Here is a 49106-nt window from a genome sequence, read left to right as displayed (position 1 = left end):
TTGTTTTCGTAGGTGGCTTCCCACCCTAGGAAGTTATGGAACAAGCGAGACGCGTCGTAACAACTGATTACACCGTCGCTGTAGACGAAGGTTTCGTAGTAGCCCTTCTTGACCTTCTTGGTGGTGCCGGCGTCATCGGTAATGGTGTCGCCCTTACTCAAAACATGGAATGTGCCATCACCGCACTTTTCGTAGCCCGGAGGCCTTTTCGCTTGTGCGGCGTTGGGCGCCAGCACTCCGCCCACTATTAAGGCTAGGGCGCCCGCACCGAGGGCCAGCGCCCTCAAGATCTTGTTCATTGATTTCTCCTCATAACTCGGATCAGAGTCCCTCCGTTGCTTGGATCCTAGTCATTTTGTGGTCGTTAGTCCCCGCAGCGCGGTGTGTCTCTCGATGTCCTGGTGAGCGTTAACGCCCGCTACGTGACGAGATTCCCCAATCGAGTACCTGTCTGAGTCATCCCCAACTACCCGGTCGATAAGTGTCCCGCTCTAGACCCGATCGACAGTTGGGGCAATCCAGATCCGGGATCAATCGGATCGGATTCGGATGCCGGTTGGCACGCCGGAACGTGAGGCGGTGGGAGCCGCAGAAGGGAGAGTTGGCAATGCCACAGATAGTGGACCGAGTAGTCAAGGAGGAGGACGGCCTAACAACTGCGGAATATGCAGTTGGCACGGTCGCAGTTGCCGGGCTGGGAGGAATCCTGATCAAACTGCTGACGAGCGACTGGGCGATGGAACTCATCAAACGGGTTATGGAATGGGCCTTCTCATTCCTATTCGCGTAGTCCCGGGGTTCCGGTCCGTGCATTCACGCTGCGACCGCCAGCGTGGCGCACGGGCCGGAGGCCCGAGTCGATGTCGAGGCGGCTGCGGGTTTCTCCGGCGAGACTCCGGGATGGTGACGCTGGAGTTTGCGCTGATGATCCCGGCCCTACTCATCGTCGTCTTGCTGGCGTCGTGGCTGTTGCGCGTAGGTCAGGTGCAGGGTCAGTTGGACGCGGCAACGAGATCTGCCGCGCGCGAGATCGCCAGTGGCACCTCGGTTGCGGAGGCCGCTGAGCTAGCTCAACGGGTGTTGCCGAATGTGCGAGTGGCGGCGAAGCCGCAGGGTGACCTCATCACCGTGACCACCAACTACCACCTGCGAGCCCCAGTTCCCCGACTTGCCGGGTTGGGGGCGCACTTGTCGTCGCAACTAGTAGTGGCCCAAGAACCGGCGGCGTGATGTCTGACCGGGGATCACTATCGCTACTGCTCGTGGGGACTGTATTCGTGATTGGTAGCGCAATCATTGCAGCGGCACTGACAGCCGGTGCTGTGTCACGTGGTCGCGCTGAAGCTGTTGCGGACGCAGTCGCCTTGGCGGCAGCTGGAGCGCTACTGCAGCAGCCAGGTCCCTGCCAAGTGGCTGCTACTGTCGCGAAGCAGAATTCCGCCCGCCTCCTGCACTGCTACCCGCGGGGTGCCACAGTCGAGGTTCAGGTGGCTATATCAACGCCTGCTGCGGTGTCGCGACTCTCGGGTTGGGACAACATCGAGATGGAGTCAGCGGCAGAGCTGCTACCAGCGGAAGCGGCGATCGGATGAGGGCTTGCTACTTCGGTAGTTGTCGTCAGCGTGTCGCTAGACCCGAACTTAGACCCGCAACCGTTTACGGGTTGGCGGGAAAGTCGTGGGTCCGCTGATAGCGTGCCGTGGTGACTCCCAGCCCGGCTCCAACTGGCAACTGGATGTTGGCAGACGCCCGGTGGATCGCGCGTAGTGCCTTGTACGATTCCGATGTTGCTTTTCGAGTCGCAGCCAGGTTGTCGTCACGCTTCACGCTTCCCTCCGAATCGACTGATGTTGTGATCGAAGGTTTCCCCCGTTCGGCCAATACCTACGTTGCCCTCTTGGTGCATGTCCACTTTCCCGAACTGAGGTATTGGAGCCACAGCCACGGATCTGCTGCGGTGGCGGCGGGGCATCGCTTGGGTATCCCAACCGTTCTGTTAGTTCGCGAGCCGGTGGACTGCGTTGCGAGCCTTATGGTTCGGGAGGAACTCTCTGCCGGTGCCGGGCTCTACTGGTACCGGCACTTTTACCGTCGAGCCTGGCGCTACCGTCACGGCCTCCGTCTTTTGCCCTTTCCCACTGCCGTCAACGAGCCCGAAGTCGTGGTATCTGCCTTTGCTGATCTCCTCTGCTGCGAAGCCCGAAGGGTTGATTCCGACAGTCTGGCGAGAGTTCGCGAACTAATAGTTGAGGTGGAGGCGAGATCGACGGGTAAGGTCGACCCCGCCAGGGTCGCAATGCCTCACCCTGAGCGAGAGGCGGACCTAGGCCGAGCGCAGAAACTGGTTACCAATCAACACCCGAAACTGCTGTCAGATTGCCGCACCCTTTGGCGAAAGTGGCAAACCGTCCCGCACCTTATCGATAAAGACTCTAACTATTGACTTGAGTTTCCCCGGAAGCGAATCGTTTGCTGCTTTCACCTCCGGTTGTGCGTAGCACCGTCCACCTCGCGCCCAGAGGTGTCAGGGGCTGGGCCGTAGCAGGCATGTCTAAACCTCCGTGATTTACACAGCCGACTTGGTGGGTCCGGGGAAGAACATATTCGTGGTCTTCTGGTAGTCCGCATAGCCCGGTCGAGCTTGGACCGTGTAGTGCTCACTCGGTACCGCACCGGAGTAGTGCGTCAGAATTCGATACATCAGCACTGGAACTGAGAGCAGCCCCAAGGTCAGCAACGCTGCGCCGACAGCCGGGATACTCGCGGCAAGGGCGGCCGGCAGGCTAGCGACGACGAGGCCCGTCCACACCAGCCACTCGCCAAAGTAATTCGGATGTCGACTGAATCGCCACAGGCCCTCAGCGCAATATTCGGAGCGATTGCCGGAGCGGGCGTTTCGAATCATGAACTGTGCTTTCTGAGTATCGGCCAGCACTTCAATGGAGATTCCGATGATCCAGATCAGCGCGCCCAATGCTAGGAGCGGACCTGCCGCGGCTGAAGTGGTAGCCGTCAGGATCGCCGGTAGCGCCAGTAGCGACATATTCGCCAGCCCTTGACTCGAAACTTCGTAGAGCATGGCGGGCCGCTGCTGCCAACCTCGTTCCTGCCAACGAATCCGCTGGTACTGGTATCGCGGCAGCTCTTTGTTCAGCCAGCCCTTACGCCACCCGATGACTGCCATAGCGGCAAGCCGGCCACCCGCGAGGAGGTAGAGGGTTGCAATGAGGTAGCCAGCCAGATTTCCCGGGGCGGTGAACAGCATCGCCTGCAGCCCGATGGCGACCAGTCCGATCGGCCACGCCAGGTCGACGTAGGACATTCGATCGGTCTTGCTCGCCGGGATGAGTGCCACGGCGACAAAGAGCGTCGCCTGGACAGCGGCATTGGTGAGCGCGAAGGCTCGGAATGGCTCAAACGCACACAACACGACCAGAGTCGCCAGGTACGGCAGAGCGTCAGTCAGGTGGTCACGGAACTGTTTCATGGGATGCTCCTCAGTCTTGCTACGCCATGTCAGCAAGATCACCGCCGCCCACGGTTCGGACCAGAAGCCCAACCCACTGACATCGTTGACCTGCCGTTACATCGTTCAGTTTTCGATATCGCCACTGTCGTTTCAGTCGCCTAGAGCGAAGTGACTGCAGCAGGGCTACCCGCTTTTTCGGGGAGCAAACCTATTTCCCCGCAGGATCTGGTGTGCCGTGGTGCGGCAGGTTGCCGAGCCCAGTGGGTAGGCGACCTGGTGAGTTCAGGGTGCTGTGGGTCGCAGTAGTTGCAGCAGCGCTATCGCTCCGGCCTTGTCGAGGGGCTCATTGCCGTTGCCGCATTTGGGTGATTGCACGCAGCCAGGACAGCCATCGCGACAGGAGCAAGCCGAGACCACGTCGCGGGTTGCCCCCAGCCAGCGGTAGGCCTCCTCGAATCCACGTCGAGCAAATCCGGCACCACCGGGGTGGCCGTCGTAGATGAAGATACTGAGTTGTCCCGTATCAGGATGCCTTTCGGTAGACAGGCCGCCAATGTCCCAGCGGTCACAAGTAGCTAGCGCCGGCAGGATGCCAATCGCTGCGTGCTCTGCCGCGTGAGCAGCACCGGGGATGCGCTGCGGGTCCACGTTCAACAAATCCGGATCGGGTAGCTGCCACCACACCGCCCGAGTACGAAGCTGCTGCCTGGGTAGGTCCAGTGGCTCCGAGCCGAGTATTTCGCCGGTTCCGGCCCGTCGCCGTAGGAACGACACCACCTGACTGCCCACCTCAACGTCGCCAAAGTGCATGGTGCCGGCCCCGGATGGTCGGCTTTCGGCGGTAGCGAGAATCTGCAGGTCGCTGACCGATTGCGCCACTGTTGTGTATCCGGGGTTTTCCCGGTGGGCCACAGCTACACCCTGCTCCAGATCCAAAGATTCAATGAGGTGCACAACTCCCAAGTGCACGTACACCGCACCCGGGTGAACCTGCGCCGGGGCAGCCGCCCGATCCACCGTCCCTAGAACTCGGGCGGTATCCGCTTCAATCACCGTGACCGAGGCGCCGGAACTGCGTAGGTCGGCGAGATCGCTGGCTCGTGACCGATCCACCCAGAACCACCGCTCCCCCCGTTGGCGAATGAGTCGCTTACCGGCTAGTGCCAGCAGCGCATCAGCGGCGGCGGGGCCAAACACGGCTTCGGCCTCGGCAGAAGTCATTGGCTGTTCGGCGACCGCTGCCGCGAGATGCGGGATGAGCACGTAGGGGTTCGCTGGATCAAAAACCGCTGCTTCTACCCCGTCGGCGAGAATCTGCTTGGGGTGTCGGGCATAGAACTGATCCAGTGGATCTTGCTGTGCCGCGAGAACTGCCACGGCTGCCTTCCCCTCGCGACCTGCTCGCCCAACTTGTTGCAGGAATGAGGATCTTCTGCCAGGCCAGCCACACAGTGCTACCGCGTCGAGCCCTGAGATATCGACACCCAGTTCCAATGCACTAGTGGTGGCCACGCACCGAAGTCGACCGTCGCGCAGTCGGGATTCGATCTCGCGTCGCTCCTCAGGCAGCAGTCCACCGCGGTAGGGAGCCACCGCTGCCGCATCCTCCGGCGCAGGTAGCCGATCAGCCACCGCGGTCGCCATCGACTCCGCGCCAGCGCGGGAGCGGATGAAGCCGAGCGAACTGACCCCGGCACTTGTCCAGGCCGCTAGCGTCTCGGCCACGGCGCCAAAGGCGCCACCCTCCTCGGGTGATGGATCGGCGATCAAGACGGTAGTGGCTCCGCGGGCGGAGGTGTCATCAGTAATCGCTGTCACTGGTTGGCCGATAAGTGTGGCGGCGCTTTCTTGCGGCTGGGCCAAGGTAGCGCTGGTAACAATAAAAGTAGGTTCGGCACCGGCAGCCTTCGCCAGGCGATGCAATCGACGCATGATGGCAGCCATATGGGATCCAAAAACGCCCCGATAGGTGTGCCCCTCGTCCAGAATCACATAGCGCAGCCGCCGTAAGAACGACGTCCAACGCTGATGATCGGGAAGGATGCTGCGGTGCAGCATGTCAGGGTTAGTCAGCAGGTAGTTTCCCTTGCGTCGTATCCAGGGGCGCACATCCTTGGGGGTGTCACCGTCGTAGCAGGCGGCAGTGACTCCGGGCAGGTCAAGATTCAGCAGGCGAGCTAGCTGATCCTGGGCCAGCGCCTTGGTCGGGGCGCAATACAGGGCAGTCCCGCGCCCGTTGTTCACAGCAGTGAGCACTGGTAGCCAGTACGCCAGCGATTTTCCACTCGCCGTTCCAGTCGCTATGACCACGTTGCGTCCGGCATGAGCAAGGTCGGCCGCCGCAATCTGATGTTGCCAGGGCTGCTTGATCCCACGATGCTGCAATGCGGTTACCAGCGTTGGATCCACCCAGTCGGGCCAGTTTGCAGTTGCACCACGATTGGCCGGAATCTCCACCGCGCTCAGTGCACCGCCGACGGCCTGATCTGCGGCGGCGATGAGCTCAGCAGCCGACACTGCCGCTGAGTTATTCCGAACTGACGGAGTTGTCAGTCGTTCGCCACTCATTCCCTGCTACCTGCCCTATTCGCGAGTGATCGCTGCCGGTTCCTATGCCGATCTCTTTTTTCCGACAACCAACTGGTTGTGCATATGACAGCATTCTCGGCTAGCTGTGCCATGTCGGCGGCCCGAGCTGGGCTCGAAGCTCGGCCAAGCCCCAGCGGCGCCAGGGACTGGGCGATGATTCGGACGTTGCCCTGTGGTTCCTGGGAGCCTGACGTTTGCTCCCGGGGCATCTTGGCCTGCCTCGGCAGCATTTGCCACAAGATCTCGGGCAGGATCGGCCCGGAGCCCTGCGGTTCGGGATATCGTGGCACCTGACTGCGGGGAAGTGGTGACGGGTAACCCCCGTGCCGAGCCGCCGTCGCACAAATGCATACGTACAAGATGATGAAGTAAATCCATTACGGACCAGAGTGTCAGTGAGGTCCGACACCCAACGGCCACAGGAGGCGACGTGGATCTGGGAATCACGACGAGACAGTCAGGATCAACAACGGTTGTCTCGGTGACCGGGGAACTCGATGTGCACACCGCCACCGATCTGGAACTTGCTCTGGGCGAGATGATCTCTAATGGCCAGCACGACGTGGTGGTGGACCTTCGCGGCTTGGGGTTTCTGGATTCGACGGGGCTCAGCGTTCTGGTGAAGGCTCTTAAATGGGCGAAGGAAGCCGGCGGTGGGCTGCGAGTTGTCGCCGCCGATGACAAGATCAGCAAGGTGTTCACCATCACCGGGCTCGACCAGGCAATGTCGCTCAGTCCAACGCTGCCCGACGGAGTAGCTGACTGATGTCGCAGGCAATGCTGCGAGTCCCAGCCGCCGCTGATCAGGCACGCACCGCGCGGCTGGTGGCTAGTACCGCAGCTCGTCGAGCCGGAATGGCGGACGATCAACTAGACGATGTGCGACTGGCCGTAGGTGAGGCGGTGGCGCTTTCGGTGCATCGCGCGGAACAGGCGGATCTTGCTGGTGAGATCACAGTCGTCATGACCGATAGCGCCGACCGATTTTCGGTGTCAGTGGCGGATGATCTGACCGGTGCCGCAGTGGCGGACCAAGACGAGATGGGCTTGTCACTTCAGCTCATTCAAGCCCTCGCACCTGACAGCGAAATCGCTCAGGATGGTTCCGGAATTCAGACCGTCCGATTGAGTTGGCCATTAATCAACTAGTTGACGATCAGGAGCCCCGTAACCACACAGCAGCAGTCGTCTGGGCTGCAACGGGACCCGTGGTAGGGGCACTCGGATTCGTCCCGTAAACTTTGCGCCGGATCGCCTTTCTACCCATGGGGTGGGTGTAGATCGAGGTCAACATGGGGATCCATCGCACAATCACCAGGCGCGGTCTCGTCACCGGGCAGCGCATCGAAAGAGGAGTTGAATTCCGTGCAAAACCTTGCCGCTCTCGGCGTGGTCGAGCTTTCCGGAACCAGTATCGCCATCATCTCTGCTGTCGCGGTTGTTGCCGCGCTGGCTCTGGGTGTAGCGGGGCTATTGGTTCGGGAGGTGCTGGCCGCGGACGAAGGCACACCCAATATGAAGAGCATTGCTGGAGCAGTGCAGGAAGGCGCTTCTGCCTTCCTCAGCCGCCAGTTCAAGACCCTGGCTATCTTCGCCGTGGTGGTCTTCTTCGTACTATTCCTGCTCCCGGCAGAGACTGACTCGGAGAAGATCGGACGAAGCATCTTCTTCCTCGTTGGTGCCGTTTTCTCCGGCTTAACCGGATACATGGGAATGTGGCTCGCTGTGCGCGGCAACGTTCGCGTCGCCGCTGCTGCCCGTGAGGAGAACGAGCAAGGCGCCATGCGCATTGCCTTCCGCACCGGTGGTGTTGCTGGCATGTTCACTGTTGGACTGGGTCTGCTCGGCGCCGCCATCGTGGTGCTGGTCTACCAGAGCGAAGCGCCCAAGGTTCTTGAGGGCTTCGGCTTCGGCGCTGCGCTACTCGCCATGTTCATGCGAGTGGGTGGCGGTATCTTCACCAAGGCTGCTGATGTCGGTGCGGACCTGGTCGGCAAGGTCGAGCAAGGCATCCCCGAGGATGATCCGCGTAACGCGGCCACCATCGCTGACAACGTCGGTGACAACGTCGGCGACTGCGCCGGTATGGCTGCTGACCTGTTCGAGTCCTACGCGGTGACCTTGGTCGCCGCACTCATCTTGGGTAAGGCCGCTTTCGGTGAACTCGGTTTGGTTTACCCGCTGGTTGTTCCGGCCATCGGTGTGATTACCGCGGTGATTGGTATCTTCGCGGTTTCGCCGCGAGCCAGTGATCGCTCCGGCATGCAAGCCATCAACCGCGGCTTCTTTATCTCCGCGATTGTGTCGGCCGTGCTCGTGGTGGCCGCCACCTTCTGGTTGCTGCCAGAGCGGCTCACTGAGATCAAGGGCCTAGTGACCGAGAACCTGGGTCTGCTGTCGGTGGAAACCTTTAACCCACGTGTGCTTGCTATCGCCGCTGTGCTGATCGGTATCGTGCTGGCCGCTGCGATTCAGCAGTTGACCGCCTACTTCACCGAGACTGACCGTCGCCCGGTTGACGATGTCGCCAAGACCTCGCTCACTGGCCCGGCAACGGTCATCCTGTCCGGTATTTCCCTTGGTCTGGAGTCAGCGGTCTACACCGCACTGCTCATCTCGGGTGCGGTCTACGGAGCCTTCCTGCTTGGTGGTGGCTCAGTTCTGCTGTCGCTGTTCGCGATCGCGCTGGCCGGTACGGGTCTATTAACGACCGTTGGCGTCATCGTTTCGATGGACACCTTCGGTCCGGTATCCGACAACGCGCAGGGCATCGCTGAGATGTCCGGTGACGTTGAGGGTGAGGGTGCTGCCATCCTGACCAGCCTGGACGCCGTTGGTAACTCGACCAAAGCCATCACCAAGGGCATTGCCATCGCCACTGCGGTACTTGCAGCTACGGCGTTGTTTGGCGCCTTCCGGGATGCGGTGCTGGGGGCAACCCAGGAGATCTTCGCGTCGGCGGCTGATGTGGCCGCCAGCGTTGGCGAGCAAGATGCCATTCAGTACCTGGGTGTACTCAACATCGCCAATCCCTCCAACCTGGTCGGCCTCATCATTGGTGCTTCCGTAGTGTTCCTCTTCTCCGGTCTAGCCATCAACGCGGTCTCCCGCGCGGCTGGCGCGGTGATCTTCGAGGTTCGTCGCCAGTTCCGCGATGACCCGGGGATCATGGAAGGCACCTCGAAGCCGGAATATGCCAAGGTCGTCGATATTGTGACCCGCGATTCGCTGCGTGAGTTGATCACTCCAGGGCTGCTGGCTGTGCTTACTCCGATTGCTGTTGGTTTCGGTCTAGGCGTGGGTGCCCTCGGTGCCTACCTGGCCGGCACCATCGCCACCGGTACCTTGATGGCGGTCTTCCTGTCCAACTCGGGTGGCGCTTGGGACAACTCCAAGAAGTACGTCGAGGACGGTCACTTCGGTGGCAAGGGCTCTGAGGCCCACGAGGCCACTGTTATTGGTGACACCGTTGGTGATCCGTTCAAGGACACCGCTGGCCCAGCGATCAACCCGCTGATCAAGGTGATGAACCTGGTCGCGCTGCTGGTTGCTCCTGCGGTCGTGTCGCTGACCTTGGAAGGTAACGATGTGCTGCGCTGGTCGATCGCCGGCGTTGCTGTTGCCATCGTGGTTGTCGCCGTGGTCATCAGCAAGTCTCGTCCCATCGCCGTGAGCGATGCTGACGAGGACAACAACGACAACGACGTCGTGGATGTCAGCAAGAGCTGACAACGGTGACGTTGTCGGCGTCAGTTTGAGCTGACGTCAACGAGCCTCGGCCCCCGGAATCCGTGCGATTTCGGGGGCCGACTCATGCGTCAATAGTCTGGTCGTGGCACCATGCTGGCGGGATACCACTGCTGTGAAAGCGGTGGTAGACCTTGACAATAGGGGTGGTTCAGGCCGCAGACTGCGGACCACGGCCAGTACCTTCCGGAAGGCAGCAGCAGTGACAACACCAGGCACCGATTCCGGTGTGCGCCGTTTGGTGATCGTGGAGTCGCCGGCGAAAGCACGGACTATCCAGAACTATTTGGGCCGCGGCTACACCGTGAAATCTTCCGTTGGTCACATTCGAGATTTGCCGCAGCGGGCTGCTGACGTGCCGGCGAAGTACAAGGGCACTGACTGGGCCAAGACTGGCGTTGATATCGAGAACGAGTTCGCACCACTCTACGTAGTGAGTAGCGACAAGAAGGACCGAGTCCGTGAGCTCAAACAAGCCATGGCTGAGGTCGACGAACTTCTGCTTGCGACTGATGAAGACCGCGAAGGCGAAGCGATCGCTTGGCATCTCATCGAGGTACTGAAGCCCAAAATTCCGTATCGCCGCATGGTCTTCAACGAGATCACTGAGGAAGCGATCCAAGCCGCGGCCGCGGATACTCGAGAACTTAACACCAACTTGGTTGATGCCCAGGAGACCCGGCGGATCGTTGATCGACTCTATGGCTATGAAGTCTCGCCAGTGCTGTGGCGTCGGGTGGCCCCCGGGCTATCCGCTGGCCGAGTGCAGTCCGTGGCGCTGCGGCTCGTCGTGCAGCGAGAACGAGAGCGGATCGCTTTCGTAGCGGCTGAGTACGCCGATATCAAAGGTGAGTTCCTGCCCGGTTCGTTTGCCGCTCGGCTGTACTCAGTCGATGGGCAGCGTATTGCCAGCGGTAAGGATTTCGATGACAACGGCCAGCTGACCAACAAGAAGGTGCTGGTGCTCGATGCCGCCGCCAGCGAACAGTTGGTGGCCGACTTGGCTGGACGCGACTTTGCGATTTCCGCGGTTGACCAGCGGCCAGGAACTCGCCGTCCCGGTGCCCCCTTTATGACTTCCACGTTGCAGCAAGAGGGAGGTCGTCGGCTGCGATGGACCGCCAAGCGAGTCATGGATGTGGCGCAACGGCTCTACGAGGGTGGCTATATCACCTATATGCGCACCGACTCCACCTCGCTGTCCTCCCAAGCTCTCTCGGCAGCTCGTAGGCAGGCCAAACAGTTGTACGGCGCTGACAGCGTGCCGGACAAGCCCCGCACCTACGACCGCAAGGTGAAGAACGCTCAGGAAGCACACGAGGCGATTAGGCCCTCGGGCGATAACTTCCGCACTCCTGGCGAGGTCTCTGGTTCAGTCAGTCGGGATGAGTTCGCGCTGTATGAACTAATCTGGCAGCGCACGGTCGCTTCGCAGATGGTGGACGCCAAGATTGCGACCACTACGGTCAAACTGGCGGTTGAAAGTGCGGATGGGCGTGCCATTGAGTTCTCGGCATCTGGAACGGTGATCGTCTCTCCTGGTTTCTTGGCCGCCTACGCCGATCCTGACGGTGACGATGACCGCAAGAAGTCCAACAAGCTACCAATGCTGCAAACCGGGGATCAGGTGAATCCGGCCAGTTTGGCCGCGGAAGTCCATCGCACCTCTCCACCTGCTCGCTACACCGAAGCATCGTTGATCAAAGCACTCGAGGAGATGGGCATTGGTCGGCCATCGACGTTTGCGTCCATCATCAGCACGATCATTGATCGGGAGTATGTGGCGAAGCGCGGTACCGCGCTTGTGCCCTCTTTCCTAGGCATGACCGTGATCCGGCTGTTGGAGAACCACTTTGCCGATCTTGTGGACTACAACTTCACCGCTCGGATGGAAGAGGCGCTGGACGCAGTCGCCAACGGTGACGATTCCCGGCTGGCAGCGCTGGAGCGGTTCTATCGGGGTGATGCCGGTATTGGCTTTGATGGGTTGCGGCCGCTCATCGACAAGGTGGGAGATATTGATGCCCGCGCGCTGTCCACGTTTGCGATCGATGGCAGTGACGCGGTGCTGCGAGTGGGCAAATATGGACCCTACCTGCAGCGGGACGAGGACGATCGGGCCAATATTCCCGAAGGGATGGCGCCAGATGAACTCACCGCTGCAGCAGTCGAGGAGATCTACGCCCAACCCCGTGGTGACCGGGAACTTGGCAATCACCCGGACACCGGACTGCTAGTCGTCGCCAAGTCCGGCCGCTTCGGCCCATACGTCACCGAAGTGCTACCTGAGGACGCCGGTAAGCAGAAGCCGCGCACCGCTTCCTTGTTCAAGGACATGGCCTTGGACACGGTCACCTTGGATCAAGCGGTGCAGTTGCTCACTTTGCCGCGGGAGATCGGATTCGATCCCGCTGATACTGAGCAGGCGGAACCGATCATCGCTCGCAACGGTCGTTACGGCCCCTACATTTCCAAAGGTAAAGAGAGCCGGTCGCTCACCGAGGAATCACAACTTTTCACGCTGACCCTGGAAGAGGCGTTGCGGATACTGGCGGAGCCGCCGCGGCGCCGCGGTCAACGCGCGAGTTCTCCCGGACGCGATCTCGGCACCGATCCGGTGTCGGGAAACAAAGTGGTGGTCAAGGAGGGCCGTTTCGGTCCGTACGTGACCGATGGCGAATACAACGCGACCATTCCTAAGGACGAAAATCCCGAGGAGATCACCATCGAGCGGGCCTCGGACCTGTTGCAGGTTCGACGAGCCAAGGGACCAGCCAAAAAGCGGTCACGCAAGAAGAGTGCGGCTAAGAAATCGAGCGCGAAGAAGAGTGCGGCTAAGAAATCGAGCGCGAAGAAGACCACGGCTAAGAAAGCCACAGCGAAGAAAACTTCCGCAAGTAAATAGTGACCACTCTGTGCTGGCGCTCGAGTCGCCTGCAAGGATAGGGGGTCCGTGACATGAGGAGAGCCATGAAGGTTGCCGACGACATCACTGCCCTGGTCGGTGGGACGCCGCTAGTACGACTAAGGGGAATTTCGGAAAGTTCCGGTGCCCAGGTGCTGGGCAAACTCGAGTTCTTTAACCCAGCCAACAGTGTGAAGGATCGCATCGGCGTCGCCATGATCGATGCAGCAGAAGACGCTGGTTTGCTGCAACCCGGTGGGACCGTGGTCGAACCCACTTCCGGTAACACCGGAATCGCCCTAGCAATGGTCTGCGCCGCGCGGGGCTATCGGCTTGTGATCACCATGCCCGAAACCATGAGCAAAGAACGTCGGGCACTACTGCGCGCCTATGGCGCGGAGTTGATTCTCACTCCCGGCCCTGAGGGAATGGGTGGCGCGATTGGCAAGGCCGAGGAGTTGCTGAAGGAGAACCAGGACTGGTTCATGCCGCAACAGTTCGCGAATCAAGCGAATCCAGCGATCCACCGCAACACCACCGCAGAAGAGATCTGGCGGGACACCGACGGCGAGATTGATGTGTTGATTTCTGGCGTGGGTACTGGCGGCACCATCACCGGAGTTGGTGAAGTGCTCCGAGAGCGCAAGCCGGACGCCCAGATCGTTGCAGTGGAGCCCGAGGCTTCGCCGATCTTGTCCGGTGGCGCCAAAGGCCCACACCCGATCCAGGGCATCGGTGCCGGTTTCGTTCCGGACATTCTCGACACCGAGGTCTTTGACGAGGTCATCAAAGCCCCGGCCGAAGACTCCATGGTGATGGCCCGCCGGATGGCCCGCACGGAAGGGCTCCTGATCGGTATCTCGTCTGGCGCCGCGGTATGGGCCGCGAGCCAGGTAGCAGCCCGACCAGAGATGGCTGGCAAGACTATCGTCGTGATTATCCCGTCCTTCGGTGAGCGGTATTTGTCCACGGCGCTCTTCGCTGATCTGCTGGACTAATGGGTAAGTTCGGGGAGAACGTCCGCACCGTTCAGGAGCGGGACCCTGCCGCTCGCAACAAGTTCGAGATCGTTCTTGCCTACCCGGGTTTGCACGCCCTGTGGGGGCATCGGTTGGCTAACTGGTTATGGCGGCATCGCCTAAGAACTATGGCCCGCCTTTGGGCACACTTTGTCAGGTTTCTCACCGGTGTTGAGATTCATCCGGGCGCGACCTTGGGCCGCCGCGTCTTTATTGACCACGGTATGGGCGTCGTTATCGGGGAGACTGCAATCGTCGAGGACGACTGCAGCATCTATCAGGGCGCGACTCTGGGCGGAACTAGTCTTAACAAGGGCAAGCGGCATCCCACGCTGTGCGCAAATGTGGTGGTGGGCGCGGGCGCGAAGGTATTGGGACCGGTGACCGTGAGTGAAAATGCCCGGATCGGAGCCAATGCCGTAGTGCTGCACGATATTCCGGCGGGAACAGTAGTGGTTGGCGTCCCGGGCCAGGTGGTCACCCGGACCAGTCCCGCCACTCCGCCCGTTAGTGAGCGAGAAAACGACGTCCCCGACGCGGTGGGATCTACCTTGGTGTCACTGCTGCGTCGAGTGGAGTCGTTGGAACGTTCAACGAGTGGCGAAGTGGCGTCTGGCCCGCATGCGCCAGAAGACGGCATCTGGCGCGGTGAGGATTTCGCGGATCAAGACTTCGTGATCTAATCGCAGCAGCATTGCCATCGGTCGCGCGTCGAGATCATCGAGGCTGGCCGAATGACCGTGGCTGCTAGAAGTCCCAGCCGTCCTCGCAGATGACATTCTCGGCTGGTGGAGTGCCAGTCAGTAGGAACTCATTCACTGCCCGGTCAACGCAGGCGGAGCCATTTTGGTAGGCGGTATGACCATCTGCATCGACAACGACTAATCGGGAGTCAGCCAGGTCAGCGGCCAGTTGCTCCGCCCATGGCAGCGGGGTGGCGGGGTCGTGACTGGTGGAGACCACCAGAATGGTCCCGGCCCCCACCGCCTCAGCTTTACCTGGGGATTCCACTGAGGGCACTGGCCAGTCGAGGCACACCAACTCGGACCACGCCAGGGCCGGGCCGAAGGTGGGAGCGGTCTCAGCCCACTCTTCTGCGCGCTTGGCTACCTCAGCCGTTGTCGCCTCACTACCGTCATCGAGACAGGTGATCGCCACGAAAGCGTCGTAGCTGTTGCCGTTGTTCTTGTAGTTACCAGCGGAATCCCGCTCGATGCGCTCATCCAGCATGGTGACCAACGGACGCCCATTGCCGGCGAACGCTTCGGCCAGCCCACGATTCAGTCGATCCCAATCCCCGGCAAAGGGGAAATACAAGTAGTAGAGCACTGCTTGCATCGCTAGTCCGCCGGTGAGTTCGCGGTCGTCGACGGGAAGCGGTTCGTTATTCAGTTGGTCGAAGAGCTGTTGGATCTCCTGTACCCCGCCATCGACATCGGTAGCGGTCAGCGGGCAGTTGCTGCCTGCTAAACACCATTCGACGTAACGGCGCAGGGAATCTTCAAAGCCCTCCGCTTGGCCCTGAGAGATTTCTTCACTGGGCAAATCAGGAGGCAGGATTCCGTCCAAAACCATCCGCCCGGTGCTCAGCGGAAAGGTGTTGGCGTACATGGCGCCGAGTTTGGACCCGTAGGACTTGCCCAGGTAGTCCAATTTGGGATCCCCCAAGGCAGCCCGCAGGATGTCCATATCGTTGACCACGGAGGCTGAGTCCACGTGGGCCAACAGGTCTGCGGAGTTTTTCTCGCAGCCCTTGGCGATCAGTTGAGTGTCGGCCTGGTACTCAGCAATTTCTTCGTCCGTCTGTGGATCCGTGTCGGCGGCCAATACTTGATCGGTTTGTTCATCGGTCAGACAGTCAATCGGTTCGCTCTTGCCGACACCACGGGGATCAAAGCCAACGAAATCGTATTTGCGAAGCACTGCTGGTGAGACCGTGGAGCTGGCATAGGGAACAAACTCCACACCGCTGCCGCCAGGACCTCCCGGGTTGAAGACCAATGAGCCCCGACGCTCGCCGCTGGCTGGCAGTCGGGATACCGCGATGGTGATGTCGCCCGCAGTAACGTCGTCGTAGTCGAGTGGTACTCGCAGATCAGCGCATTGCGCCCCACCTGCGCACTCGTCCCACTGCAGTTCTTGGTCGTAGTACTCGGCGAGGGCTAGGTCACGAGGCTCGGCACTGCTTCCATCGAAACTCGGTTCCGGAGCGGAGGCTGAGGTGCAGCCGACGAGCAGGGCGGTGCTCAGTCCGGCTATCACGGCGAGAACTGGCTTGCTCATCTAGTACTCCACATCGCTGCCACGGTCGTCGCGCCCAACGCACAGCGGTCCGTACTTCTCAGACTCTACGGATTCCGGTGTGGTTCCCGGCACCCGCCCCGGTGCGGCTCGCTATTGAACGTTTTCAGTTCTACCGTGGGGGGATGGGTCGGCAGAAGGACTCCTCGCGAAAGATGGCTTCCCGAATCGGCGAGGGGTTGGCTGAGTTCACCGCGACGGCCGCGGCTTTTCGAGCTGGATGGCAACGCGGCGGGCAGCCACGCGACCAGCATGACCGCATGACGCTGGATTATGAAAAGCAGCAACAGCAGTATCACCATGCGCAAAGTCGATACCGTTCTCGACTCTCACGGCTACGCAGTCGGGTCAGGTACATGTCGGTTGTGGCCGGTGCAGGTGCTGCGGCGGCCATCGCGGACTTTGTGGTGGCTGGACCGGAAGCGTTGTTCTTCGTAGGAGCACCAGTGGCGGTGGTGGGAGCCGTTTCGGCCCGTAGTGCCAAGCGGCAACTCGAGACACTGCAACCTCCGCAGCCATTGCTGGCCCCGCCGCCCCCGCCGCGTCCGTTGCCGGAAGGGGTTATCGGTGCAGCGGAATCGGCTCATCTGCACCGAGTGAGACTGCAGCTAGCTTCGCTAGTCCCCACCATCGCTGACCTACATCAGGACGCCGCTCTGGAGTTGCGTCGAGCGGACTGGGAGGCTGCTCCGGCTATGGCGGCATTGGTGCAGCGGCTGGAGTTACTGCATCGAGTCAACATCGAGATGGCGGGAACACCGGCGCAAGAAACTGCACTGGCGAGTGCGGAACAAATTCGGCGTAGGTTGCAGGCGGGTGTCGGACGATACGAGGAATTGCTCAACGCAGCGCTGCAGATGCTGAGCGCCCCGGACCCCAGTACGGCACCCAGCACCGCCCTGGAGAACGCGGTCTTCGAACTCGCCGCCTACACCGAGGGTCTGCGCGCCGTGGAGTTGGCTGAAGGAGTCGCTGACCCGGGATCGGCTAGCTCGTAGCGGGACCTGAACTAGGTCGCACCGGATGCAACAATTGCACCATCACGGCTTCGCACACCAGTAGCGGTGGAACGTTGCTAGCGAGTTGATCGCGGGCGGCTGCCAACGCATCAATTCGCAACATGGTGTTGGTGAGATCATCTCCTTGTGCCAGTTGGTCGATGACCGTGGCCATGTCGACATTGACCGGTTCGACGCTGGCGCCGAGTTGTTGCATGAGCACGTCGCGGTAGAAACTCATCAGATCCAGAAAATAGCGATCTAGTTCGTCGCGTACCGATCGGGACGAGCGTTGTTGCTGCGTTTTGGCTAGATCAGCCATCGCTCGTTTCGCTATCGATCGAATTTTCGCGTCTTTGACGCCAGTGGCCCCGGCGCCATGCACCTCGAGCAGTTCTGCGTTTTCTGCTTCGTCGAGTTGTTGCGTCCGAGACTTCGCATCTGACTCAGCGGTACGTTTCAGATCAGCAGCTGCCTGGAAAGCGTCGGTGATGGCGGAGAGTCGCCGAGGTATCCGCAGGATTTCAGCTCGCCGATTTCGAGTGGCTTCGTCGGTTGCTAGTGCCCGCGCTCTGCCAACATGGCCCTGGGCAGCATGTGCGGCAAATGAGGCCATAGCTGGATCGACCCCCTCCGACTCCAGCAAACGTGCGACGTCGGCTGCTGCTGGAACCCGGAGCGCGATGTGGCGAGTGCGCGATCGAATGGTGGGCAGCAGATCTTCGGTGCTCGGGGCGCACAGCAGCCACACCGTTCCGGCCACCGGTTCCTCGATTGCCTTGAGCAGCGTGTTGGCAGCGGCCTCCGTCATCCGGTCGGCATCTTCAATGATGAAAATCCGCCAGCCACCCGACACCGGTGCTCCGTAGGACTTGGTTACCAGCGCTTTCGTCTGATCCTTACCCAGGCTGAGCGTGGTCGAGCGCACCACGTCGAGATCCGGATGGTTGTCGCCGACAATCGCTAGACACGCGGCGCAGTTGCCGCAGCCACCGGTCGGGCAGATCAGCCCGGCGGCCAGTGCAACTGCTGCGGTTGTTCGTCCCGAGCCGGGAGGTCCGGTGATCAACCAAGCGTGGGTCATGGCATGAGCGGGTCCCTGGCCGTGGGCAGCTGCCGCCGCTTGCCGAAGCTCCGCGGCGGCTGCTGGCTGACCGATCACGCGGTCCCACACGCTGGCTGAGGTCATGCCGTCACTCCTCGATTGGTGAGTGCCTGCCAGATGCTGCTGTGGACCTGCGCCGCGGAATCGTCGGCCGAAACAACTAGGTAGCGATCTGGTTCAGCGGCGGCGAGATCGAGAAAGGCCTGTCGCACGCAGCGATGAAAAGCAAGTGGCTCAGCTTCCAACCGGTTGGCATCCTCGGCTCTTTTCAAACCGATTAAGGGGTCGACGTCCAGCACGATGGTGAGCGCTGGCGTCAGGTCATCGGTGGCCCACATGCTCAAGTCGCGGATCGTTTGTGCCCCTAGGCCCCGAGCCACGCCTTGATAGGCAACTGATGAGTCGATGTAGCGGTCAGAGATCACCACGTCTCCTGCTGCTAGTGCCGGCCTGATCGTGTGTTCGGCGTGATCAGCTCGAGCTGCGGCAAAGAGCAGCGCTTCGGTGCGGGCATCGAGGTCGGCAGACCCCGCGCCGAGAATGAGGTTGCGGATGCTTTCGGCTCGCTTGGAGCCGCCTGGTTCTCGAGTGATGGTTGCGGTGTGGCCAAGCCGCTCCATGGCGGCAGCGAGCAGTCGGGTTTGCGTGGATTTGCCACTGCCCTCACCGCCTTCAAAAACCAGAAAGACTCCGCGGCGGGAGTTCATTGCGGAGCCGGCCATGGCTGCAGCCTAGGCCGAGGTGTGTGGGCGAGTGACCGAGGGTGGCCGGTACATGGTGATATTCGCCACCTTCCAGCGATCAGTAGCGTCCGATTCGCGCGGTTTGGGGGGTTTCCACACCCTCAGGTCTCGCCCAGTTTCTCAAGCAGGCCCCCAGAGGTGCCGATATCAGTTTAGGTTGAAAGCAATGACGAGTTTCTGGCGCGCTGGCCGCGCTCTTCCCCTAGCTCTGTCAGCCGCTACAGCGGCGATGGGGCTTCTCGTCGTACCCGCAATCTCGGGACCGGCCGCTGCTTCAGATTCTCCGGATGAGCTGCGGTCCAGCCTGATGCAAACGGACCTCACTGAGATTCAGGCCGCGCGCGAGGCGGCACGGGATAAGTATCGCGATGCCAAGGCCAAAGCGCGTGAGATGGAAGCTGAGGTTGAGCGCAACGAGGAAGCGGCAACGGCTGCCCGGTTGACCGTCGGTCAATATGCCCGCGCCGTGTACATGAACGGCCCGACCGACCTCAGTGTCATTGCTTCGATGATCGACACCGATGATCCGGGGGCGTCAGCCCGCGTTGCTGACGAGGCCCTTCGGGTGGGCGACCGTAAAGATTTGCAGTATGACCAAGCGGTAGCGTTGTTGGCCCGCAACCAGGAGATGAAAGTCGCCGCAGAATCTGCAGAAAAGGCTGCTGCTGCCACCCTTGAGTCGCTGGATACTCAACTGGCTGGGTTGCGTCAGGAGATGGCGGATGGCGTGGCAGCTTGGGCCAAGTTCCTGGCTGGGGAGGGTTCGCTGTACTCGGCCGAACAAGCCAAACTTAATGGTGAGGCGGCGGCCGAGTGGTCTCGCTACCTGTCGCGGCTTGCTAACTGGCGAGTACCAGCGGTCACCGGGAAAGACATCAAGCAAGACCAGTTGCCAGCCGGGGTGGTGCAACGCGCCAACGACCCAGGGATTGGCTACTGGAGCCGTGGGGACAAGAAGTCAGTCCTGCTGCCGGAACAGGTTGTTGCTAGCGTCACCTATGCGGTGTCACGCATGGGTACTGGCTACAAGTGGCGCACCAATACCGAAAAAGAAATGGATTGCGCTGCACTTGTTGACCGGTCCTGGAACATCCCTGCGACTCCGAAAGCTAACCGCACCGACGAGCGGCCGCTGCCTGCCGGGGGTGTCCGCGGAGTCGCCGAGCGCACCCGGCTACTGCCCAGCAGCAAGTTGAACGTGGGTGATTGGGTATTCCTGCAAAACAACAAGCGGGGTGTCAATCACGTGGGCATCGTGGTCCGCGACGACCTGATGATTGCTGCGGATGCCGGGACTGGCGGTGTAAACGCAGTCAGGATTCCCCACAATCGAGTATGGAAAGTGGGACGCCCGGTCCTCGACAGTCCACGCAAAGCCAACAGCGTCCCGAAGCCGGACAAGCGGCCTTTCCAATGTGGTGCTGACCCGCGCGGCTTCGTGAAACTCCCCGACGGCAAGGTGCTCAACAACCCGGACAGTTGTCCTCCCAGTGCCATCTTCGGTGAAGGAAATATGCAGCCAGCAGCGGTCCGGGGTGGTCGTTGTGCTGCCGCCACTTGGCCGCAACTAGCCAGTATCGGTGGTTGGCGACAATCGGATCCCTATCCGGATCATCCTTCTGGCCGGGCCATCGACTTAATGCTGCCGGAGGGCTGTTCTACCGAGAAGAAGAACGCTGGTCTCGGTGATGTGATCGCTACCTTCTTCATGCAGAACTCAGGCAAGTTTGAGGTGCAGTACATTATTTGGAACCAGCGAATCTGGGTGGCTGGTAGTCCCGTTGTCCCACCGAATCAATGGCGAGGTATGTCGAACCGCGGTGGTTGCACGGCTAACCATGTTGACCATATCCATGTCTCATTCCTAGGCCCCAATGTGAATCCCGACCCAGCACCAGCGCCGGAGGAGACTACCGACGAAGCGGGGCAGGACAAGCCCGCGGACAAGCCGAGCAAGAGCACGGGTGACTCGTCGGCGAAGCCGGATTCTAAAGACAAGCAACCTGCCGGTGACAAACCTGCTAAGCCCAGCCCAACGCCGCTAGACGAGAGTGTCGTCGGCTAAGTCCACCGCAGTGAGTCCTTATGGTTGTGCGCCAGTGGATTGGCCGGAGTCCGGTCGGGATGGACGAACGTAGTTGCACGCAACTCGCCGCCCGATATGAACTGAGCCCGGCCAACCTTTGGGGTTGACCGGGCTCAGTTAGTACTAGCGCGACTGCTGCTTAGGCGCAGCCCCAGGGCTGCCAGCCACGCGACTTCCAGAGTTTCCAGGCAATGTGGTCCTGCGCGAACTTAGGCGCTTTATGAGCATGGGACTCGAAGCGGCCACCGCCACTGCCCAGCCAGGTGCCGTAGGCAAACTGCCAAGCGCCGTAGTAGCCGTTACCGGTATTGATCTTGTAACGACCGTTCGACTCGCACCAGCGAACCGCCTTGGCCTTAGGAGACTTAGCCCACTTGCGGGATTGCTTGATCTGCCGCAAGTCCGAGTTCTTCAATTTGTATTTCTTCACATAGCTGGGCCGGACCTTTGCTTTCTTGCTCTTTTTGCTCGCAGTAGCAGCGGCCGCAGCAGTGGTCTGCTCGGCCCCAGTAGCGCTGGGTGCGGCAGGTGCAGCCGTTGCGGTGGCAACCGCAGGACCCACCAGCAGGGCGGACGCGGCCGTCAGGGCAGCAGCGGACAGGGCAGTTGTGCTTCGCACAGATATTCCTTCGTTGTAGGTCCCCTCGCGCCGTAAGGCCCGCCTCGCGGACATTTCGGTACTAGCAACGGGGCTTACCAGGTGGTTATCCACCACACCTGTTCTTCCCGAGGTTGCGGGAGTCACACGTCAATCGACAATGAGCCAGGTCACATGTTGATCATGAGAAAGTGTGATCTGCGCCACTTTCAGAGCCAGCGAAGTGAAGAGCCGGTAGCGGAGCGCGTTCGGGTCATTGTGGCGCCGGACTATCGCTTGAACTTTGGTCCAGTCGGTGTACTGATGGAGGTAATGCTGCTCCGGCGTGCGCACTGCAACGGCATACGATCTCTGCTGTCTGGACTGAAGCGGCACGTGGAGTCGGCACGCACAAAGCCCACGGAGATTCGCTGGGCTCACTCCTGCCGAGGCGGGAACCGGCTTTCTGAGAGACACTATGGGCGTGATCCGTCTTGTTGCTGCCTTGCTCTCCTTGCCGCTGTTAGCGGCGTGCAGCACGACCGTGTCTGAACCGTTGGTGTCCCCCGATCCCGGTGAGCCGGTGCCTGAAGTTGTGGGGAATGCTGCCACCGACCTCGCGGCCCCCTGGGGAATGGCGCTGTTACCTGATGGCGATTTGCTGGTCACTCACCGAGACACTGCCACCATCTCGGTGATTGATACCGGCGGACAGCCCCGCAAGGTGGCAGATGTTGAGGGAGTCGTACCCGGTGGTGAAGGCGGTCTGTTGGGAATCGCGATTTCTCCGGAAGCCACTCAAGGTCGGGCATCCGTCTACGTCTACTACACGGCTGCGGATGACAACCGCATCGCGAAGTTGGACTGGGACGGTGAGCAACTAGCTGGACAACAGGTGGTCTTCACCGGTATCCCCAAAGCGCCGATCCACAACGGTGGGCGCATCGACTTTGGCCCCGATGGATTCCTCTACGTCGGTACGGGCGACGCGGGTCAAGCAGAACTCGCGCAAGATCCGCAAAGTTTGGCTGGCAAGATTCTGCGGATAACCAGCGACGGCGAACCGGCCGAGGGTAACCCAGGTCCGACATCGCCGGTGTATTCCTCAGGGCACCGCAACGTGCAGGGGCTGGCCTGGGATGAGGATGGCAGGCTGTGGGCCAGTGAGTTTGGCCAGAACGATGTCGATGAACTCAATCAGATCCAACCAGGCTCGAACTATGGCTGGCCAGAGTGCGAGGGGCGTTGTGACAATGACAAGTACGCTCAACCTGCCGCTCAATGGTCTCCGACTTCGATCGCCAGTCCCTCCGGGATGGCCATCGCCGATGGATCGGCCTGGATCGCTTCCCTGCGCGGGGAACGACTGTGGCAAGTCTCGCTCGCTGGGGACAGTGCCGGGGACCCCGTTGACTGGTTCGCTGGCGAATACGGGCGGTTGCGGGACGTCGTCGTCACCGAAAGTGGCAGTTTGTTGGTGGCCACGAACAACACCGACGGGCGCGGATCCCCGCAGCCTAAGGACGACCGGCTGCTTCGGGTGGAACTACCGGGCTAGCTGCTTTCGTAGTTCTCTTCCTGTGAAGGCTGCGGCAGTCCCGATAGGCTGCCAATCGTTCAACGATCCCGGGAGCGATAATGATGCCCAAGTTTCTTGTCCCCTCGCTGCTGGTTGCTGCGTTACTGGTGGCCAGTTAGTCCACATCTACGAGTTCGCCGGACGAGACCGCGACACCAGCCTCGTCGGGCCAACAGGTCAGTGATTGCGTCAAAGACGGCCAAGGGTTCACCGGTGGTGCGACGGTGCCGCGGCAAATCTTCGGTTCCTATGGCCCGGGACAGTCGCTCGTCTGGGACGTAGCCAAAGGCAAGACCGCCGGTGGTGCGCAGAACGTGCAAATGGCAACCGGTATGCCCAACGGAATCGTGACCATCCTCTGGGGCAAAGATGCGGGTGCCGGAAACAACACCCTGACTGTCGAATGCACCACTGGCTGGGATGTGTACGACAAGGATGATCCGACGAAGTTGTGGCAGGCGGGCATCATCTTCAACGAGATTCCGGGGCTCGGCACGGACACCTACTTTTGCCACCGCATTGAAATGGACACTTCTGGCGATCAGGTCACGATGAAAATGTGGGAGACCTTCTGGAAGTACGGCGAGGACTACACCTGCCCCGACACGCTGCAGCAAATCCTCGATGGTGACCTAGACTTCCCCAACCCGGTGACCTACTTGGAGTTGCCGGACACCGGCATTGGGGCGGATACCGTGCCCCCGTCGGAATGGACCACTGATGGGACCGAAGCGGGAGTCGTCCTTTAGCGGTCTACCCAATAAGCCGGCATTAACTGGCTGCAGTCGGCCCATCGGAAGTGCGCGAGGTCCAGTCCTGTTCCTTCAGCAGCCAGGCGAAGTACAGGATCGAAAAACTGACCGCAGCCAAGATCAGAATTGATGCGCTGATGTAGGTAGCGCTGCCCAATTGCCCGTCGTTCCCCGAGGGCGCCCACCAAGTCATGATTCGTGCGGCTAGTGCCAGCAGCGCCAGCAGCAGTCCGCCCATTGGCAACAATTGGTCGGCAAGTTTCGTCCCGGTTGCTGACCGCCAGTGTCTGGGCAGTAGCCAGGACGCGCCGCCGGCGAAGCAGGCAGTGGCGAGCAGGATGCCGCCGACCGCATCAGATGGGCGATGCCAGCCAGCGGCCAAGGTCCCCCAAGTGGCGGTTGCGGCCCATACCAGGCCAACGACGGCAACCCAGGGGCGAGCGCGAGCGCTGGACACCAAGAGCAATGCGAGAACCAGCGAAGTCGCGATCGTTGCGTGACCGCTCGGGAACGTGTTGATGCCATCGAATAGCGGCCGATCCTCCAACTGGCTGAGATCGGGTCGGGGCAGCACGAGTTTCAGCACTTCAGCGAGCAGGATCGTACCGGCGAACAGCAGTACTGCGCTGGCAGCCGCCCAGGGTCGTCGCCGCCACAAGCCAATCGCAATCAGAACCAGCAACCCCACCACCAATGACTGAACCCGAATCGCATCCAGGATGTCTTTGGCTCGGTTCATGTGCTTTTTCCCGGCGGCAAATCTTTCCAATACTGCGCGGTCATCCCACTCTTGGCCCAGTTGGGTGTGAACTGCGAGTAGATATATGAGCACAAAGAGGGCAGCTGATCCGAGCGCAAGATTTCGCAGTCGCCGAGCGCGCTGCGGAATGGTCTCCGGTGGTGTGGAGTCGGCGACATCGGTCACTCCTGCATCTTAGGGGCCAGACCGGGCGGGCAACGTTGCTCCGTGCGGGGAGTGAGCAGCTCCAGTGAGTGGGCGGTAGCCTGCTGCCATGCTGCTGCGCGATCTCCCGGCCGAACACCTGACCCTCTACACCGCTGCTGCTGCGACCAATCCGGTGGACTGGCATGCCTGGGGTCAGGATGCCTTCGCCGAGGCGCGTAGGCGAGATGTGCCGGTCTTCCTGTCGGTGGGCTATGCCGCTTGTCACTGGTGCCATGTGATGGCAGATGAATCTTTTTCGGACCCAGTGGTTGCCCGTCGGCTTAGCGAGAACTTCGTTGCGATCAAGGTAGATCGGGAGGAGCGACCGGATGTTGATTCGGTGTACATGGCTGCCACCACCGCTTTGACCGGTCACGGCGGCTGGCCGATGTCGGTGTGGCTGGATCATGAAGGTCGCGCCTTTTACGCCGGTACCTACTTTCCCGATCTTCCCCACGGGAACATGCCCTCATTCGGGCAGGTGATGACCGCGGTCTCGGATGCCTGGCAGAACCGGCGCGAACAGTTACTTACCTCGGCGGAACGCATCAATACGCTGCTAGCCGAGCGCGACCAGCCTGCCGAGTTGAACTCGGTGGAACCAGCCTCGACGATCATGTCGGCAGCGGTTACCGAACTGGCGAACTCCTTCGATCCAGTCAACGCCGGCTTCGGAGCCGCCCCCAAGTTTCCGCCCAGCATGATTCTGCGGTTCTTACTGGACTACGCGACCGTGACCGAACAGCCGCGCCCGGCGCAGTGGGTCGCAGCTACCTGCACCGCCATGGCACGTGGCGGAATGTACGACCAACTCGCCGGCGGTTTCGCCCGATACAGCGTCGATGAAACCTGGACGGTGCCCCACTTCGAGAAGATGCTGTACGACAACGCACTACTCGTTGATGTCTACGCGACCTGGTGGGCGACTACCGGTGACTCGTTGGCAAAACGCATCTGCGCAGAAACTATTGAGTTCATGCTCAATGATCTTCTCCTGCCTGAAGGCGGTTTTGCTGCGGCGTTGGATGCCGATGCGCCGGAAACGGCAGACTCCCCTGGTGGTGAAGGTGCAAGCTACGCCTGGACCCCTGAACAACTCGCCACGGTGTTGGGAGCTGACGACGGTGAGTGGGTTGCCGAACTCGCGTCGGTCACTGCGGCGGGAACGTTCGAGGTTGGTACGTCAGTGCTGCAACTACAATCCGACCCCGACGATGTCGAGCGCTGGCGACGGTGTCGGCAAGAATTGCTAGCGGCCAGAGCTCTCCGACCACAACCAGCCCGAGACGATAAGACCGTGCTGGCGTGGAACTCGCTGGCGATCCTAGCTTTGGTTCGCGCTGGGCTGTTGTTTGATCGTGCGGAATGGATTTCGGCAGCGGTCGCTGTGGGTGACCAGATTCGGTCGGTACACGTGACAGCTGACTCGGCCGGGGTCAGGCTTTGTCGGATTTCACGTCACGGGAAGCCGGGCGCTGCGCCAGGTCTGTTAGAGGACTACGCCCTGACCGTAGAGGCTTTCGTAGCGCTGCAGCGAGCCACTGGCGATACTTCCTGGTTCGAGTCGGCAGTTGCCGTCACCGAGGCCATGACCGGGCTGTTCTTTGAACAGGACCAGCAGCGGTGGCGATGCTATGACACGGCGGTGGATGCGGAACGGTTGGTGCGGCGACCCCGAGATCCAGCTGACAATGCCACTCCCTCCGGCACTGCCGCGGCAGCCCGAGCCTTGATCACGATGGCTGCGGTCAGCGGCAGGATTCAGTGGCGCGAGATCGCCGATCAGCTTCTTGCTGACCTATCCGGTCTAATCGCGCAGCATCCACGATTCGCTGGCTGGGGACTCCAGGCGTTGTTGCTGGCTGACGCCGGACCCTGGGAAGTGGCGGTGATTCCCGGTGAGGATGACGATGCCGCCGCAGTCCTAGCGTTGCTGTGCACGGTGGAAACTGCGGGATCGGGCCGGGCCGTATCGGTGCGAGGGTCGGTAGCGCCACCTGCCAATCCGGCGGCAGTGAGCGAGGAGGCGGCTGGCGCGGAAGATATCCCGCTGCTGATAGGTCGACCTGCTGGTGATGTATCCGCAGCCCATGTCTGCCGTAACTTTGCCTGTGGGCTACCGACTACCGATTCGCAGACTTTGCGCGAGCAGTTGCAGTCAGGATGACTGCCGTGTCCCGCTAGCGCCTCGGTGGCGCGTAGTAGATGGCCGCCAGCACACCGGCGATTGCGCCAAACAGATGCATCTGCCAAGAGATGTCCGCCGCCACGCCAACTGGCAATATCCCCAGCAAAAGCGATCCGTATCCGATGAGCACCACGACCGCTATCAGCACATCTACCCAATGCCGTGTGATCACCCCGGCAGCCAGGAGGTAGGCCAGGAATCCAAAAATGACGCCGCTGGCCCCGACCGTCACAACATTGGCTGGCCCCAATAGCCACAGCATGGTGCCACTGACGAACACGATTGTGGCGAAGACGTTCCAAAACTTCTCCCGCGCTCGCCAAGACACCAGCGATCCGAGGATCAGAAAAGGAACGGTGTTTGCCATCAGGTGCTCGAAGTCCCCGTGCAGGAATGGTGCTGCAACTATGCCCACTAGGCCGATGAGTGTGCGGCTCTGCACACCGAGGTAGTCCAAGTTTCCCGCCAGTAGGAAATCTGCAATCTCAACGAGCCACATGATTGCCAGCAGCCACAAGATTGGCGATACCACCGTCATGAATGTGCGCGGAGTTTTTTCTGGGACAGCGACACTCATGTTCCCAGTATGGTCGCGGGTGGCCATGGCGGAAAGTTACCCACCCGACGGCGTGGTTGTTCGCGACTCATCGGCGGACATGGGGGTAGAACTGACTGGTGACAGTGTGCGTGATCGTCGAATCATGTCCACGGTGAAGATCACCAGAGCAATCCACACCAGTCCAAAGCCGATCCAGCGCACGGCGGGCATGGATTCGGACAACAGCACCACTCCGATCAAGAACTGCAGTACTGGCGTGATGTATTGCAACACTCCGAGCGATGTGAGCGGAATCCTTACCGCGGCCGCGCCAAAGAAGAACAGCGGGATCGCGGTGATGACGCCCAGTCCGATCAGTAGCAGGGTGTGCTCGAAGCCGTTGTCAGTCAGAGTTGCCGTGCCGTTGGTATACAGCCACACCTGATAGCCCACCGCTGGGAGGAACAGCACCAAGGTTTCGAAGGTGAGGCTCTCCAGCGCCGGAACCCCAGCTTTTTTCTTCAAGAGTCCGTAGCTGGCGAAAGACAAGGTCAACGTGAGCGCTATCCAAGGAATCCGCCCGTAGTTCGCGGTCAAGATGACTACGGCTACGGTGGCGATGGCCAAGGCTGCGATCTGCCAACTATTGAGTCGCTCGCGCAGCACTACGATACCTAGTGCCACGGTGACCAGGGGATTGATGAAATATCCCAGCGAGGCTTCCACGACCTGGTTCGTGGTGACTGCATAGACAAAAGTCAGCCAGTTGATCGATAGCACCACCCCGGCGAGAGCTAGCAGCACCGCTTGCCGTCGAGTCAACCGCAGCAGTCGGGGCAGTCCGCGGACCAGCAGTAGAACGGCGAGACAGACCACCAGCGACCAGATGATCCGATTAGCGAGGATTTCCGACGGGGTGGTTGGCTCGAGCAAGGTGAAGTACAGCGGGAAGATCCCCCACAGCGTGTAGGCGACGACGCCGAACCAGGTGCCGCTGCGCTGTGCTGTCACCACTCGACCGTAGAGCGTCGCAGCAGCCGGTGCCACCGGATCAACCGGCGACTCATTCCGACTGCGGAATCCGCATCAGGCTGCCTGCGTGCCAGAATGACAGCATGACCGCATTCGTGATCCTGTTGATCGTTGTTGTAGTGGCCGGGGTGGGAGGGGTGTTCTTCTACAACACCTTGGTGAAGCTTCGGAATCGAGTGGCGGAGGCGTGGGCGCAGATCAGTGTGCAGTTGAAGCGTCGCCACGACCTGATCCCGCCGCTGGTTGCCACTGTGAAGGGCTACGCCGCTCACGAGAGCAAAACCTTGGACGCGGTAGTTACGGCACGCAATTCGGCCATCGAATCGGCCCAAGATCCTTCACATGCAGATCAGGCCGGTAAGGCGGAGTTGGCGCTGTCTGGCGCGTTGGGAAATCTATTTGCGCTGGCCGAGTCCTACCCGGATTTGAAGGCCAACACGAACTTCCTCGATCTGCAGCAGCAGATTGTGGATACTGAGAATCGCATCGCCTTCTCTCGGCAGTACTACAACGACACTGTGCGGGAGTGGAATACCAAGATCGAGTCCATCCCCTACAACTTCTTCGCTGCCCGCATGGATGCTCGCAAGGCGGAATACTTCGAGATTCAGGACATCGAACACGCTCGGATGTCGGAAGCAATCTCCCCAGAGGACACCACTAAGCCGCCCTCGGTGGAGTTCTGAAATGGAACTATGGCTCGCGCTGGGACTAGCCGTAGTTGCTGTCGTCTTCGGCTACTTCACCGTTGCTGGTCGAATCGTTGCTCTGATCGCCGTACTTGTCGGAATGGCGTTCTACGCGTTCAACTTCAACAGCGGCGGCAGCAGCACAGCGATAGAGACGAGCGTTATTGAGAACTATCAGGCCGACTACTCGCTGGACGAGAATGGCGAACTGACCCAGGTCGAGACGCTCGATGTGAAGTTCTATGAGCAACGGCGGGGTATTTTTCGGTTCTTTGACGAATCGGGACCGTCAGAAACCAAGGTGGAGCACCCGGTCGAAGTGATCTCGATCGAGCGGTGCCCCCGCCAAGTCGAGGACTTTGGCACATGTGTACCCGAGCCCTACGTCCTCTACGAAGAGAGTGGCTACTTGGTGGCTCGGATCGGCGAAGCGAACGTGCCGTATCCGCCTGGGACTGTCAACCGGTATGTCATCACCAGCAAACAAACCGGGACCATCACGCAAGTCGAAGGTGAGCCAGAGGCGCAGTGGTACTGGAACGTCGTGGGTGCAGGCTGGCAGATGCCGATGTATCAGGCCACCGTCACCGCAGACTTCCCGGTTGCTCCCACCGGGGTCGGTTGCCTGGTCGGTACTGGTGATCTTGAGCAGCCATGCGAGGTGTCGGAACAAAGCGACAAGCGCTACGTCACGCAGCTACAGCAGTTGGATCCGATGACTCCGGTCACCTGGAAAGCGATGATGCCCGCCGGGGGGCTCACCGTTGTTGAGTTGAGCGAGCCCTGGTACAACAATGCGATCCCGGCTGGTGTCGGTGTGCTCCTCGCGCTGGGTATGGTCGGTTTGATTCGGATCGCCCACGATCCGAAGCCCAGCCAGGCGCCCGTGTTTGCTGCGCCGGGTGACGACATCCTCGCCTACGCCTGGACGCTGAAGGAACGCCCGCCGGATGACGTCTTTCAAGCGCTCCTGCTGCAACTGCGGCATCTGGGAACGCTTCAGATTTCGCTCGACCCCGCCACGACGCCGCGTCGCAAGCCGAAATTTGTCACGCTGCAGCGAACCGATCGGGCGCTGCCAGACGGTGTCATTGGCAGCGGGGAACTACTGGACACGCTAGGGCTGAACACTCCGGGTTCCCAGCAGGACATCAAACAGAAGTCCGTCAGTATGGGGAGAAAGATCAATGCGCTACAAGCGGAGTTGCGGACTGCCTCAACCGGGCAAGCGCGCGCCTATCGCTGGTACGACTATTCCGCCTTGGGTCGGCTAACCGTTTTGTTGGCTGCGCTACTACCCGCATTTGCCGGTGTCACTTTGGTTGCTTCTGAGTCGGTCTGGTTGGCCACCCTGTTCTTCATCCCTGGTATTGCCGGACTGTGGGCCACCGCTGATCTGAAGACGCGATTGACGGCAGAAGGGCGTCGGGTGCGAGACCAGATTGCTGGATTGCAGGTTGCGCTCGGGACGTCGGCATCAGTCGAACGTTACGAGTACTCCCTGCGAGCGCAGTACTTCGAGCAGTTTCTGCCGTGGGCAGTTGCTTTGGGCTGTGCCGATAAATGGGCAGAGGCCTGCAAGCCACCACCGGGGATGGATACCGATCCAGCCAGCCCGATGTACAGCTACTACGCGCTCTATTACACCAGTCAGTCAATCTCCGAAGCAGTCAGTTCGGTATCGCAAAGTGCAGTTTCGTCCTACAGTGCTTCGCAGTCGTCATCCGGTGGTGGTGGCGGTGGTGGCTTCTCCGGCGGTGGCGGCGGTGGCGGCGGCGGTGGCGGTTCCTGGTAGCTGTCGATTGGACAGTATCGGCTAGCCGTCCACCTGCTCGGAAATCATCAACCACTCGTCCTCGAGGTCTGACTGCAGTTGCTCTTGTTCTCGTAGGTTGGCGGTAAGTGCCAGCAGTTGTTCGGGGTCGGTGGCCGCGGCCGCGAGTTCGCTGTGCAGCCGTTGCTGCTCGGTTTCGTTGCGTTGCAGCTGCCGCTCAACACGCGACAGCGACTTGCGCAACTCTCGCTCTTTCGCTGACCCAGGTGCTGGTCGCTGCGGTGGCCCGGTCGGTGCCGACTGGGCTTGAGTGGCTGACGCCAGGCTTCTCGTCGTGTCCTTCTCCGCCAGTATCTCCCGCCTCAGATCGAGGTATTCGGCCACGCCACCGGGAGCGTGACGGATTTTTTGATCGCCGGTCATCACGTAGATGTCATCGCAGACTCGCTCAAGGAAGTAGCGATCATGCGAGACCACCACAAGGGAGCCGGGCCACTCGTCGAGTAGGTCTTCCAGCACGTTCAGCGTCTCGATATCTAGGTCGTTGGTCGGCTCGTCGAGCAACAGCAGGTTGGGTCCAGCCAGCAACACCTGCAGCACTTGCAGGCGACGCCGCTCGCCCCCGGACAGATCCCCGAGTCGCTTCCAGGCCGCATCTCCGGTGAACCCGAACGACTCCAGTAATTGGCTGCTGCTCAGTTCCTGTCCGGTGGTCACGACTGCACGCTCAGCAGTTCGCTTGAGCCAGGTACCTACCCGGTCGTCTGGATCTAGTTCACTTAGTCGCTGGTCGACCATGGCGGCAGCAACTGTTTTTCCGCGCCGGACGAATCCTTCGGTAGGAGGCGGCTGTTCGCCCAAGAGCAGACGCAACAATGTTGTCTTGCCGGCGCCGTTGGGTCCCAGCAGTCCGATGCGTTGTCCCGGTCCCAGGTTCCAAGTCACATCTTCCAGCACCGGGGCAAGATCAGCTCTAGGGCGAAGTGTCATATGTTCGACGTCAATGACCGTCTTGCCGAGTCGGGCACTAGCGATCCGATGCAGGGTGAGGGAATCTCTAGGCGGTGGCTCATCGGCGATCAGTGCCTCGGCGGCGTCAATCCGGAATTTTGGCTTGGCGGTGCGAGCGGGCGCACCGCGACGCAGCCATGCCAGCTCCTTGTGCGCCAGATTGCGACGCTTACTTTCCGCGGCCTGCTGTTGTTGTCGTCGCTCTGCTTTGGCCAAAACGTATGCGGCGTAGCCGCCTTGGTAGTTGGCGATGTCACCGGAAACCATCTCCCAGGTCTGAGTGGTTACCTCGTCGAGCAGCCATCGGTCATGCGTCACCAGGATGACTGCCCGACGGCCACGCGGGACGGAGTTCAGGTACTGCGCCAGCCAACCCACTGCTTCCACATCAAGGTGATTCGTCGGTTCGTCCAGCAGCAGCACATCCCACGGTCTAATTAAGGCCGCGGCCAGCGCGACCCTACGAGATTCACCACCGGATAGGCCATCGGTCGCCGAATCAAGTCCGGCGGATAGTAGCGGTGCGGTGACCCCGCCGAGCAGCCCGGTCAATACCGATCGAGTATTCGGATCAGAAGCCCACTCATGATCGGAACGATCACCTACGATCGCCGCACGAACAGTTGCCCCTGGCAATCGGTCATGTTGACCAACCATCACAACGCGCGAGTCACCCGACATGGATACCCGACCAGAATCAGTTTCCCCGCCAGCTAGTGCCGACAGCAGGGTGGTCTTTCCGCTCCCGTTGGCGCCAACAACTCCGATTCGATCCCCGGGATGCACGCCAACAGAAATGCCATCCAGCACCATTCGGGTGCCCCGACGGAGAGCGAGGTCCTCGGCAACGAGGTAGGGGGAAGCTTTCACATATACCTCAGGTTGTGATCACGGCATGGTGCACCGCAGTCGTGCCACGGTCAGCGGCACCTCGCCGACTGGTCATCTGCTGGCTGGCGCTATCCGGCGGGTGCCGGTGCGGAAGTCACCGGGGAGGGTGTCGTGGCGCCGGAGTCCGTTGGGGTGGGGGTGGGGGTGGGGGTGGGGGCTGGTCCCGGCGGTCCGCCGATTGTGGATTCGATCCATCCTGCGTAGTGCGAGGTTTTGGTATAGACGGCCCGACGCCGGGGATTTGCGCAGGGTTGGGGCCCGTAACTCACAATCCCTGCTACCTGCGGCACGCCCGCTGCGTCGGCGAGGATCAGCGGTCCGCCGCTATCGCCGGCGCAGGTGTCCACCGAGTTGGCACCCCCGATGCCGGCACATACTTGTTTCTTGGTGTTCGCCTCTCGCCACATCTTTTCGCAGCGAGCATCTGGCGTGATTTCCACCGTGCCCTGCTGCAACTTGCTCGGGTATTTTCTGCCGTTCGGTTTGGTGGCCCCCCAGCCAATGACCGCGGCCGGCGCGTTAGCCACGTACATGGCGGCGGTGGCCAGGCCCATAGGCGTCTTGTCGGAGACCTGCTTGAGCTTCAGCAGGGCTATGTCGTTGATGTCTTTTCGAGGCTTGTACTTCTTCGTGTAGATCTTTGCGACCCGAATCTCGGTATCACTGGCGTTCTTGAGCGAGGTGATTCCGACCCGGACGACGACTCCCTTCGCCTTGAGCCCGGACAGGCAGTGGGCGGCTGTGAGTACCCAGCCCTCGGCCACTAAGGTGCCGCCACAGAAAGTGCCGCGCTTGGCGCTCTCCCCGCGGTAGCCGATGGCAGCCATCGCCGGCCAAGCTCCGGCTGCGGCGTTGGAGCCATTGATTACCTGTGGCCCCTGCTGGCTACCACCTGCAGGTCCTACCGCGGCGATCAGTGGCAGTCCAGCGAGGAAAAGCGAACCGATGGCGCCGAAGATGATGGCGCGTGCTGTTGCGGTCATAGGATCGCATCCTTCCACAGAGACGACATCGATCGAGCGCCTTGGCGCCGTAACGAGTCGGGTAGCCCCATTCTGCGGCCTGGAATGAGATATGTCACCACCCGGTGGGTGCTGCAGGGCTCACTCGCGATTGGGCCCGCTCAAGAGTCGGCTTGGGTGAGGTGAATCACAGCTGATCACTGATTAGTCGAGATCGGTCTCGGGAACAGTGAAGACAGTATGACTAGGTGCCAATCAACAAGACGGGGTGAAACGTGAGTGAGAAAATCATTATTGGCCTAGGGGCTGCGGTATTCGCCGTGGGTTTCGCCACGTCCTCGATGGCTATGACGCCACTGGACGATCAATATCCCAACGGCACTGCGTCCGCTGGAGTGTTGTTGAGTGATCACGAGCAGGTGCAGCGGCAGAACTCAGTCGAGGCTCGCTCCTAACTTCTCGTGCTGGCTGGCAGCCTCGCTGCCGCTGACTGTGCCACGCTAAACCTGTGGGTAAGACGGCGCGAGGCGTGACGCTGACTCGACTGCTGCCCGGGTTGCAGCAAGATCTGCGACCGTGGACGCCAGTCAGCGTTATCGCTGGGCTGACAGTCGCGGCATACCTAGTGCCACAAGTCATGGCCTACGCCACAGTCGCGGGTCTGCCGCCGATCGTTGGGCTATGGGCGGCATTGCCAGCGTTGTTGATCTACCCGCTGTTGGGTACTTCTCGGTTGTTGAGTCTGGGACCTGAGTCCAGCGTTGCCCTGATGACAGCAGCGGTAGTTGGCCCGCTGGCGCTAGGCGATCCCAGCCGCTACGCGGTGCTGGTTGCTGGGCTGGCACTGATTGTCGGGGTGGTCGGTGTCGCTGCCAGTCTGTTGAGACTGGGATTCCTCGGTGACCTGCTCTCTCATCCGGTCATGCTCGGCTACATGGCCGGCATCGGGATGCTGATGATTGAGGGTCAGATTGATCAACTATTGGGAATCAATACCACTGCCGAGGACGTGCTGCCCCATCTGGGTGAGGTGCTTCAGGCGGTCGGCTCGGGTGAGATCGATCTACCAACCGCGCTTGTGGGTGGGGTCATGTTGGCGGCACTCTTTCCGTTGGCGCGCTATCTGCCGAAATGGCCCGGTCCACTGCTCGTCGTTGTCGCTGGTTCGCTCTTCACCTGGGTATACAACGCCGGCGGCGGTGAACTGACGGTCGTGGGTGCTGTGCCACAAGGAGTACCGCTGCCGCAGGTGCCCGCGATTTCACTGGAGGATGCAGCGGTTCTGCTGGTCGGCGGTCTGGGTGTGCTGCTGGTCGGGTTTACCGATGTTGCCCTAACTGGGCGGGCGTTTCAGGAGCGAGACGACTCACGGCCGGATCCCAACGCCGAACTGCGCGCAATGTCGGTCGGAAATCTTGGCGCTGGCCTCTTGCAGGGGATGCCAGTCTCCAGCAGTGGTAGCCGGACTGCCTTGGCCCAGGCAAGCGGTGCTCGATCACAGGCCTACTCCTTTGTCGTAGCGATCGCTTTGGTTGCGGTCCTGCTGGTGGCCGGGCCATTGCTGTCCTCTATCCCCCGGGCTGGCTTGGCGGCACTAGTTATCTATGCGGCGCTGCAGTTGATTGATGTTTCTGGCTTCGCGTTGCTGTGGCAGTTCGATCGAGTTGAGTTCGTGTTGGCCATAGTCACACTGGTGTCGGTACTCATCGTCGGGATCTTGTACGGCGTCTTGATTGCCGTAGGTTTGTCCGTGATCGCTATGGCTGCTCGAGCGGCTCGGCCACACAGCGCGGCGTTGGGCTTGGTACCAGATCTTGCCGGAATGCATGACATCGGGGATTTCGATGATGCTCGTGAGGTATCAGGACTTCTTATCTATCGTTACGACAGCCCAGTATTCTTCGCGAATTCCTCCGATTTTCTCGCCCAAGCGGATCGACTCATCGAGGAACGGCAACCGGGTCTGCGCTGGTTTGCGCTTAACTGCGAAGCGATCGTTGATATCGACGCCACCGCGGTAACTGCGATCGACCGACTGTTGCGACAAACCGAGCAGGAAGGACTGCTGTTCTGTCTGGTACGAGCAAAGCGGGAACTCGTCGAGCAACTGGATCGGGCTGGCCTGGCAGATCGAATCGGCCGTGATCGGATGTACCCGACCTTGCCCTCGTTGGTTGACGCTTTCTACGCGGAAGATGAATGAATCCGCTGCCGCGCTATCTAGCGGTAGAATGTCAATGTCCAGACCGGGCTATCTGCAGAGGAGACCTTTCATGTGCAGCCCAGCCACCTGCCCCCGTTGCGGCAAGATCAGTTACTCCGGCTGTGGGCTACACATTGAGCAGGCGCTAGCGGGTATCGGAGAGCAGGATCGATGCTCGTGCGGCGCAGCTGGCGGCCCGGCGCCGGTCTAGACCCCGACGATATGGAACGGATCGTGACGCACCCGCGCCCACCGAGAACCCGTTTGCACTATCCGTGAGGTAGCTGGATGGCCGAGTCGCAAACGCCAATCCCGGGGACCAATATTGATCCGCCGGCAAAGCCGCAGATCGATAAAGTCCGAGCGGTCGAGCGCCGGACTCGGCTGGGTGCGGTGATATATCTTGCGATTTTGCGCTTTGGCGGCTCCCACTCGACGTTGCTAGCCGGCGGGTCCACCTACTACCTATTCCTGGGAATCTTATCGGCGATCTTTTTGGGTTTTGGCCTAGCCGCCCGGTTCGGCGCTCATCGACTCGAGCCGTTGCTGACAAAGGCGCTAGATCAGTTGGGGCAAATCTTTCCTGACTTCATTGGAACGAATGGCATCGATCTGGACACGATCGCTGCTTGGGGGCAGGGTGCCTCGCTCATTAGCCTCTTGGTGCTGCTGTATTCCGGAACTGGAACCATTAATGCCATGTCCGGGGGGCTGCACATCGTCTACGGCGCGCCTACGGATCCACGAAACTTCGCGCTGAAAAAGCTTCGGCAAGTGGGCTGGTTGTTGTTGCTGCTGCCGCTAACGCTGATGGCGTTTATCCCGACAGCCGTGATCGGGTTCTTCGGAAGCAATATCCGAGAATTCTTAGGGCTAGCTGGGGCTACCTGGGTACCCGCAGTGGTCTTAATCAGCGGTGTCTCCGTCGCATTGTCGATCAACTATCTGCTATTTCGCCTCGTACTTTCGCGACTCGGTGGCATTCGGCCCGATCCGAAGTCGGTGCACCGGGGCGCGCTGGTCGGTGCCGTCGTAATGGAGGTGATGCGTTTTGTCATGACCTTCATTGCGCAGTGGGCGCTCGATCGCCCGCAATACGGTGCTTTCGCGCTGCCGGTGGCGATCTTGTTCGTTATCTATCTGCAGTGGCTGGTCTTCTTTTTCGTTGCGTCGCTCACCGCGGCGATGGCGAGCTTCCGTGCCATGGTCCCCGTGACAGCGGATTCGGCGAACCCCGAACAGACAACGGATTCATCGCCGCCGGAGCAACAAACAAAAGTCGTCGCAGAGTCGGTCCAGGTGACCGAAGTGGGGGAACCCGGTGAGAGCGCTGAGGCTGGTCAACATCCGACGATCGCCCTGTCCGGAACCGGTAGCCAAGAAAACCAGACGGGTAATCAGCGCACCGAGGTTGTGCAGCCTGAAGCCGCTGCCCATACCGATGCCCAACACACCCGGGTCATAGATCAACAAGACCCTTCCACTGATGACCGAGGTGATCGGGTGGAGGACTCGCTAGATCGCTAGCCGGATACCGCTGTGGTGATGACGCGAGGAAGTACTTCGCCGATGGGTCCACGCAGCACCTCGGTAGCCGAGGTGTCATAGGTGGTGGGCTCGCCGTTGCAGATCACCAGCGGCTTGCCTCGCCCCAGGGCGATGTCACACAGTCCAGCTGCCGGGAAGACGGCCAGCGAGGTACCGATAGCTAATGCCAGATCGCAGTTCATTGCTGCAGCCTGGGCGGCAGCCAGTACGTCCGGATTAAGTTGCTGCCCGAAAGCGATGGTGTTGGTGCGCAGTAGGCCATCGCACCCGAGGCAGTGGGGATCGCTTTCGCCGGCCGAAAATCGATGGAGAGTTTCGCGGATTGGCTGGACGTCGCTGCAGTCCAGGCAGATCGATGACCAGAAGGTGCCATGTAGCTCCAGCACGTGCTGACTACCAGCACGCTGCTGTAGGCCATCGATGTTCTGCGTGGCGATCAGAGTTTGCCGGCCCGAGTCTGCCAACGATGCCAACGCCCGATGGCCGTCATTTGGTTCTGCCGTCAAGATTGGACTGCTGCACCGCATCTGCCAGGCAGCGAGGCGGACCTCCGGTTCGGCAACGTAGGCATCAATGTCAAAGATTCGTTGGGCTGCTGGGTTGGTGCGCCAGATCCCATTCGGCCCGCGGAAGTCTTGGATGCCAGACTCAGTCGACATTCCCGCCCCGGCGAGAATGAAGATGCTGTGGGCTGCATGGATGAGGTCGGCAGTCCGTTGTTCTGCCGCGTCCGGCAAGGCCATACCTCAGGCTATCCGCAATTAGTAGATCGGGCTCGATACTGCTTGACCGCGCATTTTCTCTCTACCCCGGTAGTGTCGAGGTACAGAGCCACCGGGAGGTGTCATGGAGTACGACCTATCAGTCGCGGGCATGACTTGCGGGCACTGTGTTGCCGCCGTGACAGCAGAGTTGCAGAAGTTGCCTGAGGTTGACGATGTGTCGGTAACCCTTGGCGAAAATCAGCCGTCCCGGGTCGTCGTTTCCGTCCGACAGGATGTGGACTGGGGGTCCATGGAACGCGCAGTCGCAGCGGCCGGCTACTCAGTGGTGAGTTAGCGATTTGCCCGCTGCCATGATCACGCGAAGATTTGGTCGCACCGACCTACAAATGCCGGTGCTCAGTCTTGGCGGCATGCGGTATCAGCAATCCTGGCGGGACACTGGTCAAGATATTGAACCAGCCGCGCAACGACGGATCACGGATGTGGTGCAGACCGCACTGGGACTGGGTATGAACCACATTGAAACGGCCCGCGGCTACGGGACGTCGGAGCGCCAACTAGGGATGCTGTTTCACGATCTTGATCGTGAACGGCTCATCATTCAGACCAAGATTGCGCCCTCTCCGGATGCCGATCTCTTCGCAACCCAAGTAGCGGAGTCCTTCAAACGGCTGCAGGTAGATCGAATTGATCTACTCGCGCTACACGGAATCAATACCTACGAAAAGTTTTGGTGGGCGGTGCGGCCGGGTGGCTGCTTGCAGATCGCTCGACGGCTACAGGCCGAAGGAAGGATTGGACACGTCGGATTTTCGACCCACGGGTCACCGGAACTAATTGCCACCGTGCTGCAGCATGAGGAAGATGGCGGGTTCGATTACGTGAATCTGCACTGGTATTACATTTGGCAATACAACTGGCCTGCGGTCGTGGAAGCAACCAAGCGGGATATTGGGGTATTCATCATCAGCCCAGCCGATAAGGGTGGGCGACTCTACGATCCACCCGAGAAACTCGTGGAACTGTGTCAGCCACTGCACCCGCTAATGTTCAACACCGCCTTCTGCCTAGCTCGGCCGGAGGTGCATACCCTCAGCCTCGGCGCTGCGCGGTCTTCCGACTTTGATTTGGCTGCAACGGCAGTTGCGAATCTGAACGACTATCAGAAGTGTCTGCCCGAGATCGAAGCGAGGCTGGAGCAGGCCGTAGCCGAGATTGTTGGTCCCGGTGGCCTGGCCGAACTCTTCGAGGGAGTTCCTACATGGGAAGAGGCGCCCGGGTACGTCAATATTCGCACCACTATCTGGCTGCGAGCACTAGCGATTGCCTACGGAATGACCGATTACGCCCGAGAGCGTTACAACTTGCTAGGCAACGGTGGTGATTGGTTCCCCGGTGCCAACGCTGCCGCAGTCGATCAACTAGATATCGGCAAAGCGGTGAGACGCTCGCCGTTGGCAGCGCAGATCCCGCAGTGGCTTACCGACGCCCATCAGCGGCTGGCGGGTCCAGCGCGGCAGCGGCTCTCTGCTCAGTAGGCCATCCCATTGTGCACGGCTCGCTAGGGCATCCCGTTGGGTCTGGGTCGGACAGTATCGACCTGGTACTGGTCCGATTAGGTGATGACTAGTTGCAACACTTTTGCACAAGTTCTACTCTGAAAGAGCTTCAAGGAGGTCCACATGAACATCATGTACAAGATCAAGCACTACACCAATCGGGTTCTCTACACCTTCCTCGGTCCAGCTGACCTCGATGAACACAACGATCCGTCGCTTCGACTGAAGCGAGAATACGCAGAGAAACAAAAGGATGAGGTCCCAGCACCAGCGGCGGGACCCGCGCCTGAACCCACCACGGCAGAGGCATTGCCCTCTCCCCGAAGTGAGGAGACAAAAGCCATCGCATAGCGATCCTCCCAGGAAGCCCCCCGGCGATCAGACCATGGTCGTCGGGGGTTCCTTTTGCCCGCTACCTACCCGGAGATGGGCACGATCGTGGGTTTCACCAGCGCCAGTTGCGCCACGTATCTGGCTGGCTGGGGTCAGCCCCGGTGGAATTGCCGAAGACGCCAAATTCCGGTTTGGGTAACGGAGCGGCCTTGCAGGTGACGTCTGCAGTCTTTCCCGAATCCCGTTTGGGCAATGCCCCGGTACTCAGGTAGTCAACTAGATACTTGCGTACACATCGATTGTCATCCAGCGATGTAGCATGGCCGGTCTCACCCGCAATAGCGACCAACCTCGACTTGGGAAATTTCTCCCGGACCTGCAAACTTCCGGAATACGGCGTGGGAGCATCCAAGGTGCCACTAATCAGTAGCACCGGTGGCACTCGTTTGCCTTTCACCCTGACTGGCTGACTGGCGGGGGCGGGCCAGTAGACGCATGGATAGTTGAACCAGGCGTTTGGCCATGTCAACAGCGGTGCCTTTGCGTAGCTAGCCCAGTTGTCGGCGGCCCAGGTATCCCAATTAGTTGGCCACGGAGCATCAGTGCATTGAACGGCGAGATACACCGCGTAGCCGTTGTCGTTGCGAAATTGCCCGCTGTCGCGGTACTCGTTGACGAGTTGTCGAGACTGGCCCAGCCGGACGTAGCGGCTGAATGACTCCGCCAAGTAAGGCCAGGTACTCGTGCTATAGCCAACCGGAGTGAAGATGTCTATCCACTCTGACGGGCCGATCTTCCCCTCCGCAGGGGTAATGGCCAACTGTGCTTGAGCTTCGGTGAAGCGGCGGGACACCGCTGCACCGGTGCTGCCCAACTGATAGGTGGTGTCATATTTTGCGATCCAGGCGAACCATTCGTCGAAGACGCGTTGGAAGGCGACGTCTTGATCGAGGTTCGCCTGGTAGAAGACCCGCTGCGGGTTGACGTTGCTGTCGAAGACTTGTCGTCGGACCCGGTCCGGGTAGAGGGTGCTGTAGACCTGTCCGAGGTAGGTGCCGTAGGAGAAACCGTAGAAGTTAATCTCCTTGACTCCAAGGGCACGACGCAGCACCTCCATGTCTTTGGCGCTATCGACGGTGCTCATGTGTTTCAAGATCTTGCCGTTCTTGCGGCAATCCTTGGCGTAATTTTTGGTCCGCGCTAGCCAAGCGTCCCGATTAGCGACCGGTTCCGGAAAGTAGTTGGGCCGGTTGAAGCCGAAGTAGTCTCGATCGCAGTTAAGCGACGGACGGCTGCGACCTACGCCTCGAGGGTCGAAACCAATCCAGTCGTATTCGGCGCTCACTCGATTCGGTAGCCAGGTTCCCAGCGTCGACCAAGGTAGCCCGGAGCCGCCCGGGCCGCCCGGGTTGACCAGCATCACCCCCTGGTATCGCTGCTCACCGACCGAACTGCTGACTCGCGAAACTGCCAGTTTGATCTGCTTCCCACGGGGTCGATCATGATTCAGCGGTACTTTGACCATGGCGCACTGTGCGCCGTAGGCAGCTAGATCGCCATTGCGGCACCGCTTCCAGTTGATGCGATCACCCCCGCGGCCGTCGGCATCCTTGGGTTTTGCCGATTGCTTGAATGGGGTGAAGTGGCTACCGCTCGCGTCCGCTGCGGCACCGGTAGGAACGAGCAGGCCGGCTGACACCGCGGCCGTTGACAACAGCACCAGCAGTCGCAAGATCACATATGCTCCTCGAATTAACGTGAGCCTAACGCTGGCAGAACCCAATAATCCGGACATTTCGCCAACCCGCCACGATGATCGGGCCAGTTCTGGGTTCCTAGGCGAGTCCGCAGTCAGTTCGTCGCTGGACCAGCCGTCGAAGACTAGGCAGTGGCGCGCTGATCGAGTGTGGTGCCAGTCCCACTGGGCACTAGTCGACCGTGCTGTAAGGATTCGTAGATATGACCGGGACCGTTGCGTCGCGCCAGTAGCCACGGCGACATTTCGGAAGAACAAAAGTGCTGCACGTGTTCCCCGGTCGGCCCACCACGTCCGGCGATCAACTTCTCTTTGATCATGGAGTTGTACTGCACTGCACTGGATTCTGGAGTGTTGGAATTGAGTACCACCTCTAACTTGGTTTCCACGAAGTAGTCACGCAAGCCAGGTATTGCGGAGGATTGCGGATCGTAGGCCTCGGGCATCATGCCGTTCTCTGAGGAAGTCCAAACCCCGCTGCTGGTGTTGAGTACGACGGTATGGTTGCCGACGGTGTGGCCTGGGGTGGCTACCAGGGCGACGCCAGGGCCAAGCAAGACGTCAGAGTCGAGAGTGACCACTTTGTCCGGTCGAACGGCCGCGTGGGTGTGGCCTTGAAACCACCGACGTTGCAGCGGATGAACCTGCGGAAATTGCTCCCATTCTGGCCGCATGATCAGTAACTGCGCGTTGGGGAAGATCGGTTGCACTGGCTCATCGAGAGGTGCGAAACCCGCTGCCGCCAAATCCGGCTGAATCTCGTCAGTGCCCAGCCAGCGGCGCAGATCTTGCGTATGCAAATGATCGAAGGTGATGTAGTCGATCTGCTCGGGGCTGATGTCGAGCTCCGCAAGGTGCTCCAGCACTGTGGGGTAGCGTCGAACTGCGAGTTCGGCGAGCGGTCCCGGTAGCCGACGCCGAAAGTCAGCGAAGTAGCCAGTATTCCCGGCGAGGTCAACATCGGTGGGGCCGACCAGCATGGTGCGTAGTTCACCGGCGAAGTCGAAGAACTGCACAACCAACATGCGATTGGTAATGCGGACATAGGGACTAGACACTGCGGCCTTGGCTCGAAAGAGAGCGTATTGAGTGGGATAGGGCAGGCCAATAAGGTCGCAGGTGGTTACTGCTGCGGCAGTCCCGGAGTCGGCAAACCAGTCGTGGAAGGCCGGCGCGGCTTGCGTGATGGCCGCTAGTTGTCGACCGGGAAGTGGGATGGCATTGGCCTCAGCAAAGATGTCGATGGCGCGAAAAGCAGAGTTGGCCATGAGCAGACTCCTTAGAGAAGTAACAGTCACAGCCTATGCCGGAAAGCAGCGACCGCGCAGAAAACACCACCGATAGCTATGGGACTAGATACCAACCCAAGAGCGCCACAGCGACCAACCCCGCAACTACTCCGGGCCAATGCAGTGCTGACGGTTGAGCTTGCTGGTAGCTGGTCCCATGGGTAACGCGTGTGAGGCCGAAGAACAGTACCGCCACCCCGATGATGGCACCGGGGTGTACGGCAGTGGGCCAGAACCCGTTTGCTGCGAGAGCCAGCAGCCCCAGAGCGAGCAGAGCTGCCGACGCGGCCAGCGCTCCCGTTGCCGGCACGGTGGGAGTTTGCCCTGCTGGCGATTCGATAGCCGTATTGGTGCCGAGCGCGACGTAGCGCAGCAAGAATGGCGTGACCATTAACCCCATTGCACTCGCCAGAATTGCGGTGCTGGCGACTTGAATCCCGATCGCCGCAGCGACTGCGCCGACTAGCCACAAGGTGGTGAATCGCTGAGCGGGTATTAGTGGCAGCAGGGCCATCGCCGCAACTGCGCAAGCGAGTAGTAACGGAACCACCACAGCTGCTGACATCGCCGAGGTGGTGAGTAGCTGGGGAATAAAGGTCCACGCCGGGATCGCAGTCAGCACCACCAGCGGCCAACCGGTCAGCCATTGAGGGCTGCCTGGCGACAGTTGCGGGCCGGAACTAACTGCAAGGGCTGCCAGCACCAGGGCTAGCAGTAGTGGCAGCGCGACGTTGGCGTAGTCACTGCCCGTTGCGGCGACAGCAAGAGCCAGACCTTGCATGCCCAACCAGAGTGCTGTCGCTACCGCGAGAGCAGCGGCGAAAGCGTCTGGGGCGAGAGTTGATCGACCGCTGTGCTCAATAGCGAGGGTGGTGGTCAGCAGCCCCACGGCAGTGACAAGCAGAAGTGAGGCTGGCGTGGCAACCACAGCCGCTAGCGACAAACTGGCGGCGAGCAGTGCCAACAACAGTCGCGAGGCGTCGGGCAGCAAGCGGTGTGCAGGTCCGACGAGGAGAAGTGCTGGTGGTGCTAGCAGGAGAAGCCACGGGTTCGTGTCTGTCGGGTCGTCGACTATGGCGGCGATAGACCAAAGCAATGCCACGAGCGCGCAGGCTGGCTTCAAGACCAGCCGAGGTTCCAGCTTGCGCATCACGGTTCCGGATTGCAGCCAGCCAACATTGTGTCGGCGAGGCCCACGGCTGGGCGCCACGACTCAAGGTCCCAACTGCTTTTCAGTCGCGCAAGCATGGACAGCGGATGGCAGCGGAACTGTTGCCTTAGGTTTGGCTGGTCAGGCACTCCGCGCCGGGTGACTTGTCGCCACATTTCATCCAGCGCAGCTTCGGGCACTAGTCTCCCGCTCCTGGTCGGGGTAATGCGATACGTCAAGCCGGAACTTTCGCTGACCACACTTACCTTCGCCACGTATCGGTGTCGCCGATCCTGCTGATTAGTTGGTCGCGGAGCTTGGCCCTTTGCTGAGCTCCCGGATGCCCCAGGATCGGGTGATGAAGCCGTGTTGGAGCGGGTCGTCGCGGACGTCGCCATCCCGAGCGCTAGGCAAAGGCCGATCAGCAGGGCGAGGGTGATGATCTTGCGCACTCCGGTCCTCCTGACAATTCCGCGGTGTCAGCCTAAATGCAGCGTGGGAGCGGGTCGTATCATTTCGCAGTTCCGTGCGCCGTAGCGCGCAACAGCGTTGGCGGGCATGCTAGTCGTGGCGATTGGCGGTCTTGCCGTGACGGTGAGCGACAACGATTTTCGAAATTTGTTTCCTTGAACATCAAGGGCACCTCAATTGTCGTTGGTATTGAGGCGAATCCTGTGTCAGATTGGGCACGATCCGAACAAGAGTAAACGTGATGGATGGTAGAGAGGACCGCAGTGAATCCCGACGCTGACAGGACCTCTACCCCACAGGGGCATCCGGCGGACGCGGCAGCTTTCCCACTGGTTCAGTATTTGCCGATTGGGGTTTTGGTTCGGGACGAGCAAGGCCTAGTGAGTTTGGCCAACCAGGCGCTACTCGATGCCTTTGGTCTTGCCGGAACCAAGGATGAGATCATCGGGCGCCCTTTCGCCGAAGTCAACGCCGAGTTGGCGACACGCACTGTTATTCCGGAAATCTTGCTGAGTGATTCGTCAGATGCGGATGACGAGAATTCCGAGAGCCGAATCGATCTGATCGATGATCGAGTTTTGCTGCGGGAGGTGTTGCCGTTATCGGTAAGTGCCGGGCGGCGGCGGGTCTACCTATATCGGGACGCAACCGCGGAGATTAGAGCCGGCGAGAGCGAAGTGGCGGCACGGGAACGAGCTGAGGAGATCGCCGAGCAACGGGCCTGGCTGCTCTCCATGGTCAGCCACGAAGTGCGTACTCCGCTGAGCGGCGTTGTAGGTTTGGTGGAACTTCTCATGGGAGAAAATCTGCCGGACTATATTCGCGACATCATCACCGGAATCCGGCGATCTGCCGATAGCGTCAATGAGTTGCTCGAGAACCTGTTGGTGATCAGTCGACTGGATGCTGGCAAGTTTGAACTTGATGAGCGACTCATAGACGTTCACGAAATGCTGGAAAGCGCAGTAGAAACGGTCGGCCCTGACGCTCGGCTCAAGGGACTGGCGTTATCTGTATGGATCCATCCATCCGTGCCGCAGCAGCTGGTGCTGGATGCGGCCCGCTTCCGGCAAGTGCTGCTGAACTTGCTGTCGAATGCAGTGAAGTTCACGGACTCCGGCGAGGTTGCAGTTTCAGCTGAGGCGTCCGACGGCTTTCTACAGATTCGAGTGATCGACTCCGGCGCTGGAATTAATATTGCGCAACTGGATCGGTTGTTTAGCCCCTATGAACAAGGCAGCGGATTGCAGGAGCGAAGTGGCGCTGGATTGGGTTTGACAATTGTGCGCACCCTCTTGGATCGGATGGGCGGAGACGTTGAGGTTGATTCTCGGCCTGGGATGGGCACCGCCTTCCGCATCAGTCTCCCTATTGTTCGCCCAGTTCCTGCTGAGGTGAAACCCATCGCCGAACTGGTAGGGGCCCGGGTCGTGCTGAGATGCTCGCAGCCCCTTACCAGCATGGCTGTGGTGACCAAGTTGCGATCGCTGGGCGTGGAAGTTCTGCGCGATACCGAGACGGCTGCTGGCCAGGCTATTCATGCTGCGGTCATGGTCGTTGACGGTGGCCAAGCCGACGTTGCGGATGAGCTCGCTGCGTTACAACAGCGGTGGTACCCAGCAAAGTCGATCGTCCTGTCTGTTGGTGCGCTGGCGGAAATCCCGGGGGCAGCCAGCGGGGTACTCCCGATTCGACGTTCCCGGTTGGCTGAGCTAATGCGGGTCGATAGTCGAGTGGCGACTCAGACCAAGGTGACGCCGCAGCCACAAGTGAGTGCTGATCTGGGCTTGCGAGTTCTCGTCGCAGAAGATTCACCAGCTAATCAGGCTCTGCTGCGGACGATGCTGGCAAAGGTTGGGGTGCTGGCCGATTTGGTGCCTGACGGTGAAGCCGCAGTGGCGGCCGCGGCCCGCGAGCGCTATGACGCGGTGTTGATGGACATCTCCATGCCACGAATGGATGGTATTGCGGCAACCAGGGCCATCCGCGAACTGAGTGATGCTGCTACATCAGCGCAGGTGCCCATCATCGGACTCAGTGCGGCCACGCTGGACGAGGACCGCAACGTTTGTTTGGCTGCGGGAATGTCGGATTACCTCACCAAGCCGGTCTCGTTGGCGGGCCTGCGAGATGCGCTTTCAGGAGCCGTACCGGACAACGCTGCACTACCGGAACAGCGCCTAGCTGGGGCACAGCCCGCTGTTCCGCCGGTCTCGGCGGAACCGACTGCTACCGCCTCCACAGACGAAGCTGAGCAAACTGGAGTGATTCTTGATATCGCCAGGCTGCGAGCTCTTGCGGATGAGATAGGGGACTTTTCGGTGGTGGCGGAGAGCATCATGATCTATCTGGAAGAGTTGCAGCCCCGGTTGGATGTGATCGAAGCGGCCCGCAACGACCCTGATCATGCAGTGCTGGCGAGAGCCCTGCACACGTTGGTGTCGCCCTCGGCGATGCTGGGAGCTGAGCAACTGGCGAGTGTGTGTCGGGGGATCGAACAGGGCTGCGGTGAGCTTGGCGATGGCGAGATTCAAGCGGCCATGAGTCAGATCCGCAATGTCGCTGCTCGCACTGAACGTGCGATGCGTGACTATTTGACAGAAGTCCCAGCCTAGGCTGCGGTTTCTGACTATCGCGCGGGTAGGTACAGGTCGATTTGGTCGGACTTGCCGTTGTGAGACAAGTCCGCTTCCCAGCCGAGGGCGCCCACCTGTGCACACAGTTCGGTCGCAGTCCGGGCAGCAGTGGGAGTAGTGGCAAGCTGCCGGGCCAGCGCGCCCTTGCTTGCTTTGTTGTGATGACTGACTGCCGTTCGTTGGCCCGACGCTGACTCTTGCCAGACTTTGATAGTTACCAATGAATCGCACTCAGTTGCGGTCGGGGACCACATCCCGCTGTACGGCGAGGACCGCATATCTACGATCAGGTTATCTGCGCTGATGGCGGTCATAGCTTCGGCCAATGGCTCTCGCCAGAATCGGGTCAAGCGACCGATGCCGGGGAGGTCGACGCCGCCGGATAGTCGGTAACAGCAGATTCGGTCGTTGGGTCGAACTAGGCCAAATAGCGCGGTGAAGATTAGCAGTCTGCCAGTAGCGAGTTCGAACTCAGCAGTTGACATTCCGGCGAGATCGAGTTCACCAAAGAGCACGCCGGTGTAGATCTCAGCCGCCGGGGCGCTGGGGCTGGTCGCCAGATTTGCATTGCGATCAACCCAGTCAGCCAGTCTCGGCGAAAGGCCAAGAGTTTGATTAGCTTCGTCCGGCGACTCTTGGCACAGCGTGGTGAGGGCAGCTAAGACCGCTTGTCGCGGGTCGGTGAGATCGGTGTCCCGCAGCGTCGCCAATGACAACGGGTCGCCCTTGCCGGGACATTCCTTGCCCTCGGAAGGCGGCAGCAAGATCAGCACCCGCTCATCATCCCAGCACCACCACGCGGCATTTGGGGGGTACCCATGAGAGTGGGAAGGTTGGCTGGGCTGAGGCTAGCCGCTCTGGCCTGGTGGTTCGCGAACCAGAACTTCTTGGGCGACCGAAGCGACTGTTTGTCCCGTTTGAGTATAGAAACCACCGGTTGCAAAGCCATGGCCATGCCCTGCGACTGGGCTGCGGTTAGCGAAGAGCAGCCATGAGTCGGCCCGCAACGGTGCGTGGAACCACATCGCATGGTCAATCGATGCAATCTCCAACTGGTCAACCCCAGCTGAGCCGCCATGATGCCCCAACACAGTGCGAACCAGCGTCAGGTCGGAGAAGTAGGTGAGGGCACACACATGTGTGAGCGGGTTGTCGGGCAGTGGCTGACCCTTAATCCAGTTCATTTGATCGACGAACCCGTCACTGATCTCGCGAACGAGTTCGCTATCCACGTGGCGCATGTCCAAGAGCTGGTTAATGGGGTAGCCCGCCTGCTTCAGTCCTTTGCTAGCGGGGGCAGCATCTTCGGGTAGGTGAATATGATCGAAGATATCGACGGGTGTGGCCTCCTCGGGGCCCGGTACTGCGGCGAACCAGCCAGGAGCCTTGTCGGTCCCGTGAGCGGGCCCTTGCTGCGGTATGGCGAAGGATGCCGACATCGTAAAGATGGTCTCGCCGTACTGGACCGCCCGAATTCGTCTGGTACTGAAGGACCGGCCGTCGCGAGGTCTATCCACCATGTAGACAATGTGATC

Annotated in this window: 43 protein-coding genes; 24 read left to right on the top strand and 19 right to left on the bottom strand. The window is 60.5% G+C overall.

Going from position 1 to position 49106, the window contains the following annotated elements; genetic code table 11:
* On the bottom strand, window positions 1–299 hold a 299-nt coding region (locus K0U62_02970), incomplete at its 3' end, for a hypothetical protein (protein ID MCH9800482.1).
* A gap of 308 nt (window positions 300–607) precedes the next feature.
* Here K0U62_02970 and K0U62_02965 point away from each other — a divergent pair.
* The 3 genes from K0U62_02965 to K0U62_02955 all read left to right on the top strand — a co-directional run bounded on the left by K0U62_02965 (window position 608) and on the right by K0U62_02955 (window position 1592).
* Window positions 608–790 (top strand): DUF4244 domain-containing protein, encoded by a 183-nt coding sequence (locus K0U62_02965; GenBank protein MCH9800481.1) that lies wholly within the window; start codon window positions 608–610, stop codon window positions 788–790.
* Window positions 791–903: 113 nt separating this feature from the next.
* Window positions 904–1230, top strand: a complete 327-nt coding sequence (locus tag K0U62_02960; protein ID MCH9800480.1) for a pilus assembly protein — start codon at window positions 904–906, stop codon at window positions 1228–1230.
* Window positions 1230–1592: a hypothetical protein gene (locus K0U62_02955; protein MCH9800479.1), complete on the top strand. Its 363-nt coding sequence runs from the start codon at window positions 1230–1232 to the stop codon at window positions 1590–1592. Before K0U62_02960 ends, K0U62_02955 begins: the two co-directional genes overlap by 1 nt.
* Window positions 1593–2566: 974 nt before the next feature.
* On the opposite strand, the gene K0U62_02950 is transcribed toward K0U62_02955, so the two are convergent.
* Together K0U62_02950 and K0U62_02945 are read right to left on the bottom strand one after the other, a co-directional pair.
* A complete protein-coding gene (locus K0U62_02950; GenBank protein MCH9800478.1) occupies window positions 2567–3487 on the bottom strand; it encodes a DUF1295 domain-containing protein in 921 nt (306 codons plus the stop codon).
* A gap of 264 nt (window positions 3488–3751) precedes the next feature.
* Window positions 3752–6037, bottom strand: a complete 2286-nt coding sequence (locus tag K0U62_02945; protein ID MCH9800477.1) for a DEAD/DEAH box helicase — start codon at window positions 6035–6037, stop codon at window positions 3752–3754.
* A 451-nt stretch (window positions 6038–6488) separates the two neighbouring features.
* On the opposite strand from K0U62_02945, the gene K0U62_02940 reads away from it, so the two are divergent.
* The 6 genes from K0U62_02940 to cysE all read left to right on the top strand — a co-directional run bounded on the left by K0U62_02940 (window position 6489) and on the right by cysE (window position 14412).
* Entirely contained in the window at window positions 6489–6824 is a 336-nt protein-coding gene (locus K0U62_02940) for an STAS domain-containing protein (protein MCH9800476.1), read from the top strand.
* Window positions 6824–7207, top strand: coding sequence for an ATP-binding protein (locus K0U62_02935; GenBank protein MCH9800475.1), 384 nt, complete (start codon window positions 6824–6826; stop codon window positions 7205–7207). Before K0U62_02940 ends, K0U62_02935 begins: the two co-directional genes overlap by 1 nt.
* Window positions 7208–7414: 207 nt before the next feature.
* Window positions 7415–9787 (top strand): sodium-translocating pyrophosphatase, encoded by a 2373-nt coding sequence (locus K0U62_02930; protein MCH9800474.1) that lies wholly within the window; start codon window positions 7415–7417, stop codon window positions 9785–9787.
* Window positions 9788–10007: 220 nt separating this feature from the next.
* Window positions 10008–12710 (top strand): type I DNA topoisomerase, encoded by a 2703-nt coding sequence (gene topA / locus K0U62_02925; protein ID MCH9800473.1) that lies wholly within the window; start codon window positions 10008–10010, stop codon window positions 12708–12710.
* Window positions 12711–12775: 65 nt separating this feature from the next.
* Window positions 12776–13708 carry a cysteine synthase A gene (gene cysK, locus K0U62_02920; GenBank protein ID MCH9800472.1) on the top strand — a complete coding sequence of 311 codons (933 nt, stop codon included), beginning with the start codon at window positions 12776–12778 and terminating at the stop codon, window positions 13706–13708.
* A complete protein-coding gene (gene cysE / locus K0U62_02915) occupies window positions 13708–14412 on the top strand; it encodes a serine O-acetyltransferase (protein ID MCH9800471.1) in 705 nt (234 codons plus the stop codon). The genes cysK and cysE overlap by 1 nt, the downstream gene beginning before the upstream one ends.
* A gap of 64 nt (window positions 14413–14476) precedes the next feature.
* Here the strand turns inward: cysE and K0U62_02910 are convergent, their stop codons facing one another.
* On the bottom strand, window positions 14477–16012 hold the full coding sequence (locus K0U62_02910) for an alpha/beta hydrolase (GenBank protein MCH9800470.1): 1536 nt from the start codon (window positions 16010–16012) through the stop codon (window positions 14477–14479).
* Between the two features lie 143 nt (window positions 16013–16155).
* Between K0U62_02910 and K0U62_02905 the strand changes: the two genes are divergently transcribed.
* Window positions 16156–17028 (top strand): hypothetical protein, encoded by an 873-nt coding sequence (locus K0U62_02905; protein MCH9800469.1) that lies wholly within the window; start codon window positions 16156–16158, stop codon window positions 17026–17028.
* On the opposite strand, the gene K0U62_02900 is transcribed toward K0U62_02905, so the two are convergent.
* Together K0U62_02900 and tmk are read right to left on the bottom strand one after the other, a co-directional pair.
* Window positions 17018–18217: a DNA polymerase III subunit delta' gene (locus K0U62_02900; GenBank protein MCH9800468.1), complete on the bottom strand. Its 1200-nt coding sequence runs from the start codon at window positions 18215–18217 to the stop codon at window positions 17018–17020. The genes K0U62_02905 and K0U62_02900 overlap by 11 nt on opposite strands.
* Window positions 18214–18840: a dTMP kinase gene (gene tmk, locus K0U62_02895; GenBank protein MCH9800467.1), complete on the bottom strand. Its 627-nt coding sequence runs from the start codon at window positions 18838–18840 to the stop codon at window positions 18214–18216. Before tmk ends, K0U62_02900 begins: the two co-directional genes overlap by 4 nt.
* A gap of 202 nt (window positions 18841–19042) precedes the next feature.
* Here tmk and K0U62_02890 point away from each other — a divergent pair, with 202 nt between their 5' ends.
* Complete coding sequence (locus K0U62_02890; protein ID MCH9800466.1) at window positions 19043–20941, top strand: C40 family peptidase; 1899 nt, start codon at window positions 19043–19045, stop codon at window positions 20939–20941.
* Window positions 20942–21101: 160 nt separating this feature from the next.
* On the opposite strand, the gene K0U62_02885 is transcribed toward K0U62_02890, so the two are convergent.
* Entirely contained in the window at window positions 21102–21581 is a 480-nt protein-coding gene (locus K0U62_02885) for a transglycosylase family protein (GenBank protein MCH9800465.1), read from the bottom strand.
* Between the two features lie 436 nt (window positions 21582–22017).
* Here K0U62_02885 and K0U62_02880 point away from each other — a divergent pair, with 436 nt between their 5' ends.
* Together K0U62_02880 and K0U62_02875 are read left to right on the top strand one after the other, a co-directional pair.
* A complete protein-coding gene (locus tag K0U62_02880; protein MCH9800464.1) occupies window positions 22018–23097 on the top strand; it encodes a PQQ-dependent sugar dehydrogenase in 1080 nt (359 codons plus the stop codon).
* A gap of 245 nt (window positions 23098–23342) precedes the next feature.
* The gene (locus tag K0U62_02875) at window positions 23343–23867 is read left to right on the top strand and encodes a hypothetical protein (GenBank protein MCH9800463.1); all 525 of its coding nucleotides are present in this window, start codon (window positions 23343–23345) and stop codon (window positions 23865–23867) included.
* 22 nt (window positions 23868–23889) lie between these two features.
* Here the strand turns inward: K0U62_02875 and K0U62_02870 are convergent, their stop codons facing one another.
* The gene (locus tag K0U62_02870; GenBank protein MCH9800462.1) at window positions 23890–24795 is read right to left on the bottom strand and encodes a phosphatase PAP2 family protein; all 906 of its coding nucleotides are present in this window, start codon (window positions 24793–24795) and stop codon (window positions 23890–23892) included.
* An 88-nt stretch (window positions 24796–24883) separates the two neighbouring features.
* Here K0U62_02870 and K0U62_02865 point away from each other — a divergent pair, with 88 nt between their 5' ends.
* The gene (locus tag K0U62_02865) at window positions 24884–26983 is read left to right on the top strand and encodes a thioredoxin domain-containing protein (GenBank protein MCH9800461.1); all 2100 of its coding nucleotides are present in this window, start codon (window positions 24884–24886) and stop codon (window positions 26981–26983) included.
* A gap of 13 nt (window positions 26984–26996) precedes the next feature.
* Here K0U62_02865 and K0U62_02860 read toward each other — a convergent pair whose 3' ends face one another.
* Together K0U62_02860 and rarD are read right to left on the bottom strand one after the other, a co-directional pair.
* Entirely contained in the window at window positions 26997–27542 is a 546-nt protein-coding gene (locus K0U62_02860; protein MCH9800460.1) for a rhomboid family intramembrane serine protease, read from the bottom strand.
* A gap of 75 nt (window positions 27543–27617) precedes the next feature.
* The gene (gene rarD / locus K0U62_02855; GenBank protein MCH9800459.1) at window positions 27618–28553 is read right to left on the bottom strand and encodes an EamA family transporter RarD; all 936 of its coding nucleotides are present in this window, start codon (window positions 28551–28553) and stop codon (window positions 27618–27620) included.
* A gap of 104 nt (window positions 28554–28657) precedes the next feature.
* Here rarD and K0U62_02850 point away from each other — a divergent pair, with 104 nt between their 5' ends.
* Both K0U62_02850 and K0U62_02845 read left to right on the top strand, forming a co-directional pair.
* Entirely contained in the window at window positions 28658–29260 is a 603-nt protein-coding gene (locus K0U62_02850; GenBank protein MCH9800458.1) for a LemA family protein, read from the top strand.
* A gap of 1 nt (window position 29261) precedes the next feature.
* The gene (locus K0U62_02845; protein ID MCH9800457.1) at window positions 29262–31058 is read left to right on the top strand and encodes a DUF2207 domain-containing protein; all 1797 of its coding nucleotides are present in this window, start codon (window positions 29262–29264) and stop codon (window positions 31056–31058) included.
* A gap of 21 nt (window positions 31059–31079) precedes the next feature.
* On the opposite strand, the gene K0U62_02840 is transcribed toward K0U62_02845, so the two are convergent.
* A complete protein-coding gene (locus tag K0U62_02840; protein ID MCH9800456.1) occupies window positions 31080–32861 on the bottom strand; it encodes an ATP-binding cassette domain-containing protein in 1782 nt (593 codons plus the stop codon).
* 146 nt (window positions 32862–33007) lie between these two features.
* The gene (locus K0U62_02835) at window positions 33008–33922 is read right to left on the bottom strand and encodes a serine protease (protein ID MCH9800455.1); all 915 of its coding nucleotides are present in this window, start codon (window positions 33920–33922) and stop codon (window positions 33008–33010) included.
* Between the two features lie 254 nt (window positions 33923–34176).
* Here K0U62_02835 and K0U62_02830 point away from each other — a divergent pair, with 254 nt between their 5' ends.
* From K0U62_02830 to K0U62_02815, 4 genes are all read left to right on the top strand, one after another.
* A complete protein-coding gene (locus tag K0U62_02830) occupies window positions 34177–34356 on the top strand; it encodes a hypothetical protein (protein ID MCH9800454.1) in 180 nt (59 codons plus the stop codon).
* Window positions 34357–34391: 35 nt separating this feature from the next.
* Window positions 34392–36104 (top strand): sulfate permease, encoded by a 1713-nt coding sequence (gene sulP / locus K0U62_02825; protein MCH9800453.1) that lies wholly within the window; start codon window positions 34392–34394, stop codon window positions 36102–36104.
* A gap of 70 nt (window positions 36105–36174) precedes the next feature.
* Window positions 36175–36315 (top strand): hypothetical protein, encoded by a 141-nt coding sequence (locus K0U62_02820; GenBank protein ID MCH9800452.1) that lies wholly within the window; start codon window positions 36175–36177, stop codon window positions 36313–36315.
* Between the two features lie 77 nt (window positions 36316–36392).
* Window positions 36393–37631 (top strand): YihY/virulence factor BrkB family protein, encoded by a 1239-nt coding sequence (locus tag K0U62_02815; protein MCH9800451.1) that lies wholly within the window; start codon window positions 36393–36395, stop codon window positions 37629–37631.
* Here the strand turns inward: K0U62_02815 and K0U62_02810 are convergent.
* Window positions 37628–38395, bottom strand: a complete 768-nt coding sequence (locus K0U62_02810) for an NAD-dependent deacetylase (protein ID MCH9800450.1) — start codon at window positions 38393–38395, stop codon at window positions 37628–37630. The genes K0U62_02815 and K0U62_02810 overlap by 4 nt on opposite strands.
* Before the next feature lie 103 nt (window positions 38396–38498).
* On the opposite strand from K0U62_02810, the gene K0U62_02805 reads away from it, so the two are divergent.
* The 3 genes from K0U62_02805 to K0U62_02795 all read left to right on the top strand — a co-directional run bounded on the left by K0U62_02805 (window position 38499) and on the right by K0U62_02795 (window position 40287).
* Window positions 38499–38711: a heavy-metal-associated domain-containing protein gene (locus K0U62_02805; protein MCH9800449.1), complete on the top strand. Its 213-nt coding sequence runs from the start codon at window positions 38499–38501 to the stop codon at window positions 38709–38711.
* A gap of 16 nt (window positions 38712–38727) precedes the next feature.
* Window positions 38728–39915: an aldo/keto reductase gene (locus K0U62_02800; protein ID MCH9800448.1), complete on the top strand. Its 1188-nt coding sequence runs from the start codon at window positions 38728–38730 to the stop codon at window positions 39913–39915.
* Between the two features lie 144 nt (window positions 39916–40059).
* The gene (locus tag K0U62_02795; GenBank protein ID MCH9800447.1) at window positions 40060–40287 is read left to right on the top strand and encodes a hypothetical protein; all 228 of its coding nucleotides are present in this window, start codon (window positions 40060–40062) and stop codon (window positions 40285–40287) included.
* A gap of 94 nt (window positions 40288–40381) precedes the next feature.
* Here the strand turns inward: K0U62_02795 and K0U62_02790 are convergent, their stop codons facing one another.
* The 4 genes from K0U62_02790 to K0U62_02775 all read right to left on the bottom strand — a co-directional run bounded on the left by K0U62_02790 (window position 40382) and on the right by K0U62_02775 (window position 44916).
* Window positions 40382–42007, bottom strand: a complete 1626-nt coding sequence (locus K0U62_02790; protein ID MCH9800446.1) for an alpha/beta hydrolase — start codon at window positions 42005–42007, stop codon at window positions 40382–40384.
* Between the two features lie 143 nt (window positions 42008–42150).
* Window positions 42151–43293 (bottom strand): hypothetical protein, encoded by a 1143-nt coding sequence (locus K0U62_02785; protein MCH9800445.1) that lies wholly within the window; start codon window positions 43291–43293, stop codon window positions 42151–42153.
* 76 nt (window positions 43294–43369) lie between these two features.
* On the bottom strand, window positions 43370–44464 hold the full coding sequence (locus K0U62_02780; protein ID MCH9800444.1) for a hypothetical protein: 1095 nt from the start codon (window positions 44462–44464) through the stop codon (window positions 43370–43372).
* Window positions 44464–44916 carry a DUF2599 domain-containing protein gene (locus K0U62_02775; protein MCH9800443.1) on the bottom strand — a complete coding sequence of 151 codons (453 nt, stop codon included), beginning with the start codon at window positions 44914–44916 and terminating at the stop codon, window positions 44464–44466. Before K0U62_02775 ends, K0U62_02780 begins: the two co-directional genes overlap by 1 nt.
* Window positions 44917–45180: 264 nt before the next feature.
* Between K0U62_02775 and K0U62_02770 the strand changes: the two genes are divergently transcribed.
* Window positions 45181–47550, top strand: coding sequence for a response regulator (locus K0U62_02770; GenBank protein MCH9800442.1), 2370 nt, complete (start codon window positions 45181–45183; stop codon window positions 47548–47550).
* 14 nt (window positions 47551–47564) lie between these two features.
* Here K0U62_02770 and yaaA read toward each other — a convergent pair whose 3' ends face one another.
* Both yaaA and K0U62_02760 read right to left on the bottom strand, forming a co-directional pair.
* The gene (gene yaaA / locus K0U62_02765) at window positions 47565–48344 is read right to left on the bottom strand and encodes a peroxide stress protein YaaA (GenBank protein ID MCH9800441.1); all 780 of its coding nucleotides are present in this window, start codon (window positions 48342–48344) and stop codon (window positions 47565–47567) included.
* Between the two features lie 75 nt (window positions 48345–48419).
* The coding region (locus K0U62_02760; protein MCH9800440.1) for a thioesterase family protein at window positions 48420–49106 on the bottom strand (687 nt) is incomplete at its 5' end.

The organism is Actinomycetes bacterium (genome assembly GCA_022599915.1).
Taxonomy (GTDB): domain Bacteria; phylum Actinomycetota; class Actinomycetes; order S36-B12.
The sequence above is the reverse complement of the archived record's forward strand: the minus strand, read 5'-3'. Positions and strand labels throughout refer to the sequence as shown.

Coding starts and splice junctions, on each gene's coding strand:
- K0U62_02815 (MCH9800451.1), top strand. CDS start 36,393: ATGGCCGAGTCGCAAACGCCAATCCCGGGGACCAATATTGATCCGCCG.
- K0U62_02820 (MCH9800452.1), top strand. CDS start 36,175: ATGTGCAGCCCAGCCACCTGCCCCCGTTGCGGCAAGATCAGTTACTCC.
- K0U62_02865 (MCH9800461.1), top strand. CDS start 24,884: ATGCTGCTGCGCGATCTCCCGGCCGAACACCTGACCCTCTACACCGCT.
- K0U62_02840 (MCH9800456.1), bottom strand. CDS start 32,861: ATGGTGCTGGATGGCATTTCTGTTGGCGTGCATCCCGGGGATCGAATC.
- K0U62_02800 (MCH9800448.1), top strand. CDS start 38,728: ATGATCACGCGAAGATTTGGTCGCACCGACCTACAAATGCCGGTGCTC.
- K0U62_02890 (MCH9800466.1), top strand. CDS start 19,043: ATGACGAGTTTCTGGCGCGCTGGCCGCGCTCTTCCCCTAGCTCTGTCA.
- K0U62_02785 (MCH9800445.1), bottom strand. CDS start 43,293: ATGGCCAACTCTGCTTTTCGCGCCATCGACATCTTTGCTGAGGCCAAT.
- K0U62_02905 (MCH9800469.1), top strand. CDS start 16,156: ATGGGTCGGCAGAAGGACTCCTCGCGAAAGATGGCTTCCCGAATCGGC.
- K0U62_02810 (MCH9800450.1), bottom strand. CDS start 38,395: ATGGCCTTGCCGGACGCGGCAGAACAACGGACTGCCGACCTCATCCAT.
- K0U62_02965 (MCH9800481.1), top strand. CDS start 608: ATGCCACAGATAGTGGACCGAGTAGTCAAGGAGGAGGACGGCCTAACA.
- K0U62_02910 (MCH9800470.1), bottom strand. CDS start 16,012: ATGAGCAAGCCAGTTCTCGCCGTGATAGCCGGACTGAGCACCGCCCTG.
- K0U62_02950 (MCH9800478.1), bottom strand. CDS start 3,487: ATGAAACAGTTCCGTGACCACCTGACTGACGCTCTGCCGTACCTGGCG.
- K0U62_02935 (MCH9800475.1), top strand. CDS start 6,824: ATGTCGCAGGCAATGCTGCGAGTCCCAGCCGCCGCTGATCAGGCACGC.
- K0U62_02780 (MCH9800444.1), bottom strand. CDS start 44,464: ATGCGCAAGCTGGAACCTCGGCTGGTCTTGAAGCCAGCCTGCGCGCTC.
- K0U62_02835 (MCH9800455.1), bottom strand. CDS start 33,922: ATGACCGCAACAGCACGCGCCATCATCTTCGGCGCCATCGGTTCGCTT.
- K0U62_02845 (MCH9800457.1), top strand. CDS start 29,262: ATGGAACTATGGCTCGCGCTGGGACTAGCCGTAGTTGCTGTCGTCTTC.
- cysK (MCH9800472.1), top strand. CDS start 12,776: ATGAAGGTTGCCGACGACATCACTGCCCTGGTCGGTGGGACGCCGCTA.
- K0U62_02850 (MCH9800458.1), top strand. CDS start 28,658: ATGACCGCATTCGTGATCCTGTTGATCGTTGTTGTAGTGGCCGGGGTG.
- K0U62_02955 (MCH9800479.1), top strand. CDS start 1,230: ATGTCTGACCGGGGATCACTATCGCTACTGCTCGTGGGGACTGTATTC.
- K0U62_02880 (MCH9800464.1), top strand. CDS start 22,018: ATGGGCGTGATCCGTCTTGTTGCTGCCTTGCTCTCCTTGCCGCTGTTA.
- K0U62_02900 (MCH9800468.1), bottom strand. CDS start 18,217: ATGACCTCAGCCAGCGTGTGGGACCGCGTGATCGGTCAGCCAGCAGCC.
- K0U62_02795 (MCH9800447.1), top strand. CDS start 40,060: ATGAACATCATGTACAAGATCAAGCACTACACCAATCGGGTTCTCTAC.
- cysE (MCH9800471.1), top strand. CDS start 13,708: ATGGGTAAGTTCGGGGAGAACGTCCGCACCGTTCAGGAGCGGGACCCT.
- tmk (MCH9800467.1), bottom strand. CDS start 18,840: ATGAACTCCCGCCGCGGAGTCTTTCTGGTTTTTGAAGGCGGTGAGGGC.
- K0U62_02945 (MCH9800477.1), bottom strand. CDS start 6,037: ATGAGTGGCGAACGACTGACAACTCCGTCAGTTCGGAATAACTCAGCG.
- K0U62_02805 (MCH9800449.1), top strand. CDS start 38,499: ATGGAGTACGACCTATCAGTCGCGGGCATGACTTGCGGGCACTGTGTT.
- K0U62_02770 (MCH9800442.1), top strand. CDS start 45,181: ATGGTAGAGAGGACCGCAGTGAATCCCGACGCTGACAGGACCTCTACC.
- K0U62_02860 (MCH9800460.1), bottom strand. CDS start 27,542: ATGACGGTGGTATCGCCAATCTTGTGGCTGCTGGCAATCATGTGGCTC.